Here is a 56,386-nt window from a genome sequence, read left to right as displayed (position 1 = left end):
CACCCACGCCGCCAGACCCGCAAGTGGCATCAATGCAAGTGTGCCAACGACGCCCAAGCACCCGGACGCCCCACGGTGCGGCGCGGAAGCCTGCGGATGCGATCGCAGCCAGGCGGCATGACAGGCCCTGCAGTAGAAGCGCTGCTTCCCGGCGCGCCAGGCGCCACTGGTACGTTCGTCATGGAGGACGGCGCTGCCGCAGCGCCCACACTTGAAACTGCGATGTGGCGGGCGTCGCTGTCGACGCAGCGCAGCCACGATTGCAATCCCGATCAGGGCAGCTGCAGCGGCCCCTGCAAGCAGTTCACTGTTGGTCATTCGCCTTGCCTGATCCCATGGCTTCCGGTCCTGCTGCGCAGGATATCGAGTCGTCACCCCCTGCGCTACGACGTCCTAGCACGCGCGCATGTCACGCACGCGCCGCGTGATCTGACACATCTCCAGTGCTTGCGGGCGGTCACAGCTTCGTCTTTTCGTCATTGACCGAAAGACGACAGCTTGTGACGCTTACGACACCGCCAGGCCTCCACGGCCACCCTCGCGGTCAGTCCCACCGCAATTCGAAGCCCCGTCTCCGCACCGTCGCCCCATGACCTCGCCACGCCAGGTCGTGGCGGACGCCTGCGCCCTGAACTTTCTGCTGGAGAACCACGATGCGCCTTGCAAGCCTCTTCTTCGCGTTCGTCCTCAGCGCCTTTGCCGGTGCTGCCCACGCCCAGGTGGTCACACTCAACAAGGGCGGCTTCGTGCTGACCTACGACTGCAGCATCCATAGTGCCACCCGCTACGAGTACACCTTGACCGCAGACACGGGCTCCGCCGCGCGCCCCTCCAGCTTCTACAAGGATGCGGACCTGCCGACCGGCTGCCTCGGCCAGACCAGCACCACCTCCTATGCCAGCGTCAGGTCCGGCTATGACCGCGGCCATCTGGTGACATCGAACCACATGGACTACAACGCAACCTACATCCGCCGCGCCAACTACATGACCAACATCGTTCCGCAGGTCTCCAGCTTCAACCAGGGCATCTGGGTGAAGGCCGAGAACGTGGCCGAGTGCTATCGCGACATCGCACCGGTGGATGTCTACGGTGGCGTGGTCTACGGCGATGCGGACAACGACTACTTCCTGAGCAGCCACGGCATTCCGACCCCGGAATTCTTCTGGAAAACGATCATCACCCGTGACCCGGTCACCGGCACAGCCAAGGCGATCAGCTGGATCATCCCCAACGAAGCGAACCTGGGCAGCCTGGACAGCTACCTGGTGACCATCGCCGATCTGGAGGAACTGCTCGGTGCCAGTTACGTGGCGATCAACGCACCGGCCTCGCTGAAGAACATGCTGCCGACCACCACATGGCCGCAACCGGCCGGCTGCGACCTGGGCTGACATCCGGTCTGCCTGTGCGCGCGGCTCCCGCGCCGCACAGGCGCTCTGCCGCTCGATCAGGGCTCGCCCACCCGAATCACCACCTTGCCAAATGGCCCTTGCTGGAGCCGTGCGAAGGCGGCCAGCACATCCGGGAATTCATGGACTGAATCAATCACCGGCTGGATGCCCGCACGTTCGATGGCAGCGTTCATCGCCTCGAAACTCGTGCGATGACCGACCGAAACACCTTTCAGCGCGCCACATCGCAGCATCAGCGGGAGGGCGGGCAACTGCAGATCCCGTCCCTGCAGGAAACCGATCTGCAGGATCTGGCCACCAATGGCCAGCGCCTGCACGCTCTGCGCGAGGTTGTCGCCGCCAAACACCTCCAGCACATGGTCCACCCCCTTGCCCTCGGTCAACGCAATCGCCCGGGCAGCCCACTGAGGATCGCTGCCGGTACTGATCCCGGCCCATGCCCCCAGGCGCCGCACCCTGTCCAGCTTGGCCTCGCTGCGCGAGGTCACGATCACCTTCGCGCCCAATGCCTGCGCGAACTGCAGGCCGAACAGCGAAACACCTCCCGTGCCTTGCACCAGCACGGTCTGCCCGGCGATCAGGCGACCGGTTTCAACCAGCGCGAACCACGCCGTCAGCGCCGCCACCGGCAAAGTGGACGCTTGCACATCCGACAGCGACGGCGGCGTTGCGACGGCAACGTCCTCCGGCAGCACCACATACTCGGCCAGCATCCCCGGCAGCGGTCCACCCAGAGAAAGACCGTGCTGCAGGATCGCATCGGGCGGTGGCCCATCAAGCCACTGCGTCCAGAAATTGCCCATCACCCGCTGCCCCGCAGTAAAGCGACGCACGCCCTCGCCAACGTCAACGACTTCTCCGGCCATATCCGATGCCGGCACGAAGTGCGCAGGCACGGGGCCCGGAAGCAGCGCGCCATCCACCATCAGGGCGTCGCGGTAGTTGAGGGAGACCGCTCCTACCCTGACCAGCACCTCCCCAGGCCCCGGTGTTGGCAACGGGCGCTGCACGCAACGGAGTCGGGCGAGGCCCGGACCGGTCAATTCCCAGGCATTCATCGTTGAAGTGGACACAGTGCTTCCTGTAACCGCGCGGAAGTGCGCCCACCCAGTCTATTGACGCCCATGAGTAGGCAGTTGTGGATTATTCGATCTAGACTGGCGCCCAATTTTCTCCAATCAAGAAGCCATGACCACCTACAGTGCTGCGCGCCTGCAGGGCATCAGCGTATTCGTGCAGGCCGTGGATGCCGGCAGCTTCACCGCTGCGGGGCTCCGCATGGGCCTGAGCAAATCCGCCGTGGGCAAGAGTGTGGCGACCCTCGAGCGGCGGTTGGGTACGCGCCTGCTCGATCGCACCACCCGGCGCCTGGCATTGACCGTAGAGGGCGCGGAGTTCTACCAGGTCTGCCGCCGCATCCTGGTGGAACTGGACGAGGCGGAATCCCACGCCGCATCGCGCCGGCAGAAGCCCGCAGGCGTGTTGCGGGTCAGCCTGCCCGTTGCGTTCGGCCAGCGTTGGGTAATGCCCATCCTGGTCGCGCTGGCACAACGTCATTCGGGCCTGCAGCTGGACGTCAGCTTCACCGACCGCGCCGTGGATCTGCTGGAGGAAAACATCGACCTGGCGGTGCGGCTGGGAACGCTGGCCGAGAGCAGCTCGCTGTCCGCCCGCGCACTGGGACATCAACGGTCGGTGATATGTGCGGCGCCAGCCTATCTGGCCGCGCGCGGCGTACCCCATGACGTCGCCGATCTGACCGGACACGACTGCGTCACCTTTGGCAGGCAGGGACATGCGCTGCCCTGGTCAACGCCGGGCCCGGACGGCACGGTCGTCCGCCATCGCATCCAGGGCCGGCATCGCATCAGCGATGGTGAGGCATTGCGATCTGCTCTTTTGGCGGGCCTCGGTATCGGCGAGGCGACCACCTGGCTGGTGGCAGAAGAACTTCGCAGTGGCGAGCTGGTGGGCGTGATTTCGGCGGACAGCCTGCAGAGCGGCCCCATCCATGCGATCTGGCCCACCACCCGGGATCTTGCCCCGAAGGTACGTGCGGCGGTGGACGCGCTGGTGGATGCCTTCCTGCCCGTCCCGCCGTGGGAAGATAGCCCGCCTGTCGGCCCATGATTGCAATTGCAAGGAGCTGTTGATGTCCCCCTACCCCTTCGATGCCGTGCTGTTCGACTGCGACGGCGTGCTCGTCGATTCCGAGCCGCTGGTGGCCCGCGTGCTCTCGGAGATGCTGACCGCACGCGGCTGGCCGCTGACGCCTGCGCAGGCGGGTGAAGTCTTCCTCGGCCAGTCCGTGGCCCATCTGGCTGGCCTGATCGAGGAGCGCACCGGCAAACCGTTCACCGAGGAATGGCTGGAGGAATTCCGGCAGCAGCGCAACATCGCCCTGGAGCGTGACCTGGAGGCGATCCAGGGCGCGCCGGAGGCGGTGCATGCGATCGCGGTGGCGACCGGTGGTCGAATTGCCTGTGCCTCCGGCGCCGATCTGCACAAGGTGCAGCTGCAGCTGGGCAAGGTCGGCATCCTCGATGCCTTCGGCGACCATGTCTACAGCGGCCAGGACATGCCTAACACCAAGCCGCACCCGGACGTCTACCTGGCGGCCGCTGCCGCGCTGGGCGTGGATCCGAAGCGCTGCGCGGTCATCGAAGACACCGTGACCGGTGCGACCGCCGGTGTGGCGGCAGGCGCCACCGTGTTCGGCTTCAGTGAGGGTGGCCCGCACCACAGCACGCCCGAAGCCCTGCGCGCGGCCGGTGCCCAGGTGATCTTCCAGCGCATGGAAGATCTTCCCGCGCTGCTGGCGGCCTACGCCGCCGACGCTGCCGCCTGACCCTGCGTCAACCCGCAGCGCCCTGCCCGGCGCTGCGGCGCTTTCCTGTGTAGTGCAGCGCAAACAGGTACAACCCGGTGAACAGCTGCAGGAACAGCGGCGGCAGTGGCGAATAGGTGATCCACGCCGCAGGCTCGCCCTGCCCCAGCCCGCGTGCTACGAAGTTCGCAATCACCGCCAGCGTGAACACGATCGAGGTCCAGCGGTGCACGGGCCGCGCCCAGCCACCGCGGCTCATTGCCGGCGCCTCGCTTCGGAGCGGGCTTCGATCATCTTCCACCCATTGCCCGATGGGTCGCGGAATCCGGCGTCGACGGCGCCATAGCGCTCGATCGGCTCCTGGGTGAATTCCACGCCCTGTGCCAGCCATTGCGTGTAACGCGCCTGGCAGTCATCCACCGCCAACACCAGGGGCGGCATTGCGCCTTTGGCCACCAGCTGCTGCAGTGAAAGCGCGGTAGCGGCATCGTGGGTGGGTGGGCCTGGCACGAACAGGCCCAGCTGGAATCCAGCCTGGCCCGGGCTGCGCACTGTCAGCCAGCGGTAGCTGCCATTGCGCACATCGGTATGCACTTCGAAGCCGAGCTTGCCGACGTAGAACGCGAGTGCTTCATCCTGGTCGCGCACATACAGGCCGACCGTGTTCACAGAATTCGTCATGGGACCTCCCTCAGGTGGGGTCCACGTTAACAACCGCCTCGCGGCGACGCTTCTCCAAAACTGCGATCTTCAGGTCCGGGCGCTGCGCGGCGCGTGTGTGGCATTCCGGCACGCTGGCCGACGCCACCCGGCCTGCACGCTCACGCTCACGCACATTGCCGGGGCTGTCACCGGTGATGTCACGGAAAATGCGACCAAAGGTACCCAGGCTGCTCCACCCGGTCTGCGCCGCGATTTCGGTGACCGGCAGGTCGGTGTCGCGCAACATCGCCACGGCCCGTTCGATGCGCCGGCTGAGCAGGTAACGGTGCGGTGGCAGCCCGAAGGCCTGCTTGAACGAGCGCGCGAAATGCGCCGGCGACACCGCACTGACCTCGGCCAGGCGCGTGACTGTCCATTCCTCATGGCTGGCCCGATCCATCCGGTCCTTGGCACGCAGCAGGCGCCGCAGCAGTTCGGGGCTCTGGTTCATGGCATCACCGCCTGGGCCAGGTAGTGGCGGGCTGCATGGCGCGCCTCGCTGGCCTGCTCGACCAGCCAGTCACGGAATGCAATGACCTTGGCGCTGCCACTCCGCGCAGTGGGTGCCACGAACCAGAAGCTGCGACCGTCGCTGGCGACACCCGGATGCGCCTGCACCAGGCGCCCGCTGTCCAGCTCGGCCTGGAACAGAATGGGGGAACCGATGGCGATGCCCTGCCCTGCGATCGCGGCGCCGACATCCAGATGCTCCACCGCAAAGGGGGTGACGAAGCTCTCTTCGGCCGGCGGCGCAACAGCACCATGTGCGGAGAACCACAGGGCCCACCAGTCGGGCCTGCCGAGCAACGGAACCTCCAGCCCGGTGCTGCCCAGCCCACGGGCTGCCGGCAGCAGCGCCGGCGCACACAACGGTGTGAAAACGCTGGAAAACAGCGGTGTAGCCTGAAGACCCGGCCATTCGCCGCAGCCATTGCGGATGGCGGCATCGAAGTGACCGGCGGCCAGATCCTGTGGTTCTGCCGACAGGTCCAGTTCCAGCACGAACTGCCGGTGGCGGGCGCGGAACGTGCCCAGCCGGGGCGTCAGCCAACTGGTGCCCAGCGTTGGCAGTACGGACAGGCGCAGTCGCGTCGCATCCATGTCGGCGGCGCGCATGAAGCTGGCGCGCAGTGCATCGAATGCCCGGGTCGCCTCCTGCGCGACGCTGGCACCCGCCACCGTAAGTTCCACATGCTGTGCGTGGCGCAGGAACAGGCAGGTACCGGTCTGGGCCTCCAACCGCCGCACGTGGTAGCTCACCGATGCCGCACTGGTATCGAGCTCTTCGGCGGCACGCGCGAAGCTGCCCAGCCGCGCCGCTGCCTCGAAGGCGCGGATGGCGGCAAGCGACGGAAGCTGGCGTTGGGTGACCATAAGTGTGACTTAGCCTGAGCCCCGATATCTGCGTGGTCAATCCCCCTGGTACCCGCAACGATGGAGGTACCTTCGAAAGGGGATCACGCACATGGATCGACGGCAGTTCCTGGTCACCTTGGCCGCGGCGGCGGCGTGCAGCGCCCTGCCCAGCGGGCGGGCCCTGGCCAGCCACAGCGAAGACTGGAGATGGTTGCAGGGCAACTGGCAGGTCCGGCACCAACGCCTGAAGGAGCGCCTGGTGGGCGATACCCGTTGGGAATCTTTCACCGGCTCCAGCGCGGTATGGCTCACCCTGGGCGGGCTCGGCACCATCGATGACAACGTCATGGCGCTGCCTTCGGGTCCCTACAGGGGCCTCGGCGTGCGTGCCTTCGATCCGGTGTCTTCCACGTGGTCGATCTGGTGGATCGATGGCCGCAACCCTGCCCGTATCGAAGCCCCCGTGCGCGGCGTCTTCGAGGGCAGTGCCGGCAGCTTCCGCGGCACCGACCGGATCGACGGGCGATCCATCGACGTGTGGTTCCGCTGGCATGACATCCACGGGGAGGAGCCGTGGTGGGAACAGGCGTTCTCCAACGATGCCGGTGCGCACTGGGAAGTGAACTGGCGCAATGAGTTCAGGCGCACTGCTGCGGTCCCCTCTCCGCTTCCGGGGCTGCCGGATGCACCGCGTGATTTTGATTTCCTGGTGGGCCGTTGGAACGTGCGCCATCGTCGCCTGCGCGCTCGACTGGCAGGCAGCGATGCCTGGGACCTGTTCAACGGCACCCTGCACAACTGGCCGGTGCTGGGAGGATTCGGCAACGTGGGCGACAACCTGATGGATGTGCCTGGAGCGCCGCTGCGTGGCATGGGCATCCGTGCATGGAATGCGGCGGAGCGCCACTGGCTCAGCTGGTGGCTGGATGGACGGGAGCCGACCCGGATCGGCCCACCACTGCGCGGTGGATTCGAGGCAGGTGTCGGCCGCTTCTTCGGCGAGGACGAGCACGACGGACGAGCGATCCAGACCCGCGTGATCTGGTCACGCGTCACCTCGCGCTCAGCGCGCTGGGAACAGGCGGCTTCGACCGATGGTGGGCGCAGCTGGGAAACCAACTGGGTCAGCGACTTCGAGCGACAGGCATGAAGGCGCTGCTGGCCATGGTGCTGCTGGCTTCCATGTCGCCTCCCGCGTCTCCAGCAAGGGGCCTTCGGATCGTCGGCCCCGCCGAACGCTTTGCCCAGGGCGTTGCATCCACGCAGTACGACGAGATTCGACTGACCTTGAGCCCAGACGGGAAGACCGCACTATGGTTCAGCCGCAACCGGCCCGGCGGCCCCGGCGGATATGACATCTGGGTCTCGCGTCATGACGGGCAGCGCTGGCGGCCGGCGACACCGGTCTCGTTCAACACGCCGGGACGTGACTTCGATCCCGCCTTTTCCGCCGATGGGCGCGTGGTGTACTTCTGTTCGGATCGTGCAGGTGGCCACGGCGGTGACGATCTATACCGGGTCAGCGTGGGGAGCGACGGAAGATTCGGGGAGCCGGTCAATCTTGGTCCCGCGGTGAACAGTGCGGCCGACGAGTTCGCGCCGATGCTGTCGCCGGATGCAGGCACGCTGCTGTTTTCCAGTAGTCGCACAGGCGGTGCGGGGGGCCATGACCTCTATGCCGCTGCAATGAACGACGGCATGGCGCAGCCCGCACAGCCGCTGCCGGGAGACCTCAATACCGCAGCGCAGGAGTTCGATGCCACGTTCCTGGGCGACGGCCGAACGGTGGTGTTTGCCCGCGCTCTCGACTTCGGCGGTGCACCGGTGCGCCAGTTCATTGCCTACGAGCGTGGCGGCCGTTACGAGGCCGGCCGTGCATTGCCCGCCCCTTTGAACGAGGCCTCCGGCGACAGCTACGGCGCGATGCTGGATGGTTCGCACCCCGACACGCTCACCTACTCGGCGCGGCGCGCGGACGGTGCAGGGTTGGACCTGTATCGCGTCCGCTACCGGATGAAGCGCCCTTGAAGGCGGATGGTGTCGATTTCCGGCACCCCGGTTCGTCGAATGGACGAGTACCCCAGGAAATCCTTCAGATGCCCTCTCAACAGTCCCTTGCCTGCGCCTGCGGCCAGGTCCGCCTGACCACCACGGGGCACCCCATTGCCACCGTCGAATGCTGCTGCGACAGCTGCCGCACGGCAGGCACCACCCTGCAGTCGATGCCCGGAGCACCCGACGTACTGGGCCCGCATGGCCAGACGCTCTTCGTAATGCACCGCAAGGATCGCGTCAGCATCGATGCCGGGCATGCAATGCTGCGCGCGTTGCGGTTGTCCAGCAGGGGCGGCAGCCGCCGCGTCCTGGCAGGCTGCTGCAATACGCCGGTCTTCCTGGAGTTCAGCGGCGGCCATTGGCTGAGCCTGTATGGTCTGCTGTGGCCGGCATCGGCAAGACCCGCCGTGGAGATGCGGACGATGGTCAGTGATCTTCCTGATGCCTCTGTCCTTCCCGACGACGTGCCGAACCTGCAGACCCGCTCACTGCGGTTCCATGCCCGTTTGATGAAGGCGTGGATCGCCATGGGCTTGCGCAGCCCACGCATCGAGGTTGCGGGGGATACCCATGTCTGAGCCCGATCGGATCGAGATCGAGAGCTTCACCACGCCCGACCATATCCAGCGCGTGGACCGCGCCAAGTACATGGCCATGCGTCAGGCCCTGCTGCGAGTCCTGCCTGCGCCCCCCCCAGGCCTGACCGTTGCGCAGGCGAAACAGGCGTTGCTGCCGCACCTGCCCGCCTCGCTGTTCCCGGCAGGTGCCACCGCTGGCTGGTGGTTGAAGGCCGTGCAGCTTGATCTGGAGGCCAAGGGCGTGATCGAGCGCCTTCCGGGAAAACCGCTGCGCCTGTTCAAGCACGTGGCGGCACGCTGATCAGCGCTGTGCAGGCAGCTCCAGTCGGTGCTTGCGGCACAGGCGATACACCGTCACCCGCGAGATCTGCATCTGCCGTGCGCACTCGGAGACGTTGTAGCCGGTCTGGCGCAGCGTCTGCAGCAGCACATCGCGTTCGGCCTGGCCGCGGGCATCGTGCAGCATCGCCCCCGGCAGGGTCCCCGGAGGTGCGCCCAGTTCCAGGTCGCGTTCGCTGATCAGTTCACCTTCGGCCATGATCGCCGCGCGCTGGACCCGGTTCAGCAGCTCACGCACGTTGCCGGGCCAATCGAAGCGGCGCATGGCCTGCAGCGCGCCTGCAGTGAAGCCACGCGCGCGCACGCTGTGCCGCAGCCGGAAGCAGCGCAGGAAATGCCCGGCGAGCAGCTGCACATCGGCACCGCGTTCACGCAGCGGGGGCATCAGCAGGCGCAGCACGTTGAGCCGGTAGTACAGGTCGCTGCGGAACCGGCCCTGTGCCACCGCATGTTCCAGTTCAACGTGGGTGGCGGCCAGCACGCGTACGTCCGCCCGCAGCGGCTGGCTGCTGCCGACACGCTCGAAGGTGCCTTCCTGCAGCACGCGAAGCAGGCTGGTCTGTGCCTCTGGCGGCAGGTCGCCCACTTCATCCAGGAAGACGGTGCCGCCGCGGGCCGACTCGAAAACACCGATCTGGCGCTTGTCGGCACCGGTGAACGAGCCGCGCTCGTGACCGAACAGCTCCGATTGCACCAGGTTGGCCGGGATCGCACCGCAGTTGACGGCGATGAACGGCTTGCCCGCGCGACCGGACAACGCATGCAGCGCATGCGCGGCCAGTTCCTTGCCCGTACCGGTTTCGCCAGTGACCAGGACTGGAAGTTCGACCGGAGCAAATTTGTGCAGGACCGTACGTACGGCGTGCAGCGCGGGGCTTTCGCCGATCAATGCGCGTGGACCCTGCCCACTGCACGCTTCTTCGACAGGTGGATCATCCGCATCGAACTGCTGGCGCATCGCGCAGACCAGGTCCTGCAGTCCAAATGGCAGTGTGAAGCGCGCGACGCATCGCTGCAGCAGCGGCTGCCACGCCGGCGGCGTGATCACTGCACCCGGCGGCAGCACAGCCAGCCACGGAAGGTGCTGGTGCTGTTCGATCCACGATGCGAGCAGCTGCAGTGCCACCGCATCCAGGTGACGCAGGTCAAGCACCGCGAGCAATCGATCACGCCCGCGCAGGCCAATCGCCATCGCGGGATCGGGACGGATGCTGCGTACATACCAGCCTGCCGCCGCAAGCGCACTGCGCTCGTTCGCCAACGGCTCGCCAAACCAGAGCACGCAACGTGACGTTGAAGCCTCCGGGACCGCTGCCATGCTTCCCCCAGCATCCGGACACCGACGGCGGACTGTCAGCCAATCACCGGCGTGCCGCCCCCCGCCGGGACCTCTACGGCCGCCAGGGCAGCCCTTGTTGGGCGGATCCTAGCGCTTCCCTAAACGGCGGCGCAATGACTGGCGCGTCAAGGAATGCTTGCCTGAAGCGGCACCGTTGCAGTCCGCGCTGCGGGCTGTAACAGCAATGCGACAGTCCGGCCGCGCCCTTGCCCCGCGCAGCCTCGGGCTGCGAAACCCCGACAGTTCCCCGACGTGCCTGTAACACGGTGGCACCAGCCTGGATACCCACTGCTTCGTTCGGGCGCTGTCGCGTGGGCATCTTGATGTTGGCACGGTTGATGCGTGTTTCCGCCGCACCCATCGCGGGAGATCGGCATGGACGGTATCACCCCACTTGTTCGCGGGCTTGGCGCTCTCCTGGCCTTCCTGCTGTTGCTGCTGCCCGGAACTGCAGCCGCTTCGGGCGCACGCCAAGGCGTGAAGCCGCAACCGGGCGAAATTGTCCTGTTGCGTGATGTGTCCGCGCGTCCAGCCTATCGCATGGCCCCTCCGGGCATTGCCCTGATTGCCGACCCGAAACCGCAGCGCGAGATCGCCGCCGCGCTGGGGGCCGGCGGCGGCACGAACGGAATGGACGAGCTCAGCGATGAGGACTACGCCGGCATGGGCGCCGGTCAGGCCAACTCCCCCGCAGCGACCGGCGGCACCACCGTTGAACGGGTCACCCAGCAGGCCCTGGGCGGTACGCTCGGCCGCAGCGGCGACGGCATGATCGGCAGCAACCTCGGTGGCGCCATGAGTGGCCCGCTCGGCGCGGTTGGCAGCAGCACGCGTGGTATTGCCGATACCGTGCGCGGCGCGCTCGGCCAGTTCCCACTGCAGGGCACAGCCCCGGCCGGTGGAAAATGAAGCGCCCGCTCTGGCTGCTTCTGCTGCTCGGCCCACTGCCCTGGACAGTGCATGCCGATGACTACAGCGGGATGCTCGCCTACCTCGACGTGGCCCGCATCGACGGCCGCGCACTGGCCGGCGCGAACGGCGCCATCGCCGTGAACCAGGCCGCAGGCGACCTCAACCTGCAGGCCAACCTGCACGGCATCGCCAAGGGTGATCACGCCGATGTGGCGATCACAGCCCGGCAACTGCAGCACGGCAACCGCGTGCTGTCCGGGCCGCTGCATGCCGCCGCTCTCATCGGCGGTGACGCATTGGCGGGCGCCAGTGGCATCGCATCGATCAACCAGGCCAGCGGCATCGCCAATACGACGCTCAATGTCGTCAGCGCGGCGCTGGCGCGACAGGGCATACGCGAAACCGACGATTCGGCCCTGGCCGCCGAAGGTTTCGCGTTGGCAGGGGGGCGGGACGACGCCGGTCGCGGCGTTGCTTCGGGCACCCGCAGTGCCGGTGTAGCCAACACCGCGCTGCGGGGATTCGACGGGGTCCTGCAACTCAATCAGATCGCGGGCAACGGCAACGACACGGCCAATGTACTGGGCCTTGTCGTGCAGGACCGCCCGTGACAACCACCCAACCGATGCACCACCTGATGAGAGAGAGGGCACCATGAAAGCGACCGTCAAACAGACCATGCTCGCCATGGCGATTGCCACTGCCTCGACCGCCGCTGCGGCCAATGGCTGGGACAACCAGAACGCCAATGCGAACATCAACCACAACCACACCGTCAGCGAGACCCGCAACGAAACGCACAACCACACTGACAACGACGTGCGCAACCGCACCGTCAATGTCAACGTGCAGAAGCACAGCAACATCCAGGCCGACGAGCGCAAGGAAAAGAACAATCACGGCGTTGACGTGAACCTGGAAAAGGACCTGCGGCTGAGCACCGACATCGATTTCTCCGGTGACCCGAACATCACCGGCGACATCGATCTCGACTCTGCGGCCATTGCCGTGATCGACAACCGCCAGTCGATCAGCAACAACCTCACCAGCAACAGCCTGGTCACCAACAGCGCTTCCATCGCCGACAGTGTCGGTGCCGGCGCCTCGGGCAACCTCGGCTTCAACGTAGTATCGGGTGACAACAACGCCCAGGACAATGCGGCATCGCTGTCGGCGGCCGACGCGTCCTTCAGCTTCGGCATGGCCGATGCCGAGGTATTCGTCAACCAGGCGGGCTTCGGCAATGCCACCATGAACTCCGGCGTCACCAACGCCGCCGGGCTCGGCGGCAATGCCTTCGGTGGTGCGTCCGGCAACATCGGGGTGAACATTGCCTCGGGCAACAACAACGAGCAGAAGAACGCGCTCGCGGCCTCGGTCGCCACCACTGCGATGGCGCAGTCAAGCATCAGTTCCAACCAGGTCTCCACCGGCAACACGGTCAGCAATGCCGGCTTCGTGCAGTCCTACACCGACACCGTGCAGGTCGGGATGCGGGGCGGCGTCAGCGGCCTGACCCTGGCCTACGGCGCGGGCACCTATCGCGGCACCGGCAACGCCTACCAGATGGCCAACTACTACCTGGACACCTGGAGTGGCGATCTGCCACACCCGGATGGCAACAGCACTGGCCACATCGACCTGGACAACGAGATCCAGAACGCCACGATGAACCCCAACCGCCCAGGGGTGGGCGGCCTGGGCTTCGATACGCGTGAGAGTGGCACCAGCCAGTTCGTCGAGCTGGGCGTGGCCGACCTGTACGCCAGCCTCAGCGGCACGGTCACCACCACGCGCTGGGTGAACGTCAACGCGACCAACACCTCGGCGTTGTCCGGCAGTGCCTTCTCCGGCGCCTCCGGCAACATCGGCGTGAACGTGGCTGCGGGCACCGGCAACCTGCAGGCCAACAGCCTGGCCCTGGCAGTCGCCCAGCCCAGCACCGGCGGCGGTGGCGGCAGCGGCGAGTAAGCGCAACACCCCGGCCGTCCGCCAATGGCCGGGTCCCCGGGAGCCCCTGTTCCTCCTCCCCCTTGGGACAGGGGCTCCCCCCTGCTGCCGGAGAACGTGATGACCCGTTGCTCTGTCCTGGTGCACCTCCTGGCCTGCCTGCTGCTGGGCAGCACACCCGCCTGGGCGGGTGACGTCCGCTTTGCCGGCGTGCTGACCAATGGCGCCCTGCTTCAGCAGAAGGTGGAGAGTCTGCAGGAGCGGCGCTACCGCAACGTAGTGCGCCAGCACACCGACTACAGCTGCGGGGCGGCAGCACTGGCGACCATCCTGCGCCACGCCTATCACCTGGACACCGATGAGGCGACAGTGATCGAAGGGATGATGGGGGTATCCGACCCGGCGCTGGTGGCCGAGCGCGGCTTCTCGTTGCTCGACATCAAGCGCTATGTGGAATCACTGGGAATGCGCGGCCGTGGCTATCGCATCGACGAAACGCGCCTGCGCACCCTCCGCGTGCCGGGGCTGGTGCTGATGGACGTGCGTGGATTCCGCCATTTCGTGGTGCTCAAGCAGGTACGCGACGGCGTGGTCGAAGTAGCCGATCCCATCCTTGGAAACCGCAGCCTGGCCCTGCCGGAGTTTCTGGCCGCCTGGCCATCACGTGCTGTGTTCGTGGTGATCGGGAGCGATTTCGATCGCAACACCGTGCTTCTGCAACCCAGCGAGCGCCCCAGTGCCCGCGCCCTCTATGCGCGCCAGGGGCCGATCACCGATGCCGAACTGGTCGACTTCGGTTTCAGCCACGCCGATCTGTTCTGAGGAGGCATGAACATGTTTCGTCAACGCATATGGATGGCCCTGCTGCTGGTGACCCCCGCCCTGCCCCTGCAGGCTGCCGAGGGCACCGCCGGCCGTGGCCTCACGGAAATTCCAGACCCGGAACTGCGCCTGATGCGAGGGCGCTACACCGTCGGCGGCAACAGCGTGGCCTGGTTCGGGGTCACCATGGTGTCGCAGTGGCAGACCAGCAACGGCACGACCCTGCAGGGCAGTCTGACCCTCGGCATGGATTTCCGCGGCGGCGGCACGCCCAAACTCAGCTTCCAGCCCAGTGTGCAGGTCACTGCGGCCGATGCACCGCTGCCTGATACCCAGGGACGCAGCATCGACAGCAGCGGTCTGGCCAACGCCAGCGGCCTGGTGCAGAGCGTGCAGGTGGCTGGCGACGGCAATGCCGCGCGCAACATCGCCACGCTGACCGTCCGCGACGGCAGCGTGCCAGGTGCGCCTTCCGATGGCAGTCACGCCGCCGCTGCACAGCAATCCGGCGCCCGCGCGACCGCCGTACTGGAAGGCAACCAGGCGCGCTTGCTGTTGCAGGTGGATGGCCAGGGCCTGGTGCAGCAGTGGATCCGCAATGGCAGCGTCGGTCAGGGCATCGCCCTTGCCGGTGATGGCCAGACCGCCAGCAATCAGCTGAGGCTGGAGCTGGTACGCAATTCCGTGGGCGGCAACCTGCCCTTGAGCCAGAACGTGGCCCAGGCGATTGCGCTGAACCGCGGTATGGGGCCGGGCCAGTAGCAGGGCGCGGCATTGGGGGGAGCGTTCCACAACGCAGGACACGAACATGCACACCCTTTTGAGGATCACCCCGTTGGCGCTGGCGGCGCTGGCGGGAACCGCCTTCGCCGCGCCGCCCACGGCCGACGACAGCACCGACGTGCAGGCCCTGGCCAACCAGCTGGAGCAGTTGAAGGCCAACTACGCCCAGGAAGTGCGACGGCTGCGCGAGCTGGACATGCAGGTGCAGGCGATGCAGGCACGGTTGAGTGGCCGCACGGGTGCCACCGGGCCGGCAACGGCGGCATCGGGCACGGCAGTCGCGCATGGCTCGACTCTGCAAACCGGTGCAGCGGTTCCACCGGGTGGCGAGGGCTACGCCAGCACGGCGGCGGAGGCGCAGCAGGCCAAGCAGGAGTCGCGGCGCAGCGTGGACGACGTGAAGCAGCAGCAATCGGCCCTGTTCTCACGCCGCTTCACCATCGAAAACAGCCTCACCTACGCGCGCTATGACCGCAAGCAGCTCACGCTCAACGGCTTCCTCGCGCTGGACGCCATCTTCCTCGGCAACATCGCCATCGAAAACGTCGAATCCGACTCGCTCACCTACAACGTGGCGGCCCGCTGGGGCGTCAGCCCGAACCTGACGCTCAATCTGGACGTGCCCTACCTCGCCCGCCGCACGGTCTACCAGAAGGGCGGCGCCGGTGGCGCGGCGGCCGCCATCGCGCAGGAGGAAACCAATGGCAACGGCCTGGGCGATATCGGCCTGAGTGCGAACTACCGGCTGTTCGGCGAACGGGGCTGGCGCCCGGAGACGGTGCTCACGGCCGGGGTGACCGCACCCACCGGGCGCGCGCCCTACGGGCTGGACTGGAAGGTGATCGAACGCGATGACGATGACTACATCCGCTTCGCCGTGCCGCGCGAGCAACCTACGGGCAATGGCGTGTGGCAGGCCAACCTGGGCCTTTCCATGGTCAAGACCGTCGATCCGGCGATCCTGTTCGCCAACATCGGCTATGTGCACTCGATCCCGCGCGGCTTCAACGACATCGACAGCAACCCGGACACGGTGAATCCTGGCGACGTGAAGCTGGGTGGATCGGTGTACTTCGGCGCCGGTGTCGCCTTCGCGTTCAACGAGCGCACCAGCCTCAGCCTGTCCTTCAGCGACCGCATCAGCGCCCGCGCGTCCACCCGCTTCCAGGGCGGCAAGTGGACGAAGGTGATCGGCAGCGACGCCAATGCAGCGTCACTGAATCTCGGGGTGACCTACGCGTTGAACCAGCACACCACCCTGGTGACCCTGCTTGGCATCGGGCTGACCCCGGATGCCCCGGACTTCACCCTGGCATTCAAGATCCCGTACATGCTCTAGCGCCCCTGGCCCGGCGACGGCGCGGCTGCGGCCCGCCGTCGTTGATTCCGCCGCTTTGGCACAGATCCACGCAATGACACCGCATTGCGCGTCGATTCTGCCGATTCCCGCAGTCTCCCCGTTTCTAGCATGCCCCTGAGCCGGCCAATCCGGGCCTCGCGCCGCGCAGGGTGCTCCATGCTGAACATCATCCGCAACGACATCATCGGCTGGACCGTGCAGGACTCGAGTCCGACGGAAGCCTTGATCCTCAACAACATCACCGTAGGAAAGGGCGGCGAAGCCATTCCGTGGAACACCTACGGCATGGAGATCGAGTTCTGTACGCACGACAGTTCGATCTTCGCCTTCACCCACGTGACCGCCGCCCTCCTCAGACCCGGAGAAATCCCCTGGAAGAACACCACGAAGCTGGATCTGGGCGAGAACGGCCCATGGATGATCGAATCCGATTCAGACCACACCTTCGAGCTTGTCAGCCCGCCCCTGCACTTCAGCACCATCGAGGCAGCGTACGCGTTCAAGGCCAAGCTGGTTCAGGCGCTGCGCGACTCGGTCGCGGTCACCGTGCCGCCGCAGAACAGCGGCATGGAGATGGAGGACCCGCCGATGGATGCCGGCACACCAATCGTGGCCTGCCTCTTCCACCGCTGGGCGGAACGCTTCCAGGGGCGCCTGCGTGCCCTCCTCACAGACGCGGCCAATGCTGGCCTGATTGGCCTGCACGAGCAGGACAACGCCGCACAGCAGCCTGCACCCTCCAGCTGCGAGTACGCCGACTGGAACCGGGTCAACGAGGAGGTCAATCTCTACAACGTTGACGACGGCATCAACATTCCTGCCGCCCGCTATCGCCTCCAGTTGCAGCAGGACCCCTGGCCGGACTACACCCGGCAGATCATCCTCGCCAAGTACAGCAAGTTCTGGTCCAGCGGTTTCTCATCGCAGATGAACCTGCCCATGACCCTCTGCGGGTACTACCTGTACATGCTGCGCAAGACAGCCATGCCGCGGTACAGCGAACTGCTCACCGGTCTCGGTCGTCCTCCCTGCATCACCGAGCGCGACAACCGCAAGCTCAATCACTGGTACTGGCGGCACGTTCTCCTGCGCGCCTGCTGTGGCTACATCTTCAACGTACAGGACCTGGATACGGCGCACGCCTTCGACCCGGTGCAGCTACCGCGATGCGCTGTGCTCTATCTGGTTTCAAGCAAGCTGCTCACCGGTGCCATGGCCGCTCTCAGCGAGCCGTTGCAACTGGAAATGCAGCGTGCAGCCTGGGACGCCAGCTCCACCCAGGCCATTGACGCGGACCAGGGCGGCACGCTGACGCCGGCGCAGCGTGACTGGGCGCCCTATCACAGCAGCCTGAAGGACCTGACCGGCATATGGTTGAAAGCCTCGCTGCTGGATGTGCTGCGCACGCAGGATCTGGCCACCTACCAATGGGCGGTACTGAACCTGCCCGCGGTACTGAGAGATCCCACCATCTGGATCACCGCGTTCCAGGACTGGGATGTGCTCACAGCCATGGAACGGCTGCGCGATCGCGCGGATGTGGACTGGAACGACCTGGACTACTTCCGCCGCCGTCATGCCCGTGCGGCGCTGACCCTGCGCATCCAGGCTGTCGCCGATGAACTGGCCGATCGATTGACCGATCTCGGCCAACCGCTGCCTCCGGTGCCAGGGCCTGTCGACCTGCCTCCACCAGAGCAGCGCCGCTTCCTGGAACGCGAAGGCGTTCCGTCATGGGAAGCACGCTACGACACGCTGTACCGGCCGATCGTGACCGGCGCCGACGGCAAACCGGTGCAGCCGGCGCGCTATCTCATCGAACACCGCAACAACTGACCGCCCCCCCAGACGAAGGAGAACACCGATGCCCCAGGCCTATGCCGCCGTAAGATCCGGCAGCCAATGGTTGATCGCCCGGAAACGCGCCACCAACAACTGGTGGAGCGCCATCGCCGCACCCGTCCTGGTGATGGAGGCCGCTGTCCTGCTCAATACCGCGCTTGCCGCACCGGAGAGGAGACCCTCCACCGTGGCTGCCATCAACCTGCTGGTGAACGCCCATGTCGCAGCGCGGACCGCATGGAGCACAAAGCTCGACAAAGCCACTGCGATTGCCGCGGTGGCGACCGCGGTTGGCGAGGTCCAGACTGCGCTGGGCATCGATAGCGTCGAGGCACTGCAGAATGCCATGCCCTCGGTACTCACGGCCGTGGACCGCGCATCGCAGGCCGCTGGGTTTGCAGGCCGTCGGATACTCGCCACCCCACCCATCACAGTCTGGCCGGATGCAGGTCTTGCCGGGCGTATTGCCGCGGCCCAGCAGGCGCTGAAGAAATGGGCCTCCGAACAACCCCAGGCAACGGTCAATCAGGCCGGACAATGGTCACTGCCCGGTGGTGCGATGGGAGATGGCGAGTCTGCCGAAGCAGCAGCCCGGCGTGAATTCTTCGAGGAAACCGGGGTGGCGCTGGACCCGGCCTTTGTCATGCAACGCTCGGTTGCGTTCGGCTACCGCCCGGGCCGTGTGGCGTTCTACCTGGCCTGCTTTGCAGCGCCACCGGAAATCGACCTGGATGAACTGGCCGCACGCCTCAACCTCAATCTGGCGCCGCGCCCCGAGTGGATGGGGCGCCCGGCGTCGAAATCGGTGGTGGACTGGGAGCTGTCGCGCCTGCAGGTCGTGGCGCAGGCCGATCTCTGCTCCCTGCTGGGGGTGCGCCAGCCAGTGGAACCCGCACCGGTCGGCCGCCCGGATTCGCAGAGCATCGACTGGTATGCGGCGATCGCACGCTACATCGAAGGCCTGCCCGCCGATTGAGCCTGCGCGTGACGGGGCCGCGCCGTGTGCCGATGCACCCCCATCGAAACACCCTGCAAACCAGCAATCCGCCCGTATCTTGGCCCCGATCTTCACACCATTTCCGCCGCATTCTCCGTCGATTCCACCAATCCGCCCGAAGCGCTTCCTTCTACTCTGGCACCACGGTGAGGCACAGGCAGTTCAGCACCATGCACCGTGACACTGGATACCACGCACTTCCACCTTTACGCAGGAGCAGGACATGGCATTTCCAACCGCGGTAAACGACCAGATCACCGATTCGGTCACCCAGGCAAAMACCAAGGTGCTGGGCGATGCGCCCGCCGTGGCAGTGGGCAATCTCTACCAGGCCACCGCACAGGCGCTGGCCAACGCCGCCCACAACGCCACCAACGCGCAGCAGCAGTCCTACGTGACCGCGCAGTCGGCGACCACCATGGGCGTGGCCACGTTGTACTCGATCGATACCGCCACCACCGCGGTGGCCAGCAAGGAAATCCTCAGCACCCGCGTGCGCGGGCTGGGCTCCTGATCCGTCGTTCCGTAGCTGACCCGCCAACCCAAAGGAGCACGACATGGCATTCCCGACCGCTGTCAACGACCAGATCACCGATTCGGTCACCCAGGCCAATACCAAGGTACTGGGTGACGCCCCCGCCGTGGCGATGGGCAACCTGTACCAGGCCACCGCGCAGGCGCTGGCCAATGCCGCGCACAACGCCACCAACGCCCAGCAGCAGTCCTACGTGACCGCGCAGGCGGCCACCACCATGGGCGTGGCCACGCTGTACTCCATCGATACCGCCACCACCGGCGTGGCCACCAAGCAGATTCTCGGCGCGTGATGCGCCGGCAGGCAAGGAGCTGAGCCATGGCATTTCCCACGGCCGTCAACGACCAGATCACCGATTCGGTCAGCCAGGCCAACCTGCAGGTGCTGGGCGTGGCGCCGGCCACGGCGATGGGCACGCTGTACCAGGCCACCGCTCAGGCGTTGGCCAATGCCGCCCACAACGCAACGCTCGCCCAGCAGCAGATGTACGTCACGGCGCAGGCCGCGACCACGATGGGCGTTGCCCTGCTCTACGCCGTCGATACCGGCGCCACCGGCGCCGCCACCCGGAAGATTCTCGGCTGAGTCTGCTAAGTGCCGGCAATCTCCGTTCCTGTAGTGCTGTCCACCCAAGGAGCTTCCACCATGGCATTTCCCACCGCCGTCAACAGTCAGATCACCGACTCGGTCTCGCAGGTCAACACCAAGGTGCTCGGTGATGCACCGGCGATCGCAATGGGCAACCTGTTCGTGGCCACCAGCCAGGCGTTGTCCAACGCCGCGCACAACGCCACCAACAACCAGCAGCAGTCCTACGTGACCATGCAGGCGTCGACCACCCAGGGGGTGTCCACGCTGTATGCGATCGACACCGCCTCCAACGGCGTAGCCACCCGCGAAATCCTGGGCCTGCGCTGACGTGTCGGCCCGGCGTGACGTCCACTACCGCGCCCCCGCTCCATGTGGCGTCACGCCGGGCCCCTGATCGATGCCAGCTTCTCCCGCTACCGGCTATCTGCCTGACACCGCCAATGCAGGCTCGGGGCTGGCGATCGCACTTGCCCCCTCATTCGCAATGTCGGCCACCTATCTGGCCATGGCCGACAGCCTGGCCCTGGCCATGCAGAACGCCGTCGCCAACCAGCAACGCGGCCAGGTGACCGCCGGCGCAAGCCTGGCCCAGGCCCTGGCCCTGATCATCCAGAAGGGAGCCGTTCCGTCATGAGCAGTGATAACACCGTCAACAGCCAGATCGTCGACAGCGTCAGCGCCGCCTCCACCCTGCTGGTGGGGCAGGCGCCCGCGCAGGCTTTCGGCATGCTGGACATGGTGATGCTGGAGACTCTGGGTACGGCCATGCACAACGCAGTTGCGCGCCAGCAGGGCGCCGGCATGGTCAGCTCGGCAGCGGTCACCGCCGCCTGCGCGAAGATGATCAACGCACCCTGGCCAGTGCCACCGCCGGCGCCACCGCCGCCATCGCCGCCGCCACCGAATGTGATTCCGCTGCCTGGCCCGGTACCGACACCACCCGCGCCGGCGGCAGTGATCGCTGCGGCCACCGCAGAAGGAAAGACCGCCATCAGCGTCCTGCAGGCACAGACCCACGGTGCCACTGCCGACGCTGCGGCCGCCACCGCCAGCCTGCATACGCTTGAACAGCTTGCGGGCAGCGACGTGGCGCAAGCGCCCGGTCCTGCGCCCGACGCCACGCCCGGTCCGGATCCGGACGCGGGTCCCGCCCAGGATCCCGCGTCCGCCTCCTCTTCCACCCCGGCCACCGMCGGCGCTGATGCCGCTGCGTGACGCCACGCCGGACGCGKCCGGCCGCCCCTGCCCTTCAAGGAGCCCGTATGGACCCGAGCAACGTCAACGCCCAGGTCATCGATGTGATCAACCAGGTGCAGACGGCCACCATGGCCAGCACCGTGGTGAAGACCAGTGGTGCCGGCAAGGCCTACCAGTCGGTGGCGCAGTCTGCGGCGATCGCCGTGCAGGATGCCGCCGACGCGCTGCGCAACGTCTCCACCATCGCCACCACCGCCGCCGGTGTGGCCATGGCCCAGTATCTGGCGACGGGGGACGAAAAGTATGCGAGGGTACTCACCCAGGCGCAGACCATGATGCAGGGCGCCACCGACGACTTCACCCGCGTCGGCAGTGCCGCCGCGACCGTCCTCAAGGATTTTCCGGCCACGTGAGGCCGCCAGGAGAGCCACGCATGAGCGTTTTCATTGACGGTCGTTCCATTCCCCATTCCGGCCAGCTCGGGGCACGCACCCGGCGCGTGCTGTCGTTCATCGACGGCGGCCCGTACTGGCTGCAATGGGCGATCGATTCGCACGAGCACCGCTATGCTTTCGCCGATGAAGGCATGATGCTTGACGGCGTGCAGCAGGGCCTGCATGGATCACGCATGGCGTGGTTGCCTCATGCCGGGCTGCAGGTCAGTCCCATCAAGCTGCTCAGCCTGGGCAATGACGAACTGGACGCACTGCGCCAGCTGGAAACCGGTCAGTCCAGCACTCCCCTCGTCAGCGAGGTGCAGAGTGTCCTTGCCAGGCACAACCTGCTGAGCAACACGGAACTGGGCGCTTACCACCCGTTCCTCGCTGCCGTCGCTGCAGGTGATGCGCCGCTGCTTCAGCAGCTCGACTTCCGCGAATCACTGGCGTTGTGCCAGCTGGCTGCTGAGCAGGGTGGTCACGCTCAGGCCACCGATGTACAGGTCGAGGCCGCCCGGTTCGCCTTGATGCATGCACGCAGGCCGATCGAGTTTGCCGACTATTACCGCTTCTACCAGGCCGTGTACCCCAGCGGGAGCAGCAGCGAGCTGCGCATCGAACGCGCGACGCATGCGCTGCAGACCCTGCTGCCGATGTTGTTCGGCTTCCTGGATGGACCGCAACTGCCCAACCTGCCTTCGCCAGAGCAGGTCCGCGCGGCGATTGCAGAGTCGTTGGCCGCCAGCCGCCAGATCGGCTACGCCCGCATCTCGCTGGCCGCACAGCAGGTCGCGCTGTCGGCCAACGACGGCAGCGGCCTGCAGCTGGATGCCGAACGCCTGCGCGAAACGGCACGGCGACAGCTGCGCGGCGCACAGGCCTTCCTCAACGATCATCCGGTCTCCCGCGGTCAGCTCGGCCAGGACGGGGCGAGCATCCTGTTCGCCATCGACGGCTCGAAGGAACAGGCACGCGTGCAGGTGGAGGACAACGTCATCACACTGCAGGACTACCGCCGAACCCGGCGTTTCGCTGACGATGAAGCGGCGTTCGGCTTCCAGGCGGATGCGGTGTGAGCCGGGAACCGCCCGTCACTGCGCCCGATGCCGGCGTTGAGGCGGCCACGGCAGCGCTGGCCACTGCTGCCGGCATGGCCGTGGCGGCTGGTCGTCTGGCCGCACGGCTGCAGGCACAACAGATACTGGCCAATGCCCGGACGGCATTGCGCCACATCCTGGGGGAGCACAACGACGGCTCCCCTTCCCAAACCCCAGAAGGAGTTCCTGCGATGACCTTCCCGACCCCACTGCCCTCGTCCCCCAGCCCCGACCGCCCAGGCGGCAAGACCCCCATTGAGATCGCGCAGGAACTGGCTGACGCGGCAATGGCTGCCAGCGAGGAAGGCATCCGCGCCGCCATGGCGGTATCGCAGCAGGCGATCGCGGCCGCCAACGAGGCGGCACGGCGCGCCGATGAAGCCGCCGAAGAAGCGGTCCGACGGGCAACCGAAGCGAACGCCAGATAGCGCTCGCCGCGGTACTGACACGCCCCGGGCAGGCCTGCGCCTGCACCGGGGCTTTCACTGCTCCGGTGCCCGCCGGTAGCTGCGCGGGCTGACCCCGACTACGCGCCGGAAGCTCTTCTCGAAGTGGCTCAGGTCGCCGAAGCCAACCTGCAGCGCGACATCGGTAATGCGCAGGCGCTGGCCGCCGCGCAGCAGCTGCTTGGCATGCTCGATTCGCAACTGCTGCAGCAGCAGCTTGAAGGTGGTACCCAGCTCGCTGCGGAACAGGAAGCCCAGGTGCGACTGGCTGACATGCGCCTGCCGGGCCAGATCACCCAGGGTCACCTGCTCGGCGGCGTGATCCTTCAGGTAGGCCAGCGCACGCTTCAATCCATCGTGAAGACCCTCGTGCGAGGCGGTGGGTCCAGCGCCACTGCCGGGCATTGCCTGCCCGACATCGGCCTCGGCGCCGTCCGCGAGCGCTGTTGCCGGATCCGCGACGACCGGCCCGGCGCTTGCCAACAGCCCAGGGGCATGGCGCAGCACGTCCTCACGCCCGATGTTGCGACCGCCGGTCATTACCGCCAGCCGCACCACGACCCGTTCCATTTCCAGCAGATTGCCTGGCCAGTCGTGGCCGCGCAGCGCGTCCAGCACATCCTCGCTGATCACCTGCGGACTGAACCCGTGCATCTGCAGCGAACGTGCCACCAGCGCATCGATATCCTCGCTGCGCTCACGCAACGGAGGAATATCCACGGTGAGGAACTCCAGGCCCGCCAGCAAGGCGCGTGAGAACAGCCGCTCACGCACGCGCTGCTCCAGATCCGCACTGGTCGAGGCAATGACACGGATCGCACGGTCCGAACCGGGCTCAACGACCGTCGGTTGCAGGCCACGGATGCAATGCGACAGCTGGGCCTGCAGCGGCACCGGAAGCTCGTCCACTTCATGGAAGTACACGGTGCCGCCGCGGGCGCGGGCCAACCATTCCGCCGGCCCGTCCTGCGGGTGAGCGCAGTTGATCTCCACGAAGGGTCCGCGCCGCCTCGGGCCGCAGCTGTGCAGCGCTGCGGCCAGCTCCATCTTCTCGGTGCCGAACTCACCGCGCAGCAACACCGGCAATCGACTGGCTGCCGCGCGCTCGACAAATTCCTCCATCCGTTTCAGCGCATCACAGGCCCCGACCAGCAGCAGCGGACGGTGCAGCGCCTGCTCGGCCCAGGCCTGCGCTTCATAGCGCTTGATCAGGTGCGCACAGCGATGCGCGAACACCTCGCCCAACGCCAGCGCGTTGCTGTCCAGGCTGCCCGACTCTCCTTCCAGCTGCAGCTCACCCAGCACTTCGCCGCCATAGCGGATCGGCAGGCGCTGGCTGGGCCGGTGTGCCGGAACGCGGGGCTCCGCGTCCACAGGCCCCGAATCGGGCCCGCGCAGATGGACGCTTCCCCCACGCAGTGCATGGTGCTTCGAGAACTCCTTCACGAACGCACCCAACAGATCCGGCAAGGACCGATGTGGACGATAGGCGCGCTGCAACATTTCACTGACTTGCCTGTGCATTGAAACTCCCCTTTCGAATGGCGACCCGGTGCTGATGCACCAGGCGATCGCGCAATGCGTAGCGTCTGGCTTCATTGCGTGATGCTGCGATGCCTACGCCGCGCCTCGCGCCAGCCGCTGGACACGCAGATCAACGTGCACGCTGTCCGCCCCCATGCCCCCAGGGGGTTGCCGTCGGTAGGTCGACGATGCGGACGTCGGACGGATCCGGATTCTTCAGGCGCCTTCACGACGCCGATGCTTCCGATTATCTGATCGGAGTTTCGGGAGAAACGTGATGATAATCACGTGAATATCCCGGCCAACCTTCGCCTTGTGCGGGCTCCCGCCCTCTCCCGACGCAAAGAACCCACCCAGGCCGCGCCAACTGGCGTTCGACAGCGATGTCTGGGCAGTGTGCAGCGCCCGTTGCATTTCCTGTTCCTTGTGCGCGCGACATAATCCGCCACCCAATCAAGGAGATTCAATGCATGGAACCCAACGGCACGACCACGGCCCCGAAGAACTATCTGATGTGGGCGATCCTGAGCATCTTCGGCGGCTTCTGGCCTTTCGGCATCGTTGCCACCGTCTACGCCAACCGCACCTCCTCGCTGGTCGCCGCCGGCCAGATCGGCCCCGCCACGGTCGCATCGCGCAAGGCGCTGCGCTGGATGATCGCTTCGTTCGTCACGTTGCCGCTGTGTGTGGTGCTGCTGGTGGGCTACGCGTTGATCCTGCGCGCGGGCGCCTGAGCCACAAGGCAACCTTCTGCGGCATGATGGGCGGCCCACCCTGATCTGGAGCCCAACATGCCTGTCGGTTTCATCGGCCTGGGCGTCATGGGAGCACCCATGGCGGGCCATCTGGCACGGGCAGGCCATGCCGTGCTGGGCTGGTCGCGTTCCGACCGCAACCATGCCGCCGCCCGCGCCGCCGGCATCGATGTCCGCGAATCGCTTGAGGAGGTGTTCGCAGCCTGCGACCCCCTCATCCTGATGCTCGCCAACGATGCAGCCATCGACAGCGTGCTGGACCGGCATGGCCGGACCTTCGCCGAACGCGTCCAGGGCCGCCTGCTGATCAACATGGGGACCAGTTCCGCCTGCTTCTCGCAGGCGCTGTGTGACCAGGTACGTGCCAACGGCGGGGAGTATGTGGAGGCGCCGGTATCCGGGTCACGTGTCCAGGCCGAGGCCGCGCAACTGGTCATCATGCTCGCCGGTGCCGACGCCGACGTACGCCAGGCACTGCCGCTGCTGGCGTCTCTGGGCCGACAGTGTGTTGCCTGCGGCCCGGTACCATCGGCGCTGCGCATGAAGCTGGCGGTGAACCTGTACCTGATCACGCTGGTGACCGGGCTGGCCGAGGCCGTGCATTTCGCAGAGAAGCACGACATCGCGCTGGAACGCTTCGCCGAGGTGCTCAATGCCGGCCCCATGGCCAGTGACGTCTCGAGGATCAAGCTGGACAAGATGATCCGGGGCGACTTCACGGTACAGGCCTCGATCACCGACGTCCTCAAGAACAGTGGGCTTGTAGCCGGCGCCGCGCGTGATGCCGGCATGCAGGCGCCGTTGATCGAGGCCAGTGACGCGCTGTTCGCACGTGCCCAGCAGATGCAGCTTGGCACGCTGGACATGGCGGCCGTACTGCAGGTGATCCGAGCCGGGCGGCGTGGCGCGGACCCTCGCTGACCCGGATTCATGTTCCGGCGCCACAGTGGCCCGCGCCCGCTGCTATATTCGGTCCAGCTCGGCAGGCATGGTGCCTGCCCGGGAAACACAGGGAGTTGGCCATGGGTCTGGTACAGGCAGTGAAGGGTGCGGTTGGCGGTGTGCTGGCCGACCAGTGGAAGGACTTCTACACCGTGCCGACGGGACTGCCCTCGACTGCCGCCCTGTTCGCGGCGGTGCCGCAGGGCACCAATGCCGGCCGCGGCTCCAACACCAGTGGCTCGTCCAACATCATCAGCAACGGCTCGAAGATCGTCGTGCCCGAAGGCTACGGCCTGCTGCTGTTCCAGGATGGTGCGATCACCGCCTTCGTCGCCGAGCCAGGTGGCTACGAATGGCGTTCGGACGACCCGAATTCGCAGTCGATCTTCGCCGGTGACGGCCTGGTCAGCACCTTCATCACGCAGAGCTGGGAGCGCTTCAAGTTTGGTGGCCAGCCCGGCTCGCAGCAGGCGGCCTACTTCGTTTCGCTGAAGGAACTGCCGGACAACCGCTTTGGCACCCAGTCCGAAATCTATTGGGACGACGGTTTCCTCAACACCCAGGTCGGCGCTGTCACGCGCGGCTCGTACACGCTGAAGATCATTGACCCGATCCTGTTCGTGAAGAACTTCGTGCCGGCCAGCTACCTGCAGCCGGGCCAGGTGTTCGACTTCACCGACCTGGACAACGCCGCTGCCAGCCAGCTGTTCAATGAAGTGGTCGGCTCGCTGGCACCGGCCTTCAGCCTGTACACCAACGATCCGGGCAAAGGCAACCGCATCACCAAGCTGCAGCAGGACTCGCTGGGCTTCGCGCAGAGCCTGTCGGCCGCGGTCGAGCAGGGTTACCAGTGGAAGTCCGACCGTGGCCTGGCCATCGTCAAGACCGCCATCGTCTCCATCGAATACGACGCCAACACCCGCGAACTGTTGAAGACCGTGCAGCGCGCCGATGCCCTGACCGGTTCGCGCGGCAATTCCAACCTGCAGGCCAGCGTGGCCCAAGGCATCCAGTCCGCCGGTGAGAACGGCGGTGCGGCCGGGCTGGTCGGCGTCGGCATGGCCTCGGGCATGTTCGGTGTCGGCGGAATGCAGCAACCGGTGGCCCCGGCTGCGGACGACCCGGTGGCCAAGCTGAAGAAGGCCAAGGAGATGCTGGACCTGGGCCTGATCACGCAGAGCGACTATGACGCCCTGAAGGCCAAGGCACTGGGCCTGTAACGGGCAGGACGCACGACAACCATGTCCGATCCCCGAAACGGCCCGCCGCCGCTGCCTGGATCCGCACCTGCGACACCGCCGGCCCTGCCGCCGGCGTCGCTGAAGGGGCCGGGTTCTCCGCAGGACGTGCCTCCCCCGCCCGGCAGCTTCCCGCTGGATACGTCGACGTTGCCGCAGGCCATCCGCGATGAAGTGGAAGCGCCCGACCCATTGGCCATCGATACCTCGGCCAGCGAACTGAAGGATGGGCTCAACCGCTGCCCCAAGTGCGGTTCCACCGATATCCGGCCCAAGGCCGGTACCGATATCCTGGTCTGCCTGTACTGCCGTCACGAATGGCACGGCGTACGCGTGGAAGAAGCCTTCGGGCTGGGCGAGAACATCGACGAGCTGCGCGGCACCGTCATCGCCTCGGGTGCGCGCGACATCGATGCCGATACCTCGGCGCTGATGACCTTCAAATGTACCGGTTGCGGTGCCGAGGTAACGATCAACACCGAAAGCACGATGACGGCCCGCTGCCACTGGTGCCGCCATGTGTTCGGGGTCAACGAGCAGATCAGCAACGGCGCCGTGCCCGACGCGCTGCTGCCGTTCCACATCCGCAAGGACGATGCGGTGGCGCGCATACGCCAATTCGTCGACAAGCGCCGGCTGTTCGCGCTGAAGGCGTTCAAGGAACAGTTCACCCCGGAAAACGTAGTGGGCGTGTACCTGCCCTACATGATCGTCGACGGCAACGTCAGCGCGGCGGTGGCCGGCAAGGGCGAGATCCAGACCCGCCAGTACACGGTAGGCAGCGAGAAGAACAAGCGCACCGTGTATGACGCTGATATCTACCAGATCGAGCGCCAGGTCGACTTCACGGTGGATGACCTGCCGCTGGAATCGTCCGCCGAGCGCGGCAATCTGGACATCAGTGCCAATACCAACAACATCATCAACACCATCCTGCCGTTCGACACCAAGAACGCCGTGAAGTGGAATGCCTCCTACCTGGCCGGCTTCACCTCGGAGAAGCGCAACGTGGACGTGGAAAAGCTGCGCCCGCGACTGGAGGACCAGCTGCTGTCCATCGCGCGCTCGCAGGTGGAGGCCTCGGTACGCGGCTACAACCGCGGCGTGCGCTGGGAGCAGGAGCAGCTGGAGGTGCACGGAACCCGGTGGGTGTCGATGTACCTGCCGGTCTGGCTCTACTCGTATCACCAGCCCGGCCGCAACGGCGGCATGCTGCACTACATCGCAGTGAATGGACGCACTGGCGAAACCATGGGCAGCGTGCCTGTGCAGCAGTGGAAGATGCTGCTGGCGGCGCTGACGGCCGGCACGATCATCGAAGCATTGGCAATCCTCATCCTGATGGCAACCGCATGAGCGACGACAGTGGCCTCTGGCTGTTGGCGGCAGGTCCGGCCGGCGCAACCGCGCTGTACTGGGCGCTGTACCGCTACTACCGCAACACCGACAAATCGCACTCCTTCGAGCACGAGACCGAGGTCAAGGCGCAACCGGTCACTGGCTCCAACCAGAAGGTCGGCCAGGTGCGGGGCACCGAGGCGACCCGCATCGAGGGCGACAACGTGTATCAGTACCGGATACGGGTTGCGAGGGTGAAGCCCGATCAGTAGCGCCAGGCCATGCCTGGCGGATCGACAACGCAGCAACGACGTCGGTGAACGGCTTCAGCCGCGCCGGCGTACGCGCGCCCGCGTCTGTGGCCTGCTTCGCAGATCGCCGCTGTACCGCCTGCCTATACTACCGCCGCTTCCCGTCCGGCCATGGCTGCGCCTGCCGGTGGGAGCGGCGGGGCTGGATGTCCCCGTCGGGTCGGCCGCCCTGCTGCCGCCGGCCCTGCCAGTGATTTGTAACCCAACGCGGTTCAACCAATCACCAGGGGGAAGGCTATGCGCTACACACGTCGTGATTTTCTTGCCACCACCGCCAGTGCCTCATTGGCGTCACTGATCGCGCCTGGAGCGTGGGCTGGCGGCGCCGCACCGGCCGACAGCACGGCTCAGGCCCGCTACCACCGCTACAACGTTACCAGTCCGGAGGGCCAGCGCATGCTGGCCAGCTACGCACGCGGCATCAATGCCATGCTGAAACTGCCAGCGGACGATCCGCGCAACTGGTTCCGCAACGCCTTCGTGCACCTGATGGACTGCCCGCACGGCAACTGGTGGTTCTACGTCTGGCACCGGGGCTATGTCGGCTACTTCGAGCAGACCATCCGCACGCTCAGTGGCGATCAACAGTTCGCCATGCCCTACTGGGACTGGACCGAGCTGCCACGCATTCCTCCCGCGATGTTCGATGGCGTGCTGACGCCCACCGACAGCGCCTATGCGCCCTATACGCGCAACCTGGCGGTGTTCACCCAGTTCATGCGCCCAGCACTGCAGCGCTACTGGGACAAGCTTGATGCAGGCCAGCGCGATCAGCTCAGGTTCCGCGGCTATCTCACCGCGGACGATGTCTGGAACGATGTGACCGGCTACAGCGTCGCGGAAAAGACCGGCATCTCGGGCAATGCGGCCTATGCGATCACCTGCGGTGCCCGCTACCTCTGGCGCGAGAATCCCGGCTTCGATGCAAAGACCGCCTCGGCCGTGTCTCCCGATACCATTCACGCGGGGCTGTCGCCAGTCGAGTTCTACAACGAAGACGTGAGTCGCAGCTTCACCAGCTCGCGCACGGCCTCGCACGTGGTGCAACCCGACGGTGCCACGAAATTCTCGGTGCTCGAAGGCTTCCCGCACAACAAGGTGCACAACTGCATCGGAGGCGTCGGCGCGGTCGATCCCGGTCCCTACGGCAACATGACGAATTTCCTGTCGCCGCTGGACCCCATCTTCTACCTGCACCACGCCAACATGGACCGCCTGTGGGACGTGTGGAACCAGCTGCAGCAATCCCGCGGCAAGCCGATCATGCCCATCAACGTCGACCAGCGGCGTCAGTTCATGAACGAACCGTTCCGCTTCTTCGTCGATGCACAGGGAAAGCCCGTGGGCGAGCGTCCGGCCAGCGCGTTCTTCTCCACCACGGCCTTCGACTACGACTACGTCCATGGGGGCCGCAACGACCTGCTGAAGACAGCCGCGTTGCCGGCGGTGGCCGGTGCGGTGCGGCTGGTGCGCGGCACACGTTCCGAGGGTGCGGTGCGCGTGGCCGTGCCCAATGAAGCGGTGCGCGCACACCTGGCCGCATCGGCCCCGCGCCAGTTGATTGCCGAAGTGACCCTGGAGCGACCACGCGGCTTGAACAATACGCGCGAGTTCGACGTGCTGATCAACGCACCGGCCGACACCGCGTCCGTGGCTGCCGACAGCCCGTACTACGCCGGCACCGTCTCGTTCTTCGGACCGACCATGGCCGGGATGGATCACAGCCATCCCACGACGTTCGCGGTGCCGCTGCCGCAGAAACTGGGCGCCCTGCAGACACTCACTGCTGCCGATGGCGGAACGACCGCGCTTGAGATCCGCCTGGTCGCATCATCCGGCCAGGCGCCGCAGGCTTACCCGGTGCTGGATGCTGCGATCCTGGTTGCGCCGGTCTAACCTGCCAGGCACACGGACGGTGCCGGCATCGGCACCGTCTTCCACGTGACGACCGATCGAATGAACCTGCCGGCCGCGGGCCGGTAGCTCCGATGCATCGAGCCCGTAACGGCATCGTCCATGTTCGCGACCAACGTCACGTTTCGGCGCATTGCTCCTGCGCCTCGCAAGTCCAGTCCAGGATGCGTCACGTCAGCATCACCCATCCATGGCGATACATAACGCGCAGCGCACTAGCGTACTCACGACAGCCGCCGCAACCGCCCTCGCCCCCCAGCCCTCAAAAGCGCCATGGACGAAGCTCAACGACTGCTCGAAATCGAACGATTGCACGTGCTCGACACTCCGGCCGAGCCGGTGTTCGATGCAATCGTGGCTGCTGCCCGCGCCGCTACCGGCATGACAATGGCACTGATCTCGGTGGTGGCCGAAGAACGCCAGTGGTTCAAGGCCAACATCGGCCTTGAAGGCGTCAGCGAGACCGCCCGCGACATCTCATTCTGCACCCATGCCATTGAACAGGACGCGCTGTTCGAGATCCCGGATGCCCGCCAGGACCCTCGCTTCTCCACCAACCCGCTGGTGATCGGCGGCCCGCGCATCCGCCATTACGCCGGTATCCCGCTGGGTTCAGCGCAAGGTGCTCGCATCGGCACCCTGTGCCTGCTCGACCCGATGCCCGGTGTACTCTCTCCGTCGCAGCGGGAGCTGATGGTGCATCTGGCACGGGTGACAACACAGGTGCTGGAACAGCGCAGCACCTTGATGGCGCAGGTCGGCCAGGCCAGGGCGCTGCACCGTGAACTCAAGCGCAGCGAGGATTTCCTGGAACGCACGAACCGCGCCGCACGGGTGGGCGGATGGGAGATGGACCTGGTCACCAACGACGTGCGCTGGACGCGCGAGACGAAGCAGATCCATGGGGTCCGCAGCACGTTCGAGCCCACGCTGGAAACCGCGCTGTCGTTCTACCGCGAAGACAGCCGCAGCATCATCCTTGCAGCAGTGCAGCGCTGCGTGGACGAGGGAACATCCTGGGAAGTGCAACTGCCAATGACTACGGCCGACGGGCGTTCCATATGGACCCGCGTGGTTGGCGGACGGCAACAGGTCAATGGCAGGCCACGGCTGGTGGGCGCCATCCAGGACATCACCGAGGAGCGCGCCGCACTGGACGCGCTGGAGGCCAGCGAGACACGGTATCGGCGGTTGTTCCACTACAGCCTGGGCCTGATCTGCACGCACACCCTGGAGGGCGTGCTGACATCGGTGAATCCGGCTGCGGTCCAGTCATTGGGCTTCGAGGAGAGCAGGATGGTCGGGCGCAGCCTCTGCGATCTGATGCCACCTGAGAAGCGTGCCGCCTTCCAGGACTATCTGGCCCGGATCAGGGCCCATCACACCGATGCCGGCGTCATCGAGTTGATCGCCGCCGATGGAACCCGCCATTTCTGGGCATATCACAATGTGCTCGACAACGAAGCCGATCCACCCTACGTGCTCGGCCATGCGCAGGACGTTACAGCATTGCGGATGCAGGAGCAGCAACTGCGCGAGATGTCCTTCAAGGATCCCCTTACCCAGAGCTACAACAGGCGCTTCCTGCCCCGCCTGGACGAGCTTGCCGATCAGCCCTGGGCGTGCCTGATGTTCGATCTCGATCACTTCAAGCAGATCAACGACACCCAGGGCCATGCCCGTGGCGACACCGTGCTGGTGGAATTCGCCGCCTTCCTGCGTGCTCCATTGGGCAAAGCAGAGAGCGTGGTGAGGATGGGAGGCGACGAGTTCATGGTGGTGCTGGCCTCGCCACAGCCGGGAAGGCTGGCCGCCCTGGAACAGTGGTACGTCCAGCATGCGGGGCACTCTCCCACGCGCTTCTCGATAGGCGCGACCCATCATGCGCCAGGCGAATCGGTGGCCGACACCATCCAGCGCGCCGACAGCCGCCTGTATCGCGAGCGCGCGCGCGTGCGCGCGCATCCACGGCCCGCATCCTGAGACGCTTCCTGTAGAGCCCAGCGCGGGCTTGGCTCTACAGTCCTTGCGGCCACCATGGCCCTACTCCGCCGCCAAGGCCTGGATCGGGTCCAGCTGTGCCGCACTGCGCGCCGGGAAGTAGCCGAACCCCAGGCCAATGGCCGACGAACAGGCCAGCGCAGCGAGCACCGGTTCGGCAGTAAACAGGAATGGCACTCCCAGCGACAGCAGGCTGGACACGGCGCCCACACCGAAAGCGGACAGCACCCCCAGTACGCCCCCGAACAGGCAGATCAGGACCGCCTCGATCAGGAACTGGCGGAGAATGTCGCCTTGCCGCGCCCCAACCGCCAGCCGCACGCCGATTTCGCGCACGCGTTCCTTCACCGACACCAGCATGATGTTCATCACCCCAACGCCACCGACCACCAGGGCCACTGCGGCAATGGCCGAAACCAGTGCGGCCAGGGTCTGGCTGGACTTCATCACCGCCCTGCGGATCTGGTCTGCGTTGTAGATGAAGAAGTCCCGGCGGCCATGCAGTCGTTGCAGCTCCGCACTCAATGAAGCCTCTGCGGCGTTGGTCGGTACATCATCGCGCACGCGCACGGTAATGCTCTCCAGCTTCTGGCTACCCAGCAACCGCGAGGCGGCCGAGGTGTAGGGCACGTAGACCGTGGGTGTTGCGCCACCGGTGAATGCACTGGCACCCACGACCCCGATCACTTCCACCGGCATTCCCCCCAGCAGCACCGTACTACCAACCGGATCTGCGGCGAACAGCGCCCTGGCGGCCTTCTGGTCGATCACGCCCACCGCGCGATGTGCATCCACTTCGGCATCGGTAAAGAAGCGACCGGCTTTCAGTCGCAGGCCGCGCACACGCGGAAGATCCGCCCCGACACCCAGCACCTGCGTGTTGGCACGACGATCACCCCGCAGCGCGGCTACCGAGCCACTCAGGTTGGGGCTCACGCTGTCCACGTAGCTCAGTGCGGCAAGGTGGTCTGCGTCGGCAACCACCAGCGTCTCGATCTCGGCCGAGCGCGGGTCACCGAAGTCGGCACCAGGATAGATCTCCAGCGTGCTGGCTCCGAGCTCGTTGATCTGTGATTCGACCTGCACCTGCGCACCTTTCCCAAGGGCCACGACCGTCACCACGGCAGCCACGCCGATGATGATGCCGAGCATGGTCAGCAGGGTCCGCAGCCGATGGGCCAGCATCGAACGTACCGCCATCCGCGCGGCCTCCCGCGCCGCATCCAGCCGCCCCCGCCGTTCGGGTGTCCGCGCAGGCGCGTGCTCCAGCACTCCGTGGGCCTGCGTGGCAGCGGGCGAATCCGCACCACGATCGGACACCACCCGGCCATCGGCGATCTCGATCACGCGCGACGCATGGGCGGCGATGGACGCATCATGGGTCACCAGGATCACGGTATGGCCCCGTGCATGCAGTCGTTCCAGCTCGGCCATGACCTGCAGGCCACTGGCCTTGTCCAGTGCGCCGGTAGGCTCGTCGGCAAGGATGATGGCGCCGCCGTTCATCAGTGAGCGGGCGATCGAGACGCGCTGCTGCTGCCCGCCGGAGAGCTGGCTCGGCCGGTGGCCGCTGCGATCGCCCAGTCCCAGGGTCTCCAGCAGCTGGCGAGCACGCGCATTGCGGGTCACACCATCCACGCCCGCGTAGACCGCAGGCAAGGCGACGTTCCCGGCCGCGCTCAGGTTCTCCATCAGGTTGTAGCGTTGGAAGATGAAACCGAAGTGTTCACGGCGCAGGCGTGCCAGCTCATCCGGCTGCATCTGCTCGGTCGCGGCACCCTGCACGCGGTAGCTGCCGTCGGTAGGCCGGTCCAGGCAACCGAGGATGTTCATCAGCGTCGACTTGCCCGAACCGGAAGGTCCGATGATGGCAATGAACTCGCCGGACTCGATGCTCAGCGAGACCTCTTTCAGAACCACCACTTCACCGGCAGGCGAACGATAGCCACGCGAGACTCCACGCAGTTCCAACAGGGCGGTGGGCATGCTCAGATCCCCAGCTGTCCGGCGGGCTCGGATTCGCCGCCGCCGGGAGCCTGGCCAACCACGACGTTCTCGCCGGCCTTCAGGCCGGACAGGATCTGTACCGCCGTGGCCGTGCGCAACCCGGTCGTCACCGCGCGATCGTGTACGCGCCCCTTCTCGTCCACTACACGCACGGTGCCGACATTGCCACTCCCGCCATCGGGCTCCACCAGTGCGGTCAATGGCACCTGCAGCGCATTGGCCGCACGGGCCAGCCGCAGGGTCACCTTCACGGTCATCGACGGCTTCAGTCTCAGGCCCGGGTTGGGCACGTCGAACAGGCCGGCATAGTAGACCGCCCTGGCTGCCTGTACAGCGCCGCCGGTATTGCCGGTGGCGGTGTCTGCAATCGAGGACGGCGCCGGCTCCAGCTGCTGGAGATGGGATTCATAGCGATGTGCGTCCGGCCCCAGCGTCGAGAACCACAGCGGTTGGCCCGGTGCGATCAACTCAACGTCCGCTTCGGCGATCTCTGCACGTACGGTCATCGTATCCATCTGCGCCAGCATCACGATCGTCGGCGTGGTCTGCATCGAGTTCAACGTCTGCCCGGCCTTGGTGACAATGGCCACGATGTAGCCTTCGGACGGTGAAACGATGCGGGTGTAGCCCAGATTGATCCGCGCAGTCTCCACCTGGGTCAGTGCCTGGTCGATCTGCGCGTGGAGCGCGGCCATGTCCGAACGGGCCGCGTCGCGCGCCACCCGCGCCGCCTCGAAACCCTCCTGCGAAACCAGTCGCGATGCCACCAGTTGTGCCTGGCGCTCATACACGCGGCTGGCCTGGGCATAGCGCGCCTGGCTGGCCGCATGCTGGGCACGCAGTGTGCTGGTGGCCGCCTCGGCACTGCGCAGGGCGATTCGCTGCGGCTGCGAATCCACTTCGGCGATCAGCTCGCCGGCCTGCACGCGCTGGCCCAACACCACATGCAGCCGTTTGACCTGGCCCGAGACCTGCGCACCGACCGCCACCAGCTCCTTGGGATTGACCCGGCCCACCGCCTGCACGGTCCTCTCCAGATCCGCCACCCGGGCAGGTGCAGTGATCAGCGCAGGCTCGCCACCGCTGCTGAAGGTCAACCACCCCGCTGCACCAGCCACTGCGGCAGCGATCACGGCAATGGTCCAGGCCCTGCGTTTGTTCATCGGACGACTCGCATGCATGCAGCCACCCGATGTGGCCGACGACGCTGCAGTCTGGAAGGTGCCCGTGGATGTTCTTTGGAGCCACTGTGGAGATTGCGTGGAGGCCCTGCATCCGTTCAGCCACAGCGACCTTCCCTGAATGCATCCGGATGCGTCCACGCAATCTCGACACAATCTCGACCGAGTCTCCATGAACGGCAACTAGCCTTGTCGGCCTCGCCGACTGCCTCCCTGCCGTGTACCGCCCGTATCCAGACCTGCCCCACATCAATGTGCGCCCTGCCTACCTGGCCTGGTGTGCGCCTTCGCCATGGCGCCTTGCCCTGCTGCTGGCATCGACCGCCGTCTGGGTGCTGGCCCGCGGGAATCCCGGGCCGCCCTTGCTGGCAGGCTTCGGTGGCGGCGCATTGCTGTGCTTCCGCAGCGATGGGCCACGCAGTGCGGTGCGTGCGGGCACCGTGCTGTCACTGGTCCTGGTCGGCCTGGCGATGTGCTCGGCCCTCGGCGTTGAGGACCGCGTCGGATTGCAGGTGCTGCTGGCGGTGACCGCTGTACTGGTGGCCACGCTGCTCGCCCGACGCCTGCATTCCGTCGTGTCCATGGCCCGTCGCCTGCAGGCGCGGGTGGATGCAGCGACCCTCGAATCCCGATGGCAGGCGCTGCCCGGGACCGTAGCGATCCCGCTTGCGCAGCAGCTTCGTGCGGATCGTCTGTTGGCCGCGCCCCTGCAGCGCACTCTGGTGCTGGCCACCCTGGCATGGGCTGCCAACGAAGAGTCCCAGGGCAGACCACGAAGACAAGGGCACTGCAACTGATGACCCCCTTGCCTGCCTCCACTCCGAGCGCCCCTTTCCCGATGAAACACGATCTGCGTACCCGCCAGGCGCCCCTGGTCCTGATTGCCGAAGACGAAGGCGAAATTGCCGACATCCTCTGCGCTTACCTGGACCGCTCCGGCCTGCGTAGTGTCCGCGCGGCCGACGGCGAGGCGGCCCTTGCCAGCCACCGCCAGCTGCGCCCGGACCTGGTGCTGCTGGATGTGCAGATGCCGAAGCTGGACGGCTGGCAGGTGCTGAGCGAACTGCGCAGGCGTGGCAACACCCCGGTGATCATGCTCACCGCACTCGACCAGGACGTGGACAAGCTGACCGGTCTGCGCGTGGGCGCCGACGACTACGTCGCCAAGCCGTTCAATCCAGCCGAGATCGTGGCACGCATCCAGGCTGTGCTGCGCAGGAGCTCGCGGACTGTCGTCGAGGTGCCAAATGGTCTGATCCGCCAGGGGCCGTTCGAGATCGACCTGCGCAGCCACGAGGTGACGGTGCGCAGCGGCGAGCAGCTGCATGCATTGAGCTTCACCCTCACCGAGTTCCGGCTGCTGGTTCACATGGCCCGCGCGCCACGGCAGGTGCATGCGCGCGCGGACCTGCTGCATGCCTGTCTGCCTGAGGGCGATGCACAGGAACGCACGGTCGACAGCCACGTCAGCAAGCTGCGGCGCAAGCTGGAGGATGTGGGCGTGATCGGCATCCCCGCCACCATCCGCGGCGTCGGCTACCGCTTCCTGGACTGAATGATGAACCCCAAAGGCAAGAGCATCGGCCGCCAGATCACGCTGTCCATCACGGTTGCCTCGCTGTGTTCAACCGTGTTGTCGATCAGCGGCTTCTACCTGTTCTACTACCTGATGGAGGTGTTCTATCCGCGCTGGTATGACGAGCCGGAAACGATCATGCCGTCCGGGCTGGAGTGGCTGTGGATCGGGTTGACCGCCACCGTGGTCGTCATCTTCGCCACGCTGGTCGCCTCACGCCTGACCCGGCGCATCATCACGCCATTGAACTCGGTGGCCGAAAGCCTCCGCCGGGTTGCCAGCGGCGATCTGGACGCGCGGGCGCGCGGCGCTGACACCACCATGACCGAAGCAGCCACGCTGGTGAGCGATTTCAACTCCATGGCGGAGCGGCTGAGCCGCATGTCGGAGAACCGGGTGTTCTGGAACGCGGCGATCGCGCATGAGCTGCGCACGCCGATGACCATCCTGCGCGGCCGCCTCCAGGGCATCGCTGAGGGCGTGTTCGCGCCCGGCCCGGAGCAGTTCAACAGCATGCTCACCCAACTGGAAGGCCTGACCCGCATCATCGAGGACCTGCGTGTGGTCAGCCTGGCCGAGAGCGGCCATCTCGACCTGCGCCTGCAGCGCAGTGACGTCAGCGTGCAGGTGGCAGCGATGGTGGAAGCGATGTCCGAGGCACTGACCGAAAGCGGATTCTCGGTGACGCTGGACGCGCGAGCCTCGCTGGCCGACTGTGATCCGGCACGCATCCGCCAAGCGGCGCTGGCGCTGCTGGAGAACGCACGCCGCCATGCCATCCCATGCCCGCTGCAGGTGCGTGTCACGCTGGCTCAGGGCCACTGCACGGTGGCGGTGGAGGATGGCGGCCCCGGCGTGCCGGACGAGCTGCGCGACCGCATCTTCGAGGCGTTCCAGCGCACCGATGTCTCACGCTCGCGGCAGAGCGGCGGGTCCGGGCTTGGCCTGGCGGTGGTGCGTGCGATTGCCGTGGCTCATCACGGAACGGCGCGGTGCCGGGCCACCGAGCGTGGCGGCAGTTCGTTCGAGATCCGCTGGCCGGTGCACGCACGACGTTGAGAGTGCAGCGTTGCGGCAGACGCTGCTCTGGTAGCGGCCCACCTTGGTGGGCGCCACGCCCTCCGCTGAACGTCACGATCTTCTCCACGCAATCTCCATCGTCCCTCCATGCCCGCTCCAAAGGGCTGCAGATACTGGGCGCGACCCGGGAGATGGCAGGCATCCGTCCCCTGCCCTGTCTCCAATCCACCCAGGCATCCCATGAAGCACTTCCACGATCCGGCGGACGCCGCCGGCGGCATCGGCCAGCAGAACGCGGCCGCCACCCTGCAAGCCATCCTGCGCACCTATCCCTGGCAGCTCACCGGCACCTTCTCGCTGGTGGCGCTGGAAAATGCACTGTTGTTGGCCTATCCACTGTTCGCCGGCTTCGCGGTGGACGCAATCATCCGTGGCAACATCGGCCACGCCATCTCCTACGCCGGTGTGGTGCTGCTGTTCTGGCTGGTCGGTGCCGCCCGCCGTGCGGTCGACACCCGTACCTTCACCCGCATCTATGCCGATCTGGCGGTGAACGTGGTACAGGCGCAGCGCAGGCTGGGCCAGGCCACGTCGACCTCGGCCGCGCGTGTTGTGCTGGCCCGCGAGTTCGTAGACTTCTTCGAGAAGCATGTACCGATCATCGCCACCGCGCTGGCATCGATGTTCGGCGCAGTGGCGATGCTGCTTGCGATCGAGCCGATGGTCGGTGCCGCCGGGCTGGCCACCCTGCTCGGTGCCTTGCTGGTACTGCCTTCGTTCGCCCGTCGCAACGAGCAGCTGCATGGGCGCCTGAACAATCGCCTGGAACATGAGATCCGCCTCGTGGACCGGGTCGGCCCCTCCGTGCTTCGCCGACACTACTCCACGCTTTCGCGCCTTCGAGTTCTGCTGTCCGACCGGGAAGCAGGCGCCTATGTGGTGATCGGCCTGGCTGCCGCAGCGTTGTTCGCGCTGACCATCGGCCGCCTCGCCACCACGGAAGGCGTTACGCCCGGCCACGTCTATGCAGTGATGACCTATCTCTGGACCTTCGTCGGCAGCCTGGACGATGCACCGTCGATGGTCGACCAGCTGGCGCGTCTGAAGGACATCGGCCGCCGCGTCAGCCCCGGCATGGACGATGCGGAGCGCAAGGACCACGCCTGATGGCAACCGCTGGCACAAGGGAGAGTCGACTGTCAGTCGACCGCTCTTCGTTCATCCTGCCGGAAGTCCCGCGCTGCGCGCGATAGTCGACTAACAGTCGACTCTACCTTGGGGCTGCCGAGCGCCCGCACATCGCCAGTGCACCGATGATCAACGCCTCCATGCTGCGGTCGAACTCGGTCTCCTGCGCCTTCCGATCCAGCGGCCGCCGCGTGGTGTCCGCAACGGCATGCCGCGAGTACACGGTGTCGGCCAACGCCACGGCGTGAAATGCCACGGTCGACAGCAGCCACGCCGTCTGCTCCAGCGGCAGGCCATGCACGCGGCTGAACCCGGCATGGTGGCGCTGGATGCGCGCGAGCATTTCCGGTGTCTTGGCACCGTGGCTGACCAGGAACGGTGCCAAGCCAGGATTCTGATCCACCAGGGTGCGCAACGAATACTGGAACGCGCGCAGATCGTCTTCGATGCTGCGTTCTGCAAGCGCGTCCAGCGGCGGCGCCTGCCAACGCTCGAAGATCGCTTCAGCCACCAGCTCGCGCAGCGCCGCCAGATTCGCCACGTGCTTGTACAGCGCGATGTGGCTGACCCCCAGCGCCGCCGCTACGCCCACGAAGCTCAGCCCCGGCAGTGTCATTGCGATGCCGGCATCGGCGATGCGCTCGCGGGTGATGGACGGCGGTCGACCACGGGCAGCGATCTTCTTCGGTGCAGCCATGCGGTTGCGATTCCTGCTGGGAGTGGCGGCAAGGGCTGTCATGGTGGTTCGCCGGAGCGCCCGGGTCAACGCATCGTGCGGCCCGAAGGAGGTACCTGGTTGCAGGGCAGTCAATTTAGTTTACTATGATGTAACTAATTCGTATCTGCAGCCCCCAGGATCGTTGTCGATGCCCGCATCGTCCACTTCAATCATTCCGGCCGGACCCTTGCGCGGCGCCGATGACGATCGCGACCTGCAGGACCTCGACAACCTCGCCGACGATATCTGATCCACCCGCAGCACCCGCGCCCTGCGCCTCGTTACAGCCAGCCACAGATCGCCCACGCACCTCGCGTGCAGCACTGCCCCAGCGGCAGTGCCGTGCCCTCTGCCAGCCACCCCACAGCCCGTGTCGTCCTGTCCATGCAGGCCACCGACGGCACCGTGCTGGCCGATCGTACGTCCCATCACACGAGAACCGCGATGCTCCTCCCCCGCCAAAGCCCGTCCATTCCGCGCCGCTCTGCCCTGTTCGTGGCTGCGCGCACAGTGTTGCTCCCCACCCTGTTGATCGCCGCCACCGCCCACGCTGAGGACGCGGCCGAGGGAGCCCGCCAGCTGCCCACGATCAACGTGCGCGCAGACAAACGCGCGCCCACTGATGCCTACGCCGGCGGTCAGGTCGCCCGTAGCAGCCGTGCCGGCCTGCTCGGCGAACTCGACTTCATGGACACCCCGTTCAACACCACCAGCTACACCGCCGGGCTCATCGAAAACATCCAGGCACCGGACCTGGTACGGGTCATCGCGCTGACCGACCCCAGCGTCTACAGCAGCGGATCCAGCGGCGGGATTACCGACTACTTCAATATCCGTGGCTTCAGCGTGGCCTCGTCGGACATCGGTTTTGGAGGCCTCTACGGCCTGATTCCCTACTACCGCGTCACCCCCGAGCTGGCCGAACGCATCGAGGTACTGAAGGGCCCGTCCGCGCTGCTCAGCGGCATGCCGCCGGGTGGCTCGGTGGGCGGTGCGGTGAACCTTGTGCCCAAGCGTGCCGCTGATACGCCACTGACCCGCTTCACGGCCAGCTACGGCAGCGATGCCCAGTTCGGCGGCCATCTGGATGTCGGCCGCCGCTTCGGCGCGGACAAGCAGTTCGGTGTCCGCCTCAACGCCGTGCACCGCGATGGCGACACCGCGACCGACCACCAGCAGCACAAGGCGCAACTGGCCTCGCTGGGCCTGGACTGGCGCGGTGAACGTTCGCAGGTCTCGCTGGACGTGTTCAGCAGCCGCGACCACGTCGATGGCCTCAACCGTGGTGTTTCGCTGGCGCCCGGTCTGGCGGTGCCACCTCCGCCCAAGGCCAGCACCCTGTTCGCACCGGACTGGACCTTCAGCACGGTCAAGGACCAGGCCGCCGCACTGCACTGGTCGTTCGACATCAATGACCACCTGCAGGCACACGCCAGTTACGGCCACGGACATACCGATTTCGATTCCATCGCCAGCGCCACCACGCTGATCACCAACGCGGCAGGCGATTTCCGCAACAACTTCGCCCACCAGCGCTTCATCTACAGCAAGGACACCGCCGAAGCCGGCCTGTCGGCACGTTTCCGGACCGGCGCAGTCGGCCATGCACTGGCCATCAGTGCCGCCTGGTACCAGCACGACCAGAAATTCGGCTTCAAGCGCAACCTGCTGGCCCGCGACTGGGTGACCAGTATCCACAGCCCGCACTGGGGTCCGGCCATTGATCGCAGTATCAGCGATGCGTCGCTGCCGAAGACCGCGGAACTCCGCACCACCAGCGTCGGCATCGCCGATACGCTGTCCTTCATCGACGACCGTATGCAGCTGACGGTGGGCATCCGCCACCAGACCGTGCTCAGCGACACCTTCGATGGCAGCACCGGCAAGCGCACCGCGCGCTATGACGCCAGCGCCAACACCCCGGCCGGTGCATTGCTGTTCAAGGCCAACGACCGCCTGTCACTGTACGCCAACTACATCGAAGGCCTGAGCCAGGGCAGCACGGCCCCGGTCAGTGCAGCGAATGCGGGCGAGGTGTTCCCGCCGTTCAAGACCCGCCAGCGAGAGGTCGGCGCCAAGTTCGACTTCGGCCGTCTGGCCAGCGCGTTGAGTGTGTACGAGATCGAAAAGCCCAGTTCCTATACCGACCCGACCAGCAATGTGTTCTCGTTCGGCGGCCAGCAGCGCAACCGTGGCGTGGAATGGACCGTGTTCGGCCAGGCGACCGAACAGCTGCGCGTGCTGGGCGGCATCGGCTGGCTGCAGCCGAAGCTGACCCGCACCCAGGGCGGCATCAACGAAGGCCGGCTGGCGACGGCCACACCCCAATGGCAGGGCAAGCTGGGCGTCGAATGGGACGTGCCGACCGTGGCCGGCCTCACCCTCACCGGCAACGCGGTCAGCCTGTCCAAGGGCTACATCAATGCTGACAACAGCCAGTGGGTGGCAGGCCGCACCGTGTTCGATCTCGGTACCCGCTATGCGACGCAGGCGGCCGGCCATTCGCTGCTACTGCGCGCCACCGTGCAGAACGTGACCAACAGGGCGTACTGGGCGGGCAGCCTCGGCTCCGGCCTGGGCACGCCGCGCACCGCCGTACTGTCGGCCACCGTCGATTTCTGATCCTGGTTTCAAGGACACCACGCTATGGCGCGTGGTGCCCTGGAGAAGTGCTTTGACCGTTTCCCGTACCGCTTCCGCGCTGGCCTGGCTGCCCCTGGTCTCACGCATCATCGCCGCGTTGTTCGGCGGCTATGTGCTCGCCGCGCTGTGCAGCATCGCCGCTCTGGCGCTGCCCATCGATGGCCGCCAGGCCGTGTTCACCGGCATGCTGGCCAGTTTCCTGCTGTATGCCGGCGCCGTGGTCTGGGTGTTCGCGGTGCGCTCGGCGCGGCGCGCATGGATCGGGTTGATCGTGATCGCCCTGCCACTGTGGGTGGTTGCGCAATCGGTCGCCAACGGAGGCGCTGCATGAGCAAGAGCGATCGCACCGCCAAGCCACGCGGCATCCGCCAGACCATGTCCGACCTGCATATCTGGGTCGGCCTGCTGGCCGGCTGGATCCTGTACGCGATGTTCCTCACCGGCACCGCCAGCTATTTCCGCGACGAGCTCTCGCGCTACACACGCCCCGAAATCAGCACGCCCTCCTCGTTGCCGGAGGCGGCGGTGGTCACGCATCGCACGGTCTCCAGCATCATCGCCGAGACACCGGCCGCCAGCCAGATCAACCTGAGCCTGCCGAGCGCGCGCACGCCGTGGGTGTCAGCGATGTGGGCCAGCCCGGGTGGACGTGGCAGGCATGGCTTCGATTCCGGCCTGTTCGATGCCAGCACCGGTACGCCGCTGCAGGCACGCGACACCAGCGGCGGCGACTTCTTCTACGCCTTCCATTTCAATCTGCACTACATGCCAGCGACGTGGGGCCGCTGGATCGTCGGCCTGTGCGCGATGTTCATGCTGGTGGCCATCATCAGCGGGGTGATCACCCACAAGAAGCTCTTCGCCGACTTCTTCACCTTCCGCTGGGGCAAGGGCCAGCGCTCCTGGCTGGACGGACATGCAGCGATGTCGGTGCTCGGGCTGCCGTTCCATTTCATGATCACCTGGAGCGGACTGGTGATGCTGGCGGTGCTGTACATGCCGTGGGGTCTGGCCAAACTGCCGGACAAGCGCCAGCAGGCCGAGGTGGTCAGCGAGATGCGCCTGTTCCTGCCGCCGCAGAAGCCCGCGGGGCACGCTGCTCCACTTACTGACATCGGCGCGCTGGTGCGGCAGGCCGAACAGCGCTGGGGAACCGGCGCGGTGGGCAGCGTGCAGGTGCAGAACCCGGGCGATGAGAACGCGCGTGTCGCCGTTGTGCGTGCGCAGTCCAGCCGCGTATCGACCACGCCGAACTACCTGTTGTTTGACGGCAGCGGCGGGCAACTGCTGCAGATCAAGGAGCACTCGGGCATCGCAGCCGATACCCAGGGCGTGCTGTATGGCCTGCATCTGGGGCGTTTTGCCGACGCCGCCCTGCGCTGGCTGTACTTCATCGTCAGCCTCGCCGGCACCGCCATGGTCGGCACCGGGCTGGTGCTGTGGACGGTGAAGCGCCGCACCCAACTGCCGGATCCGCAACGGCCCTACTTCGGCTTCCGCCTGGTCGAACGGCTCAACATTGCTACGGTGGCCGGGCTGTCGGTGGCGATGTCTGCCTATCTCTGGGCCAATCGCCTGCTGCCCATCGCCATGGATGGGCGCGCAGCGTGGGAGGTGCATGTATTCTTCCTGGCATGGGCTGCGATGTTCGTGCATGCCACACTGCGCACGTCGAAACGTGCATGGATCGAGCAGTTCGTGCTGGGGGCGTTGTTGCTGGCGCTGTTGCCGGCACTCACGGCGACGACGACGGCACATCCGTTGTGGCGCACCTTGGCCGCAGGTGATTGGGCGTTCGCCGGTACCGATCTGACCCTGCTGGCATTGGCCGTCCTGCATGCAGTGCTGGCGTGGCGCACCTGGAAGCACGCGCCGAAAGTGAAGCGCGCGCGGACGCGGGTCGCAACAGGCGATGCCGTACCGGAGGCCAGCGCATGATCCACGTCATTCTGTTCGCGCTGTCACTGGCTGCGTTCAGTTGCTTGGCGCTGGCGATGGAGCGGCATCAGCGCGATGTGTTGCGGCGCGTGCTGAGCACGCAGGCCGTCCAACAACTGCGCGCAGTCGGTTGGGCGCTGCTGGTGTTCAGCGCCGTGTTTGCCATGCGCGGGTTGGGCGTGGGCGTGGGTCTGACCGCACTGTCCGGGCATACCAGTGTCGCTGCGGGTGTGGTGGTACTTGCGATGGTGGCAAATGGGCGTCGACAGTGACGCCCATTTTGCGATCCAGTGCGGAGGACATGCCCATATCCAACCGCCAGGGTAGAGTCGACTGTCAGTCGACTATCGCGCGCAGCGCGGGGTTTTCGAGCTTTCCGCGAAGGGCACCGGAATCCCTGTGGCCGGGGACATACCCASATCCAACCGCCAAGGTAGAGTCGACTGTCAGTCGACTATCGCGCGCAGCGCGGGGTTTTCAAGCTTTCCGCGAAGGGCAGTCGACTGACAGTCGACTCTACCCCGCCACGTCGGGGTTCATCGCATTGCCCCCGGCATCCGATCAGCGGTGTTCGAGGAATGCCGCCATGCGTTGCAACTCGTCCTCCAGCGCGCCACGAAACACCTTGTCGCGTGCCAGCGACCTGCCGGCGTAACCCACGCTCGACGCCAAATTACCTTCAAGCATGCTGAGATTGGCCCAGCCCACCACCTGGTCGTGCCACAGCACCGGAAGCGCGTAATAACCATACTGGCGCTTGGGCGCAGGGGTGTAGGCCTCGAACTTGTAGGTCCAATCCCAAAGCAATTCGAAGCGGCGGCGGTCCCATACCACCGGGTCGAACGGTGCCAGCAGCCGAACCTGCTCGTCCGGTGCGTAGCGGCGCGAGCGCGGGTCCTCGTCGGCTGGCCAATACCAGGTGGTGCCGTCCAGCGCGCAGCTGGAGAGCTGGCCCTTCGCCAGCTTCAGCGCGTGGCGTGTCTGTTCGGCCAGATGCGGCGCGCCGTAGCCCAGCAGCCGAACCAGATAGGTCAGGCTGGCTGACGGCAGCGGCGCGTACTTGCGCACCACCAGATCGATCAACGCGGCAGCGCGTTCAATCTGCGCCCGTTCGCTGGCATCCGGTTCGGCATGCCTGGCCACCGCGTAGATGCGGGTACCGCTGTCCCGCCGCTGCACGCGCAGCAGGCCGCGGTAGTGCATGCCATCGAGCAGGTGCGTGCTGGCATTGCTGGTACCCCCCCAATAATTGGTCACCCGGCCATGCGCGAACGCCTGGTCCACCTCGCGCGGGTGTACGCTGCCACGTTCGCGTACGAAGGCCAGCACGTCCTCGGCGCGGCGCCGGGTCTCGGCATCCCATTCGCGCCTGGACACGCGCGGGTGCATCAGCGCCAGGTGCTCGCGCGGCAGGAAGCCATAGTTCACCAGGCAATCCTCTTCCACCGGCAGACGCGTGTAACGCCGCTCAAGATCGCCTGCGCGGTAGTCCTTCACCCGGTGCCGCAGGGTCAGGTCCTGTGCACGCGCCGGTGCGCGGATCGGGTCGGCCTGCACGAACCCCAGGCGGCGGATCGCGGTCAGCAGCGTGGTGGGCGTGAACAGTGTGCGCGCCACCGCGTAGCGGCGCAGACCATCGAGCGTGGGCGTGGAAGGCATGACCGCATTGTAGATCCACGCCATGCGTGAATGGGGCGGTGACGGACCGTGCACCGGCATCCACGCATGGCGTGGATCTACCGAAGCTCCAGTACTTCCAACGAACCGATCACCAGTGCACGCATGCCCTGCTTGAACTCGGCAATCACTTCCTCGTCCTGGACACGACGGCCCGTCAGCACTTCCGTCTCGTCATCCACCAACCCATAGACCGTATCCGCACCGGCAATGCAGTAGAACGCGATCGTCGCCAGCAGCCAGCGCGCCTTGTCCAGCGGCAGACCGAACGCCTCGGCCACATGGGCCTGATGCAGGGCGATCTTCTCCAGCATCGGGGTGGTCGCCACAGAACGACGCAACAGGTAGGGAGGCAACCCGGGGTGCGCCTTCACCACTTCGCACAGCGACTCCACGAATGCCAACAGGTAGGCCTGCAGACCACCCGACGCATCGGCCGAGGCGCGCGGAATCTGCCAGCGCTGGAACACCGTATCGGCCACCAGCCGTTTCAGGGCTTCCAGATTCGCCACACGCTTGTAAAGCGCAGCCTGGGTCACCGCCAGCTCGGCCGCGACGCTGGCCATGGTCAGGTTGGGCAGGCCCAGCTTGATGCCGATGTCGGCCAGGCGATCTGGAGTGATGGTGGGCGGGCGGCCACGGGCCGGTGCCGGAATCTCGGGTTGCATGCTCATACCGTAGCGAGGGTGCCAGCAAAAGGACCCTCTTGTCCGCTCCCTGCAATTTAGTTTACTTTACTCAACTAATTAGGTATGCGTCTGGTTCTCATCCAAGCGCAGACCGACATCGAGCCCGTGGCTCATTTCCCGCCAGGTCCCCACCCAGCCAACAACCCTTCGCTGCGCCCTCCCCCCGTGCTTGCCGATGGCAGCGCGCAAGGTGCGCTGCACCTGCGATCTACAGGACCCTGGCATGACCGTGCTTGATTTCATCTCCTCGCCCACCTCTCCGGCCGTCGAGGCGGCGCCGGAACGGATGCATCCTCCGGGCGTGGCCCGGTGCCACCGGGTGTCGGCCCTTGCGCTGGGGCTGTGCACCGCCTTCGCCGCGCTGGCCGAATCGGCGCCGTCCACCCTGCCCTCCGTGCAGGTGCAGGAACAGCGACGAGCCGTCGCTGACTACGCCGGTGGGCAGGTCGCCGGTGGCGGGCGCGTCGGTCTGCTGGGCGACAGGGATTTCATGGACACGCCGTTCAGCACGGTCAGCTACACCGAGTCGTTCATCCGTGACCGCCAGGCCAAGGACCTGACCGACGTCATCGCCGCCACCGACCCCACGGTGTTCAGCAACGGGGTTACCGGCGCGTGGAGCGAGAACTACGCGATCCGCGGCTTTGCCTCCAACACCAGCGACACCACCTTCAACGGCCTCAGCGGCATGGCACCGTACTACCGCACCTCGCCGGAGATGTTCGAACGCATTGAAGTGCTGAAGGGCCCGTCCGCGCTGCTCAATGGCATGCCACCGGGCGGCTCGGTGGGTGGTGCGGTGAACCTTGTACCCAAGCGTGCGGGGGAGCAGCCATTGCTGCGGGTGAGCGCCAATTTCGCCTCCGACGCGCAGTTTGGCACCCACGTGGACGTGGGCCGCCGCCTCGGTACCGACAAGCAGTTCGGCATCCGTTTCAACGGCGCCTGGCGTGATGGCGACGGCGCCGTCGGCAAGCAGAGCAAGAAGGTGCAGCTGGGCTCGCTGGCACTGGACTGGCGCGGCGAACGTGCGCGGCTGTCGGCTGATCTGTACAGCGCCGATGACCGTGTTGACGGCCCAGCCCGTGGCGTCGGCCTGGCACCGGGCGTAGCCATTCCGCGGCCGCCGCGTGGCGATACCCTGATCAACCCGGACTGGGCCTACGTGGACAGCCAGGACAAGGGCGCAATGCTGCGCGGCGAGTTCGACATCAATGACAACCTGATGGCCTACCTGGCCTATGGCACCAGCAAGACCGACTACCGCTACAACGGTTCGATCAGCGCGCAGATTCTCAATCCGGCCGGCGACTTCAGCACGGTCATCGGCCAGTTGGCCTTCGATATCAAGAAGCAGTCCGGTGACGCGGGCCTGCGCGGCAGCTTCCGCACAGGCCGTATCGATCATCAGTGGGCCGCCAATGTGACCCATTACCAGCACACCCAGAATGATTACGGGCGCCGCAGCGTGCCCGGCTGGGACTGGACCACCAACCTCTACAACCCGGTGTGGGGCCCCGCCGCGCCGTTCGTGGCACCACACATTTCGCATACCGAAGTGCGCCTGGACAGCATCGGCTTCGCTGATACGCTGTCCTTCGCCGATGACCGCGTGCAGCTCACACTGGGCATGCGCCGCCAGCAGGTGGTGAGCGAGACATTCAACGTGGCCAGCGGTGCACGCACCTCACGCTATGACGAGAGCGCCAACACGCCGGCCGCCGCCCTGCTGGTGAAGGCCACCGACAGGCTTTCGGTCTACACCAACTACATCGAGGGTCTCAGCCAGGGCGCCACCGCACCGATGACCGCGGCCAACGCAGGCGACGTGTTCGCGCCCTTCCGCACCAAACAGAAGGAGCTCGGCCTGAAACTGGATCTCGGCAGTTTCGCGCATACCTTCAGCGTGTACGAGATCAAGCGCCCCAGCAGCTACACCGACCCGGTCACGAACATCTTCTCGTTCGGCGGCGAACAGCGGAACCGCGGCGTGGAATGGGGTTTCTTCGGTGCTCCGCTGGACGGAATGCGACTCCTCGGCGGCGTGGCTTACGTGCAGCCGAAACTGACCCGTACTGCAGGCGGGGTGAATGAAGGCCGCATCGCCACTGCCGTGGCTCAGCGCCAGGCCAAGCTGGGCGTGGAGTGGGATGTGCCGATGCTGCAGGGCCTCACCTTGACCGGCAATGCCACCGCGATGTCCAGGCAGTACATCAGCGCGGACAACCGACTGTCGGTGCCAGGGCGTACGCTGTTCGATGTGGGCGCGCGTTACAGCACGACGCTGGCCGGGCGCCCGCTGGCCCTGCGTGCCAGCGTGAACAACGTGACCAACAAGGCCTATTGGGGCATGCCGCTGCTTTCCAGCCTGGCGCTGGGCGCGCCTAGGACGGTGCTGCTGTCGGCCACGATGGATTTCTGAGCCCGGCAACGTTCCCGCCAACAGCATCCACGCAGGGCGTGGATCTACCGGGACCTCTCGAGCCGAGCCACGCTCGGCTCGCCTCATCCGTAGAGCCAGGCCATGCCTGGCTGCCTCGATCATCCAAGCGTATGCGCATCGGCAAGCGCATTCCCATCACCGGGCAGGCACCCGCCGCTGTCCGGCGCCGCGGGTGGGGGTATGCTGGTCGGCCATGCTTGTGAGACACCCGCCATGCGCACCCTGTACCCCGCCATCGAGCCCTACCGCGAGTTCACCCTGCCGGTGAGCGAACTGCACACGCTGCATATCGAAGAGTGCGGCACGCCGCAGGGCATTCCAGTGGTGTACCTGCACGGTGGCCCGGGTGCTGGCATTTCGCCGACCCATCGCCGCTTCTTCGACCCGGCCCGCTACCGTATCGTGCTGATCGACCAGCGCGGCAGCGGACGCTCCACGCCGTTCGGTGAACTGCGCGGCAACACCACGCCGGATCTGGTGGCCGACATCGAGAAGGTGCGCGAACACCTGGGCATCGAACGCTGGCTGGTCTACGGTGGCTCCTGGGGCTCAACGCTGTCGCTGGCCTATGCACAGGCGCACCCCGGCCGCGCCACCGGCCTGATCGTGCGCGGCGTGTTCCTGGGTCGCGGGATCGAGAACCGCTGGTTCGCAGAGGCCCAGGGCGGAGCGCGCTGGATCTTCCCCGAACGCTGGGACCGCTACGAGGCTTACATTCCGGAGGCCGAGCGTGGCGACATGATCGCGGCGTACTGGACGCGCATGGATGGCCCGGATGAAACGACCCGCATTGAAGCCGCGCAGGCCTGGCTGGGCTGGGAGGACAACGCGGCCACCCTGCAGCATGATGTGGACGCGCGTTCCACTGACGACCCGAAGGATGTGCTGGCCAAGGCCCGCATCGAAGCGCACTACTTCCGCAACGGCATCTTCCTGGAACCCGACCAGTTGCTGCGCAACATCGATCGCATCCGCCACCTGCCCTGCGTGATCGTGCAGGGGCGCTACGACATCATCTGCCCGCCGCGCAGCGCCTGGGACCTGGTCAAGGCCTGGCCGGAAGCCCGACTGGAAATGGTGACCTCCGGGCACAGCGCAAACGAGCCGGCCACGGTCGATGCGCTGGTGCGCGCAACAGACGCGTTCGCCGACCGCTTCTGATGGCTGCCGGATTCTGGCGCCTGATGGGTTCTGGCGCTGGGTAGAGTCGACTGCCAGTCGAATGCTCTTGGCAGAACGCTGCCCCCCGCGATGCGCGCGATGGTCGACTGACAGTCGACTCTACCCGGCCGGGCATCGGATGCCTGACACAGCCGTCGGCCATCACGCCCTGGCACCGGCTATACCAAGGTATAGCCGGACTAGCCCACGGGCCTCTAGGACTGTCCCATTCAGGGGCGGACAATAGCGCCACTGGCCAGGGCAATCCTGGCCGGCACCCTCCCCTCATGGAAACGCAGATGGACCCCGACCCTGCCGGGCGCACCGCGCCCCGGATGACCGCTTGTTGCCTGTTCCTGGCGCCTGCCCGCCGGTCCCTGCCTGCCTGAGTGACGGGGGACTGCCAGGCGCCGCCTGCCTGGAGATCGCCCCCATGTCCTACAAGATCCTCTACATCACCCTGCGCCGCCTGATCGGCGAACGCGCTATTGCAGCGTTGCGCAGCCAGTTGCTGCAGCACGGCCCCGTGATGTTCGCCCGTTCGCTTTCGCTCGGCTCGCCACGCGTGGTGGCCGACGCGCTGTCACTGCTGCCGATCAGCGAGCGCATCAACGTGCTGCGGCACCTGCCGTATCCACTGCGCGATGCGATGAAGCCGCTGTGCATCGGCGGCAGCCAACGCCTGCACATGCAGCCGTGGTCGCCGGCCGTGCTGGCAATGCGCCACGCCTGATCTGTCCCAACCGTTCCGTTCGAGTTCCGGCCCCGGCCCGCTCTGACATTTCGAGGAGAGTCCCATGAGCCTGCTCAACGCCTGGTTCAACGCCTTCCTGCGCAGCCGCCGCGCGGGCAACCTGTTCCGTCGCCGCGCGATGCCCGAAGCAGGCTTCGGTCCCGGCAGCGCCGAAGCGGCGCCGTTCACGCTCACCACCGGACTGGTCACGCTCGCTCAGCAGGACGAAACCCAGCTGCTGGCCACGCTGGAGTCGCATGCCGACGGCCTCAGCCCATACGAGGCTGACCAACGGCTGGCGACGCACGGCCCAAACGAGGTCGATCACGAAAAGCCACTGCCGTGGTGGCGCCACCTGTGGCAGTGCTATCGCAATCCGTTCAACCTGCTGCTGACCGTCTTGGCCGCAGTGTCCTGGCTGACCGAAGACATCAAGGCGACGATCGTGATCGGCGCCATGGTGATGCTGTCCACGCTGATCCGCTTCGTGCAGGAAGGCCGTTCCAACCGGGCCGCCGAGCGGCTGAAGGCGCTGGTCGGCAACACCGCGCGCGTGCTGCGGCGCAATCCGGGCACAGAAGCCGCCGATGTGGCCGACCAGTACTTCGGTGCGCACCTGCACAGCCGCCGGCCCGCGCGCCTGTTGGACCTGCCGATCCGGGAACTGGTGCCCGGTGACCATATCGTGCTGTCGGCCGGCGATATGATTCCGGCGGACTGCCGCGTGCTGGCTGCCAAGGATCTGTTTGTCGCGCAGGCGGCCATGACCGGCGAGTCGCTGCCGGTGGAGAAGTTCGCGCATCCGGGCGATGGCCTGGCTGGCCTGCTGGAACAGCACAACCTGCTGTTCATGGGTACCAATGTGGTGTCCGGCACGGCCACGGCCATCGTGCTGGCCACTGGCAACCGCACCTACTTCGGCACGCTGGCCGAGCGCAGCACCGCCACCGACCGTGCGCCGACTGCGTTCCAGGCCGGCGTCAACAGTGTCAGCTGGCTGCTGATCCGCTTTGCGCTGGTGATGGTACCGTTCGTGCTGCTGATCAACGGCTGGACCAAGGGCGACTGGACCGAGGCGTTCCTGTTCGCGCTGTCGGTGGCGGTGGGACTGACGCCGGAAATGCTGCCGATGATCGTCACCTCCACCCTGGCCAAGGGTGCGGTGCTGCTGTCGCGGCGCAAGGTGATCGTCAAGCGCCTGGATGCAATCCAGAACTTCGGCGCGATGGAAGTGCTGTGCACCGACAAGACCGGCACCCTCACCCAGGACAGGATCGCGCTGGAGCGTCATACCGATGTGTTCGGCCACGATTCGGAAGACGTGCTGACGTTCGCCTATCTCAACAGCCACTTCCAGACCGGGCTGATCAACCTGCTGGATCGCGCGGTGCTGGAGCACGTGGAGCTGCAGAGCTCGCTGCGGTTGTCGCAGGACTACCACAAGGTGGACGAGATCCCGTTCGACTTCGAGCGCCGCCGCATGTCGGTGGTGGTGTCCGAGCGGGAGGACCATCACGAGCTGATCTGCAAGGGCGCCGTCGAGGAAATGCTGGCGGTGTGCAGCACTGTGCGGGAGAACGGCCAGGACATGCCACTGGATGAGCGTCGCCTGGCACGCGTGCGCCAGACCACCGAGGAGCTGAACGAGCAGGGCCTGCGCGTGGTGGCGGTGGCCATGAAGGAGACCGCCGCCAGCCAGACCACCTATTCTCAGGCCGACGAATGTGGCCTGACCCTGGTCGGCTACGTGGCCTTCCTCGACCCCCCGAAGGAGTCGGCGGCACAGGCGCTGCAGGCGCTGGCTGCGCATGGCGTGGAGGTGAAGGTGTTCACCGGTGACAACGAACTGGTGACCGCCCGCGTCTGCGCGCAGGTGGGGCTGGACGCGGACACCATCCTGACCGGCCCGCAGATCGAGCGCATGGATGATGGCGCATTGTCGCGGGCGCTGCACCACCACCGAGTGTTCGCCCGCCTGACGCCGCTGCACAAGGAGCGCCTGGTGCGCGAGCTGCGCGCACAGGGCAAGGTGGTCGGTTTCCTCGGTGACGGCATCAACGATGCCCCAGCGCTGCGTGCGGCCGACATCGGCATCAGCGTGGACAGCGCGGTGGACATCGCCAAGGAAGCGGCCGACATCATCCTGCTGGAAAAGAACCTGATGGTGCTTGAAGAAGGCGTCATCCAGGGCCGGCGCACATTCAACAACATGCTCAAGTACATCCGCATGACCGCCAGTTCCAACTTCGGCAATGTGTTCTCGGTGCTGATGGCCTCGGCCTTCCTGCCGTTCCTGCCGATGTTGCCGCTTCAGCTGTTGGTGCAGAACCTGCTGTACGACATCTCGCAGATCGCCATTCCCTTCGACAACGTGGACGAGGAGCTGGTGCGCAAGCCCCTGAAGTGGAACCCGGCGGACATCGGACGCTTCATGGTGTTCTTCGGGCCGATCAGCTCGATCTTCGACCTGACCTGCTTCGCGCTGATGTGGTACGTGTTCGATGCGCGCACCGCCGCCGACCAGAGCCTGTTCCAGTCCGGCTGGTTCGTGGTCGGCCTGCTGACCCAGACCCTGATCGTGCACATGATCCGTACGCCTAAAGTACCGTTCCTGCAGAGCATCGCTGCACCGCCGCTGCTGCTGATGACCGGCCTGATCATGGCCATCGGCGTGGCCCTGCCGATGAGCCCGCTGGCCGGCTACTTCAAGCTGCAGGCCCTGCCGGCCGGCTACTGGCCGTTCCTGGTGGCGATCCTGTTCGGCTATGCAGTGCTGACCACTGCGCTGAAGCGGTTCTACATCCGTCGCTACGGCTGGCAGTAACGGCCTGCCGCCTTGTCCAGGGAGAAACACAATGGACATCAATCCCAACCTGCCGGCATTCAACGTCGGCGCGACCTTGAGCTCGCTGATCAGCCTGTCGGTCGCGTTCGTGCTGGGCACGTTCATCGGCCTGGAGCGGCAGCTGCGCCAACGCACCGCAGGCCTGCGCACCAACACGCTGGTGGCGGTGGGCGCGGCGGTATTCGTCGACCTGGCCGTGCGCTTCCATGACTTGTACGGCGGCCCGCCCTCGCCGCTGCATGTGGTGGCCTACGTGATCTCCGGCGTCGGTTTCCTCGGTGCCGGCGCGATCATGAAGGATGGCGCGCAGGTGTCCGGCCTGAACACCGCCGCCACCCTGTGGGGCTCGGCGGCGGTGGGCGCATGTGCCGGCATCAAGCTGCTGCCGGAAGCGGTGATGGCCGCAGTGTTCGTGCTGGCTGCCAACACCCTGCTGCGACCGGTGGTGAACCGCATCCAGCGGCAGCCGCTGCCGGAAGCCTTCAGCGAGGCGACCTATGCGATCAACGTGGTCTGCCAGCGCGAGCAGCAGGCCGAGGTGCTGGACCGGTTGTTGCTGCTGCTGGAGCAGGCGCAGTACCCGGTGCGCGCGGTGGACCAGCGCCCGTTCGGCGAGCGTGACGTGGAGATCGAAGCGGTGCTGTACGCCACCACGGTCGATGCCGGCGAACTGGACGCCGTGCTGGCAACGCTGGCCGCCACGCCCGGGGTACTGCAGGGGTTCTGGAACGCCAGCCTGGAGGAGTAGCCGACGGGTAATGCCGGTCGCTCGCCGGGCAAGTTCGTGCACCGCTTTGGTAGGTGCCGACCTTGGTCGGCACAAAGCCCTCGGATGCCGTACCTACCGCTGGGGTAGTGCCGGCCGCTGGCCGGCATTCTCATGAACTCCGGCAACACCATGCACATGTCGGCCCGCGGCCGGCACTACCGGGCATCGTTCTGGCTTGTGCCGACCAACCGCAGC

The 56,386-nt window shown here is 66.3% G+C and carries 56 protein-coding genes; 44 read left to right on the top strand and 12 right to left on the bottom strand.

Annotation, left to right across the window (positions count from 1 at the left end; translation table 11 throughout):
- Positions 1–653: 653 nt before the first annotated feature.
- On the top strand, positions 654–1,394 hold the full coding sequence (locus D7Y61_RS03890; RefSeq protein ID WP_180865181.1) for a DNA/RNA non-specific endonuclease: 741 nt from the start codon (positions 654–656) through the stop codon (positions 1,392–1,394).
- A 56-nt stretch (positions 1,395–1,450) separates the two neighbouring features.
- On the opposite strand, the gene D7Y61_RS03885 is transcribed toward D7Y61_RS03890, so the two are convergent.
- A complete protein-coding gene (locus D7Y61_RS03885; RefSeq protein WP_180865180.1) occupies positions 1,451–2,473 on the bottom strand; it encodes a zinc-dependent alcohol dehydrogenase family protein in 1,023 nt (340 codons plus the stop codon).
- 130 nt (positions 2,474–2,603) lie between these two features.
- Between D7Y61_RS03885 and D7Y61_RS03880 the strand changes: the two genes are divergently transcribed.
- On the top strand, positions 2,604–3,545 hold the full coding sequence (locus D7Y61_RS03880; RefSeq protein ID WP_180865179.1) for a LysR family transcriptional regulator: 942 nt from the start codon (positions 2,604–2,606) through the stop codon (positions 3,543–3,545).
- 22 nt (positions 3,546–3,567) lie between these two features.
- Positions 3,568–4,263: an HAD family hydrolase gene (locus D7Y61_RS03875; protein ID WP_180865178.1), complete on the top strand. Its 696-nt coding sequence runs from the start codon at positions 3,568–3,570 to the stop codon at positions 4,261–4,263.
- Positions 4,264–4,270: 7 nt separating this feature from the next.
- Here the strand turns inward: D7Y61_RS03875 and D7Y61_RS03870 are convergent, their stop codons facing one another.
- Genes D7Y61_RS03870 through D7Y61_RS03855 form a run of 4 tightly spaced genes read right to left on the bottom strand, consistent with a single transcriptional unit; the run spans position 4,271 to position 6,318 of the window.
- The gene (locus D7Y61_RS03870; protein ID WP_180865177.1) at positions 4,271–4,501 is read right to left on the bottom strand and encodes a hypothetical protein; all 231 of its coding nucleotides are present in this window, start codon (positions 4,499–4,501) and stop codon (positions 4,271–4,273) included.
- Positions 4,498–4,923, bottom strand: coding sequence for a VOC family protein (locus D7Y61_RS03865; protein ID WP_180865176.1), 426 nt, complete (start codon positions 4,921–4,923; stop codon positions 4,498–4,500). The genes D7Y61_RS03870 and D7Y61_RS03865 overlap by 4 nt, the downstream gene beginning before the upstream one ends.
- A gap of 10 nt (positions 4,924–4,933) precedes the next feature.
- The gene (locus D7Y61_RS03860; protein ID WP_180865175.1) at positions 4,934–5,395 is read right to left on the bottom strand and encodes a helix-turn-helix domain-containing protein; all 462 of its coding nucleotides are present in this window, start codon (positions 5,393–5,395) and stop codon (positions 4,934–4,936) included.
- Positions 5,392–6,318, bottom strand: coding sequence for a LysR substrate-binding domain-containing protein (locus D7Y61_RS03855; RefSeq protein WP_180865174.1), 927 nt, complete (start codon positions 6,316–6,318; stop codon positions 5,392–5,394). The genes D7Y61_RS03860 and D7Y61_RS03855 overlap by 4 nt, the downstream gene beginning before the upstream one ends.
- A gap of 91 nt (positions 6,319–6,409) precedes the next feature.
- Here D7Y61_RS03855 and D7Y61_RS03850 point away from each other — a divergent pair, with 91 nt between their 5' ends.
- The 4 genes from D7Y61_RS03850 (at position 6,410) to D7Y61_RS03835 (ending at position 9,234) form a co-directional block, all read left to right on the top strand.
- Entirely contained in the window at positions 6,410–7,450 is a 1,041-nt protein-coding gene (locus D7Y61_RS03850) for a hypothetical protein (RefSeq protein WP_180865173.1), read from the top strand.
- Complete coding sequence (locus tag D7Y61_RS03845) at positions 7,447–8,328, top strand: TolB family protein (protein ID WP_180865172.1); 882 nt, start codon at positions 7,447–7,449, stop codon at positions 8,326–8,328. The genes D7Y61_RS03850 and D7Y61_RS03845 overlap by 4 nt, the downstream gene beginning before the upstream one ends.
- 68 nt (positions 8,329–8,396) lie before the next feature.
- Positions 8,397–8,933, top strand: a complete 537-nt coding sequence (locus tag D7Y61_RS03840) for a hypothetical protein (protein WP_180865252.1) — start codon at positions 8,397–8,399, stop codon at positions 8,931–8,933.
- Entirely contained in the window at positions 8,926–9,234 is a 309-nt protein-coding gene (locus tag D7Y61_RS03835) for a DUF6958 family protein (RefSeq protein WP_180865171.1), read from the top strand. Before D7Y61_RS03840 ends, D7Y61_RS03835 begins: the two co-directional genes overlap by 8 nt.
- Here D7Y61_RS03835 and D7Y61_RS03830 read toward each other — a convergent pair whose 3' ends face one another.
- A complete protein-coding gene (locus D7Y61_RS03830) occupies positions 9,235–10,590 on the bottom strand; it encodes a sigma-54 dependent transcriptional regulator (RefSeq protein ID WP_180865170.1) in 1,356 nt (451 codons plus the stop codon). It lies immediately after the preceding gene.
- Positions 10,591–10,986: 396 nt separating this feature from the next.
- Here D7Y61_RS03830 and D7Y61_RS03825 point away from each other — a divergent pair, with 396 nt between their 5' ends.
- From D7Y61_RS03825 to D7Y61_RS22550, 17 genes are all read left to right on the top strand, one after another.
- Positions 10,987–11,520 carry a hypothetical protein gene (locus D7Y61_RS03825; RefSeq protein WP_180865169.1) on the top strand — a complete coding sequence of 178 codons (534 nt, stop codon included), beginning with the start codon at positions 10,987–10,989 and terminating at the stop codon, positions 11,518–11,520.
- Positions 11,517–12,134 (top strand): hypothetical protein, encoded by a 618-nt coding sequence (locus D7Y61_RS03820; RefSeq protein ID WP_180865168.1) that lies wholly within the window; start codon positions 11,517–11,519, stop codon positions 12,132–12,134. The genes D7Y61_RS03825 and D7Y61_RS03820 overlap by 4 nt, the downstream gene beginning before the upstream one ends.
- A gap of 43 nt (positions 12,135–12,177) precedes the next feature.
- A complete protein-coding gene (locus D7Y61_RS03815) occupies positions 12,178–13,494 on the top strand; it encodes an adhesin (RefSeq protein WP_180865167.1) in 1,317 nt (438 codons plus the stop codon).
- Positions 13,495–13,593: 99 nt separating this feature from the next.
- Entirely contained in the window at positions 13,594–14,295 is a 702-nt protein-coding gene (locus D7Y61_RS03810; protein WP_180865166.1) for a C39 family peptidase, read from the top strand.
- Between the two features lie 12 nt (positions 14,296–14,307).
- Positions 14,308–15,057: a hypothetical protein gene (locus D7Y61_RS03805; RefSeq protein WP_180865165.1), complete on the top strand. Its 750-nt coding sequence runs from the start codon at positions 14,308–14,310 to the stop codon at positions 15,055–15,057.
- Between the two features lie 46 nt (positions 15,058–15,103).
- Positions 15,104–16,417, top strand: coding sequence for a transporter (locus D7Y61_RS03800; RefSeq protein ID WP_180865163.1), 1,314 nt, complete (start codon positions 15,104–15,106; stop codon positions 16,415–16,417).
- A 177-nt stretch (positions 16,418–16,594) separates the two neighbouring features.
- On the top strand, positions 16,595–18,274 hold the full coding sequence (locus D7Y61_RS03795; protein ID WP_180865160.1) for a hypothetical protein: 1,680 nt from the start codon (positions 16,595–16,597) through the stop codon (positions 18,272–18,274).
- A 28-nt stretch (positions 18,275–18,302) separates the two neighbouring features.
- Positions 18,303–19,256, top strand: a complete 954-nt coding sequence (locus D7Y61_RS03790; RefSeq protein WP_180865159.1) for an NUDIX hydrolase — start codon at positions 18,303–18,305, stop codon at positions 19,254–19,256.
- 244 nt (positions 19,257–19,500) lie between these two features.
- Positions 19,501–19,791 (top strand): RebB family R body protein, encoded by a 291-nt coding sequence (locus D7Y61_RS03785; RefSeq protein WP_180865157.1) that lies wholly within the window; start codon positions 19,501–19,503, stop codon positions 19,789–19,791.
- A gap of 43 nt (positions 19,792–19,834) precedes the next feature.
- Entirely contained in the window at positions 19,835–20,104 is a 270-nt protein-coding gene (locus tag D7Y61_RS03780) for a RebB family R body protein (RefSeq protein ID WP_005416649.1), read from the top strand.
- Positions 20,105–20,130: 26 nt separating this feature from the next.
- The gene (locus tag D7Y61_RS03775) at positions 20,131–20,397 is read left to right on the top strand and encodes a RebB family R body protein (protein WP_006446865.1); all 267 of its coding nucleotides are present in this window, start codon (positions 20,131–20,133) and stop codon (positions 20,395–20,397) included.
- A 60-nt stretch (positions 20,398–20,457) separates the two neighbouring features.
- Positions 20,458–20,730 (top strand): RebB family R body protein, encoded by a 273-nt coding sequence (locus D7Y61_RS03770; protein WP_005416651.1) that lies wholly within the window; start codon positions 20,458–20,460, stop codon positions 20,728–20,730.
- Positions 20,731–20,800: 70 nt separating this feature from the next.
- On the top strand, positions 20,801–21,037 hold the full coding sequence (locus D7Y61_RS03765; protein ID WP_180865155.1) for a RebB family R body protein: 237 nt from the start codon (positions 20,801–20,803) through the stop codon (positions 21,035–21,037).
- Positions 21,034–21,618: a RebB family R body protein gene (locus tag D7Y61_RS03760; protein WP_180865153.1), complete on the top strand. Its 585-nt coding sequence runs from the start codon at positions 21,034–21,036 to the stop codon at positions 21,616–21,618. Before D7Y61_RS03765 ends, D7Y61_RS03760 begins: the two co-directional genes overlap by 4 nt.
- Before the next feature lie 47 nt (positions 21,619–21,665).
- Positions 21,666–22,013, top strand: coding sequence for a hypothetical protein (locus tag D7Y61_RS03755; RefSeq protein WP_180865152.1), 348 nt, complete (start codon positions 21,666–21,668; stop codon positions 22,011–22,013).
- 20 nt (positions 22,014–22,033) lie between these two features.
- Complete coding sequence (locus D7Y61_RS03750; RefSeq protein WP_180865150.1) at positions 22,034–23,113, top strand: hypothetical protein; 1,080 nt, start codon at positions 22,034–22,036, stop codon at positions 23,111–23,113.
- The gene (locus D7Y61_RS22550) at positions 23,110–23,562 is read left to right on the top strand and encodes a hypothetical protein (RefSeq protein ID WP_345776222.1); all 453 of its coding nucleotides are present in this window, start codon (positions 23,110–23,112) and stop codon (positions 23,560–23,562) included. Before D7Y61_RS03750 ends, D7Y61_RS22550 begins: the two co-directional genes overlap by 4 nt.
- Positions 23,563–23,616: 54 nt before the next feature.
- Here D7Y61_RS22550 and D7Y61_RS03740 read toward each other — a convergent pair whose 3' ends face one another.
- Positions 23,617–25,104, bottom strand: coding sequence for a helix-turn-helix domain-containing protein (locus D7Y61_RS03740; protein WP_180865148.1), 1,488 nt, complete (start codon positions 25,102–25,104; stop codon positions 23,617–23,619).
- A 470-nt stretch (positions 25,105–25,574) separates the two neighbouring features.
- Between D7Y61_RS03740 and D7Y61_RS03735 the strand changes: the two genes are divergently transcribed.
- From D7Y61_RS03735 to D7Y61_RS03705, 7 genes are all read left to right on the top strand, one after another.
- Positions 25,575–25,838 carry a CD225/dispanin family protein gene (locus tag D7Y61_RS03735; RefSeq protein ID WP_180865146.1) on the top strand — a complete coding sequence of 88 codons (264 nt, stop codon included), beginning with the start codon at positions 25,575–25,577 and terminating at the stop codon, positions 25,836–25,838.
- A gap of 57 nt (positions 25,839–25,895) precedes the next feature.
- A complete protein-coding gene (locus tag D7Y61_RS03730) occupies positions 25,896–26,780 on the top strand; it encodes an NAD(P)-dependent oxidoreductase (protein WP_180865145.1) in 885 nt (294 codons plus the stop codon).
- Between the two features lie 101 nt (positions 26,781–26,881).
- On the top strand, positions 26,882–28,021 hold the full coding sequence (locus tag D7Y61_RS03725) for an SPFH domain-containing protein (RefSeq protein WP_180865143.1): 1,140 nt from the start codon (positions 26,882–26,884) through the stop codon (positions 28,019–28,021).
- Positions 28,022–28,042: 21 nt separating this feature from the next.
- The gene (locus tag D7Y61_RS03720) at positions 28,043–29,395 is read left to right on the top strand and encodes a TFIIB-type zinc ribbon-containing protein (RefSeq protein ID WP_180865141.1); all 1,353 of its coding nucleotides are present in this window, start codon (positions 28,043–28,045) and stop codon (positions 29,393–29,395) included.
- Positions 29,392–29,649 carry a hypothetical protein gene (locus D7Y61_RS03715; protein ID WP_180865139.1) on the top strand — a complete coding sequence of 86 codons (258 nt, stop codon included), beginning with the start codon at positions 29,392–29,394 and terminating at the stop codon, positions 29,647–29,649. Before D7Y61_RS03720 ends, D7Y61_RS03715 begins: the two co-directional genes overlap by 4 nt.
- A gap of 276 nt (positions 29,650–29,925) precedes the next feature.
- The gene (locus D7Y61_RS03710; RefSeq protein ID WP_180865137.1) at positions 29,926–31,584 is read left to right on the top strand and encodes a tyrosinase family protein; all 1,659 of its coding nucleotides are present in this window, start codon (positions 29,926–29,928) and stop codon (positions 31,582–31,584) included.
- A gap of 291 nt (positions 31,585–31,875) precedes the next feature.
- A complete protein-coding gene (locus D7Y61_RS03705; protein ID WP_180865135.1) occupies positions 31,876–33,585 on the top strand; it encodes a sensor domain-containing diguanylate cyclase in 1,710 nt (569 codons plus the stop codon).
- A 60-nt stretch (positions 33,586–33,645) separates the two neighbouring features.
- On the opposite strand, the gene D7Y61_RS03700 is transcribed toward D7Y61_RS03705, so the two are convergent.
- Together D7Y61_RS03700 and D7Y61_RS03695 are read right to left on the bottom strand one after the other, a co-directional pair.
- Positions 33,646–35,589 (bottom strand): MacB family efflux pump subunit, encoded by a 1,944-nt coding sequence (locus D7Y61_RS03700; protein ID WP_180865128.1) that lies wholly within the window; start codon positions 35,587–35,589, stop codon positions 33,646–33,648.
- Between the two features lie 2 nt (positions 35,590–35,591).
- Entirely contained in the window at positions 35,592–36,773 is a 1,182-nt protein-coding gene (locus tag D7Y61_RS03695; RefSeq protein WP_180865127.1) for an efflux RND transporter periplasmic adaptor subunit, read from the bottom strand.
- Between the two features lie 272 nt (positions 36,774–37,045).
- Between D7Y61_RS03695 and D7Y61_RS03690 the strand changes: the two genes are divergently transcribed.
- The 4 genes from D7Y61_RS03690 (at position 37,046) to D7Y61_RS03675 (ending at position 40,554) form a co-directional block, all read left to right on the top strand.
- Positions 37,046–37,588, top strand: a complete 543-nt coding sequence (locus D7Y61_RS03690; RefSeq protein ID WP_345776221.1) for a hypothetical protein — start codon at positions 37,046–37,048, stop codon at positions 37,586–37,588.
- A gap of 41 nt (positions 37,589–37,629) precedes the next feature.
- Positions 37,630–38,346 carry a response regulator gene (locus D7Y61_RS03685; RefSeq protein ID WP_180865126.1) on the top strand — a complete coding sequence of 239 codons (717 nt, stop codon included), beginning with the start codon at positions 37,630–37,632 and terminating at the stop codon, positions 38,344–38,346.
- 3 nt (positions 38,347–38,349) lie between these two features.
- A complete protein-coding gene (locus tag D7Y61_RS03680) occupies positions 38,350–39,426 on the top strand; it encodes an ATP-binding protein (RefSeq protein ID WP_180865125.1) in 1,077 nt (358 codons plus the stop codon).
- A 201-nt stretch (positions 39,427–39,627) separates the two neighbouring features.
- Positions 39,628–40,554, top strand: a complete 927-nt coding sequence (locus tag D7Y61_RS03675) for an ABC transporter six-transmembrane domain-containing protein (RefSeq protein ID WP_180865124.1) — start codon at positions 39,628–39,630, stop codon at positions 40,552–40,554.
- A 103-nt stretch (positions 40,555–40,657) separates the two neighbouring features.
- Here the strand turns inward: D7Y61_RS03675 and D7Y61_RS03670 are convergent, their stop codons facing one another.
- Positions 40,658–41,272 (bottom strand): TetR/AcrR family transcriptional regulator, encoded by a 615-nt coding sequence (locus D7Y61_RS03670; protein ID WP_180865123.1) that lies wholly within the window; start codon positions 41,270–41,272, stop codon positions 40,658–40,660.
- A gap of 465 nt (positions 41,273–41,737) precedes the next feature.
- Here D7Y61_RS03670 and D7Y61_RS03665 point away from each other — a divergent pair, with 465 nt between their 5' ends.
- From D7Y61_RS03665 to D7Y61_RS03650, 4 genes are read left to right on the top strand one after another with little or no spacing between them, the layout of a single operon-like run.
- Positions 41,738–43,915 carry a TonB-dependent receptor gene (locus D7Y61_RS03665; RefSeq protein WP_180865122.1) on the top strand — a complete coding sequence of 726 codons (2,178 nt, stop codon included), beginning with the start codon at positions 41,738–41,740 and terminating at the stop codon, positions 43,913–43,915.
- Between the two features lie 52 nt (positions 43,916–43,967).
- Entirely contained in the window at positions 43,968–44,267 is a 300-nt protein-coding gene (locus D7Y61_RS03660) for a DUF3649 domain-containing protein (RefSeq protein WP_180865121.1), read from the top strand.
- Positions 44,264–45,874: a PepSY-associated TM helix domain-containing protein gene (locus tag D7Y61_RS03655; protein ID WP_180865120.1), complete on the top strand. Its 1,611-nt coding sequence runs from the start codon at positions 44,264–44,266 to the stop codon at positions 45,872–45,874. The genes D7Y61_RS03660 and D7Y61_RS03655 overlap by 4 nt, the downstream gene beginning before the upstream one ends.
- Positions 45,871–46,146 carry a DUF3325 domain-containing protein gene (locus tag D7Y61_RS03650; protein WP_180865119.1) on the top strand — a complete coding sequence of 92 codons (276 nt, stop codon included), beginning with the start codon at positions 45,871–45,873 and terminating at the stop codon, positions 46,144–46,146. Before D7Y61_RS03655 ends, D7Y61_RS03650 begins: the two co-directional genes overlap by 4 nt.
- A gap of 289 nt (positions 46,147–46,435) precedes the next feature.
- Here the strand turns inward: D7Y61_RS03650 and D7Y61_RS03645 are convergent, their stop codons facing one another.
- Both D7Y61_RS03645 and D7Y61_RS03640 read right to left on the bottom strand, forming a co-directional pair.
- A complete protein-coding gene (locus D7Y61_RS03645; protein ID WP_258010206.1) occupies positions 46,436–47,557 on the bottom strand; it encodes a DNA glycosylase AlkZ-like family protein in 1,122 nt (373 codons plus the stop codon).
- 53 nt (positions 47,558–47,610) lie between these two features.
- Positions 47,611–48,225 carry a TetR/AcrR family transcriptional regulator gene (locus D7Y61_RS03640; RefSeq protein ID WP_180865118.1) on the bottom strand — a complete coding sequence of 205 codons (615 nt, stop codon included), beginning with the start codon at positions 48,223–48,225 and terminating at the stop codon, positions 47,611–47,613.
- Positions 48,226–48,463: 238 nt separating this feature from the next.
- Here D7Y61_RS03640 and D7Y61_RS03635 point away from each other — a divergent pair, with 238 nt between their 5' ends.
- The 5 genes from D7Y61_RS03635 (at position 48,464) to D7Y61_RS03615 (ending at position 56,170) form a co-directional block, all read left to right on the top strand.
- On the top strand, positions 48,464–50,662 hold the full coding sequence (locus D7Y61_RS03635; RefSeq protein ID WP_180865116.1) for a TonB-dependent receptor: 2,199 nt from the start codon (positions 48,464–48,466) through the stop codon (positions 50,660–50,662).
- A gap of 234 nt (positions 50,663–50,896) precedes the next feature.
- A complete protein-coding gene (gene pip / locus D7Y61_RS03630; protein WP_180865114.1) occupies positions 50,897–51,844 on the top strand; it encodes a prolyl aminopeptidase in 948 nt (315 codons plus the stop codon).
- 433 nt (positions 51,845–52,277) lie between these two features.
- The gene (locus tag D7Y61_RS03625) at positions 52,278–52,577 is read left to right on the top strand and encodes a hypothetical protein (RefSeq protein ID WP_180865112.1); all 300 of its coding nucleotides are present in this window, start codon (positions 52,278–52,280) and stop codon (positions 52,575–52,577) included.
- A gap of 64 nt (positions 52,578–52,641) precedes the next feature.
- A complete protein-coding gene (mgtA, locus tag D7Y61_RS03620) occupies positions 52,642–55,401 on the top strand; it encodes a magnesium-translocating P-type ATPase (protein WP_180865110.1) in 2,760 nt (919 codons plus the stop codon).
- Between the two features lie 31 nt (positions 55,402–55,432).
- Entirely contained in the window at positions 55,433–56,170 is a 738-nt protein-coding gene (locus D7Y61_RS03615) for an MgtC/SapB family protein (RefSeq protein WP_180865108.1), read from the top strand.
- Positions 56,171–56,386: the final 216 nt, after the last annotated feature.

This window comes from Stenotrophomonas maltophilia (assembly GCF_013464485.1).
Taxonomy (GTDB): domain Bacteria; phylum Pseudomonadota; class Gammaproteobacteria; order Xanthomonadales; family Xanthomonadaceae; genus Stenotrophomonas; species Stenotrophomonas maltophilia_AW.
The sequence above is the reverse complement of the archived record's forward strand: the minus strand, read 5'-3'. Positions and strand labels throughout refer to the sequence as shown.

Bases quoted from the DNA above. Each gene is read 5' to 3' on its own strand.
- D7Y61_RS03875 (WP_180865178.1), top strand. From the start codon at position 3,568: ATGTCCCCCTACCCCTTCGATGCCGTGCTGTTCGACTGCGACGGCGTG.
- D7Y61_RS03725 (WP_180865143.1), top strand. From the start codon at position 26,882: ATGGGTCTGGTACAGGCAGTGAAGGGTGCGGTTGGCGGTGTGCTGGCC.
- D7Y61_RS03730 (WP_180865145.1), top strand. From the start codon at position 25,896: ATGCCTGTCGGTTTCATCGGCCTGGGCGTCATGGGAGCACCCATGGCG.
- D7Y61_RS03820 (WP_180865168.1), top strand. From the start codon at position 11,517: ATGAAGCGCCCGCTCTGGCTGCTTCTGCTGCTCGGCCCACTGCCCTGG.
- D7Y61_RS03775 (WP_006446865.1), top strand. From the start codon at position 20,131: ATGGCATTTCCCACGGCCGTCAACGACCAGATCACCGATTCGGTCAGC.
- D7Y61_RS03885 (WP_180865180.1), bottom strand. From the start codon at position 2,473: ATGAATGCCTGGGAATTGACCGGTCCGGGCCTCGCCCGACTCCGTTGC.
- D7Y61_RS03680 (WP_180865125.1), top strand. From the start codon at position 38,350: ATGAACCCCAAAGGCAAGAGCATCGGCCGCCAGATCACGCTGTCCATC.
- D7Y61_RS03860 (WP_180865175.1), bottom strand. From the start codon at position 5,395: ATGAACCAGAGCCCCGAACTGCTGCGGCGCCTGCTGCGTGCCAAGGAC.
- D7Y61_RS03635 (WP_180865116.1), top strand. From the start codon at position 48,464: ATGACCGTGCTTGATTTCATCTCCTCGCCCACCTCTCCGGCCGTCGAG.
- D7Y61_RS03840 (WP_180865252.1), top strand. From the start codon at position 8,397: ATGCCCTCTCAACAGTCCCTTGCCTGCGCCTGCGGCCAGGTCCGCCTG.
- D7Y61_RS03640 (WP_180865118.1), bottom strand. From the start codon at position 48,225: ATGAGCATGCAACCCGAGATTCCGGCACCGGCCCGTGGCCGCCCGCCC.
- mgtA (WP_180865110.1), top strand. From the start codon at position 52,642: ATGAGCCTGCTCAACGCCTGGTTCAACGCCTTCCTGCGCAGCCGCCGC.
- D7Y61_RS03700 (WP_180865128.1), bottom strand. From the start codon at position 35,589: ATGCCCACCGCCCTGTTGGAACTGCGTGGAGTCTCGCGTGGCTATCGT.
- D7Y61_RS03780 (WP_005416649.1), top strand. From the start codon at position 19,835: ATGGCATTCCCGACCGCTGTCAACGACCAGATCACCGATTCGGTCACC.
- D7Y61_RS03695 (WP_180865127.1), bottom strand. From the start codon at position 36,773: ATGAACAAACGCAGGGCCTGGACCATTGCCGTGATCGCTGCCGCAGTG.
- D7Y61_RS03795 (WP_180865160.1), top strand. From the start codon at position 16,595: ATGCTGAACATCATCCGCAACGACATCATCGGCTGGACCGTGCAGGAC.
- D7Y61_RS03800 (WP_180865163.1), top strand. From the start codon at position 15,104: ATGCACACCCTTTTGAGGATCACCCCGTTGGCGCTGGCGGCGCTGGCG.
- D7Y61_RS03665 (WP_180865122.1), top strand. From the start codon at position 41,738: ATGCTCCTCCCCCGCCAAAGCCCGTCCATTCCGCGCCGCTCTGCCCTG.
- D7Y61_RS03650 (WP_180865119.1), top strand. From the start codon at position 45,871: ATGATCCACGTCATTCTGTTCGCGCTGTCACTGGCTGCGTTCAGTTGC.
- D7Y61_RS03880 (WP_180865179.1), top strand. From the start codon at position 2,604: ATGACCACCTACAGTGCTGCGCGCCTGCAGGGCATCAGCGTATTCGTG.
- pip (WP_180865114.1), top strand. From the start codon at position 50,897: ATGCGCACCCTGTACCCCGCCATCGAGCCCTACCGCGAGTTCACCCTG.
- D7Y61_RS03740 (WP_180865148.1), bottom strand. From the start codon at position 25,104: ATGCACAGGCAAGTCAGTGAAATGTTGCAGCGCGCCTATCGTCCACAT.
- D7Y61_RS03705 (WP_180865135.1), top strand. From the start codon at position 31,876: ATGGACGAAGCTCAACGACTGCTCGAAATCGAACGATTGCACGTGCTC.
- D7Y61_RS03755 (WP_180865152.1), top strand. From the start codon at position 21,666: ATGGACCCGAGCAACGTCAACGCCCAGGTCATCGATGTGATCAACCAG.
- D7Y61_RS03720 (WP_180865141.1), top strand. From the start codon at position 28,043: ATGTCCGATCCCCGAAACGGCCCGCCGCCGCTGCCTGGATCCGCACCT.
- D7Y61_RS03850 (WP_180865173.1), top strand. From the start codon at position 6,410: ATGGATCGACGGCAGTTCCTGGTCACCTTGGCCGCGGCGGCGGCGTGC.
- D7Y61_RS03615 (WP_180865108.1), top strand. From the start codon at position 55,433: ATGGACATCAATCCCAACCTGCCGGCATTCAACGTCGGCGCGACCTTG.
- D7Y61_RS03685 (WP_180865126.1), top strand. From the start codon at position 37,630: ATGAAACACGATCTGCGTACCCGCCAGGCGCCCCTGGTCCTGATTGCC.
- D7Y61_RS03670 (WP_180865123.1), bottom strand. From the start codon at position 41,272: ATGGCTGCACCGAAGAAGATCGCTGCCCGTGGTCGACCGCCGTCCATC.
- D7Y61_RS03845 (WP_180865172.1), top strand. From the start codon at position 7,447: ATGAAGGCGCTGCTGGCCATGGTGCTGCTGGCTTCCATGTCGCCTCCC.
- D7Y61_RS03815 (WP_180865167.1), top strand. From the start codon at position 12,178: ATGAAAGCGACCGTCAAACAGACCATGCTCGCCATGGCGATTGCCACT.
- D7Y61_RS03770 (WP_005416651.1), top strand. From the start codon at position 20,458: ATGGCATTTCCCACCGCCGTCAACAGTCAGATCACCGACTCGGTCTCG.
- D7Y61_RS03765 (WP_180865155.1), top strand. From the start codon at position 20,801: ATGCCAGCTTCTCCCGCTACCGGCTATCTGCCTGACACCGCCAATGCA.
- D7Y61_RS03835 (WP_180865171.1), top strand. From the start codon at position 8,926: ATGTCTGAGCCCGATCGGATCGAGATCGAGAGCTTCACCACGCCCGAC.
- D7Y61_RS03750 (WP_180865150.1), top strand. From the start codon at position 22,034: ATGAGCGTTTTCATTGACGGTCGTTCCATTCCCCATTCCGGCCAGCTC.
- D7Y61_RS03865 (WP_180865176.1), bottom strand. From the start codon at position 4,923: ATGACGAATTCTGTGAACACGGTCGGCCTGTATGTGCGCGACCAGGAT.
- D7Y61_RS03890 (WP_180865181.1), top strand. From the start codon at position 654: ATGCGCCTTGCAAGCCTCTTCTTCGCGTTCGTCCTCAGCGCCTTTGCC.
- D7Y61_RS03855 (WP_180865174.1), bottom strand. From the start codon at position 6,318: ATGGTCACCCAACGCCAGCTTCCGTCGCTTGCCGCCATCCGCGCCTTC.
- D7Y61_RS03715 (WP_180865139.1), top strand. From the start codon at position 29,392: ATGAGCGACGACAGTGGCCTCTGGCTGTTGGCGGCAGGTCCGGCCGGC.
- D7Y61_RS03735 (WP_180865146.1), top strand. From the start codon at position 25,575: ATGGAACCCAACGGCACGACCACGGCCCCGAAGAACTATCTGATGTGG.
- D7Y61_RS03830 (WP_180865170.1), bottom strand. From the start codon at position 10,590: ATGGCAGCGGTCCCGGAGGCTTCAACGTCACGTTGCGTGCTCTGGTTT.
- D7Y61_RS03625 (WP_180865112.1), top strand. From the start codon at position 52,278: ATGTCCTACAAGATCCTCTACATCACCCTGCGCCGCCTGATCGGCGAA.
- D7Y61_RS03810 (WP_180865166.1), top strand. From the start codon at position 13,594: ATGACCCGTTGCTCTGTCCTGGTGCACCTCCTGGCCTGCCTGCTGCTG.
- D7Y61_RS03825 (WP_180865169.1), top strand. From the start codon at position 10,987: ATGGACGGTATCACCCCACTTGTTCGCGGGCTTGGCGCTCTCCTGGCC.
- D7Y61_RS03645 (WP_258010206.1), bottom strand. From the start codon at position 47,557: ATGGCGTGGATCTACAATGCGGTCATGCCTTCCACGCCCACGCTCGAT.
- D7Y61_RS03710 (WP_180865137.1), top strand. From the start codon at position 29,926: ATGCGCTACACACGTCGTGATTTTCTTGCCACCACCGCCAGTGCCTCA.
- D7Y61_RS03790 (WP_180865159.1), top strand. From the start codon at position 18,303: ATGCCCCAGGCCTATGCCGCCGTAAGATCCGGCAGCCAATGGTTGATC.
- D7Y61_RS03870 (WP_180865177.1), bottom strand. From the start codon at position 4,501: ATGAGCCGCGGTGGCTGGGCGCGGCCCGTGCACCGCTGGACCTCGATC.
- D7Y61_RS03675 (WP_180865124.1), top strand. From the start codon at position 39,628: ATGAAGCACTTCCACGATCCGGCGGACGCCGCCGGCGGCATCGGCCAG.
- D7Y61_RS03805 (WP_180865165.1), top strand. From the start codon at position 14,308: ATGTTTCGTCAACGCATATGGATGGCCCTGCTGCTGGTGACCCCCGCC.
- D7Y61_RS03655 (WP_180865120.1), top strand. From the start codon at position 44,264: ATGAGCAAGAGCGATCGCACCGCCAAGCCACGCGGCATCCGCCAGACC.